A 54,871-nucleotide genomic window follows, 5' to 3' on the forward strand; every position below is an offset into this window, starting at 1 on the left:
GTACAAGATCGCTTTGAAATCCCTTGCACGTAGGTACCTGGAACTCACTGATGAGATCGCTGATCTTGATGTCATGATCAAAAACATTGTTGATCATCTCGCCCCAGACCTCATCAAAAAACCAGCGGTCGGCTATGAGTCTGCAGCTCAGCTGCTGATCACTGCGGGAGACAACCCCGACCGGCTGACTTCAGAAGCCGCGTTCGCAGCATTGTGTGGGGCGAGCCCGATCCCGGCATCATCAGGCAAAACACACCGTCACCGGCTCAACAGGGGTGGTGACCGGCAAGCCAACTCTGCCCTGCACATCATCGCGATCGGCAGACTCAGAACCGACCCGAGAACCCAGGACTATGTGGCGAAGAAACTCTCCGAAGGGCACTCCAAAATGGAAGCCCTCAGGTGCGTGAAACGATACCTCGCACGGGAAATGTTCTACGCGCTCAAAACCAGAACCCAGGTAATCAATCAGACGCAGATTGCTGCTTGACACTTAGAAGGGCGTCAGCGGCGTGAAGTGGGCGGCGAGGTTGAGTCCCACAAGAAGAGCGATTACTGCCAGGACCGAAAAAATCTCCCGGAGCGGAACGTGCCGGGAGGGGCTGGTCTGGGGTGCTGCGAGTACTGTCATCGCATGCAGTCTAAACCCGGCCCCAGTACCCCCGATAGTGATATGCGAGACTCGGTGGGGATCTGGGCCAGGCTTCTCTCAGAGTGGACGCGCTCTGACCACTTTGTCCGCAATTACGCCCCTGACCTGCGGCTTCACTCTCTCCGGCCCAGAGATGGTGCTGCCGCCCTCACGCCGACGGATCGCTCGCCGCGAGCGAGCAACCTCCGTCCCTGACGGACCGTCAGAACGGCTCGTCCGGCGCGCGAATATCCGTAGACTGGTCCGCATGGCGCTAGCAGACTTCGCACGACGCTTCGAAGATTCCCTCAATCGACGAGGGACGGTCACCCGTGTCGAGAAGGGCTGGCGACCGTCGATCATCGGCTTCACCGGCTATGGTTCGACGAGATCACTCCACGTACTCGGCCGGACCGTCATGGCGGATCCCGACGCCAAGCCACTGTTCAAGCCGCTGCGTCTGCCGACCTCGACCCACTCGGTGGTCAAGGAGGCCCTTGAGCACGCCGAGAAGCTATCCGAAACCGCCCAGCGCGGATGGCGGCAGTTCTTCACCACCCAGGTCGGCTTCCTCCCCGTCACAGTGCGGGCAGGCGACAAGGTGATCTCAACACGCACCGATCGCTCCGGCTATTTCGACGTCCTCGTCCAGGACCACGGGCTCGAGCCCGGGTGGCACGAGGTCGTCATCGAGGCTGCAGCGGCCGAGCCGATTACGGCGAAGGTCCTTGTCGTCAACCCCTCCGCAAGCCACGGCCTGGTCTCCGACATCGACGACACCGTCATGATCACGTGGCTTCCCCGTATGCTCCTCGCCGCCTGGAACTCCTGGGTGCGCCACACGAACACCCGTCAACCGGTGCCGGGCATGGCAGAGTTCTACCGCGAGGTGCTCGCCGATCATCCAGATGCTCCGGTTTTCTATCTATCGACGGGTGCGTGGAATACGCTGCCGACCCTCGAAATCTTCCTCACGCTCAACGGGTTCCCGACGGGCCCGCTCCTTCTCACCGACTGGGGGCCGACCCCGACGGGACTCTTCCGATCCGGCCAGGAGCATAAGAAGACCCAGCTGAGGAACCTCATCATCACGTTCCCCGACATCCAATGGTTCCTCATTGGGGACGATGGCCAGCATGACCCGCTCATCCTCGACGAGCTGGCCCGCGAGCATCCTCGTCACGTCGCCGGCATCGCCATCCGCCAGCTCAACCCTGTCGAGCAGGTCCTCTCCCACGGCATGCCCGAGGCCATCGATGATCCCCGGCTCGACGGCGACGATGAGGCGCGCTATGGCGTGCCGACAATCCGCGGCGCGGACGGCTTCGAGCTGCTCGCGAAGCTCAATCAGCTGAAGTCGCGGAGGACGAGTCGAGGCTGACTCGACCCGCCTCCACTCAGCAGGAGCGCGGCTGACGCATCGCGCTCCTCACCACTCAGTATCGGGGCCGGCACTTCTCGACGATCGTCTCGCCGAGGTCGGCGAGGTCCGAGCCGGTCATGCCCGGCCAGCCGTGCACCTCATAATCGGGGACCCTGTCCTCGCCGAAGGCGGCACCGAGCAGAGCGCCGGCAACGGCAGCCGTCGTATCCGTGTCGGATCCCTGCTTGATCGCCTCGAAGAGGCCGTTGCGGATCGGATCGTCCGTATCCTTCGCCATGACGACGGCATGCCACGCGGACTGCATCGCGGTGATCGTGAAGGAGTTCGCCTCGGGCCGGAAGTCCGGATCCTCCGCCTCCTTGAGGGTGGCAATGAGGGAGGGGTGGACGTCGGGGTGGAGCAGGTCGAGACCCGCGTAGATGTCGATCCGGCCCGAGGTGACCGCGTGGCGGATCGCCTCCGACCAGAGAACACACGTGTCGCCCACCATCGGGTCCGTGTGGGTGAGGCCGGCGATCTCCCGGGCGGCCTGCGCGGTGAGGTCACGGTCGTAGAGGAACGCGAGTCCGATGGGCGCGGTGCGCATGAGGGCGCCGTTCCCGGCAGCGCGGTCCGAGGTCGCCGCGAAATAGGCTGCGGCGGCGCGGAGCCGTTGCGATGCTGCTCCCTCCCGCCGGTGTGCGTCGGCGAGCACCCTCGAGGTCTGGATGCCGATGTCGGTCGCACCCTCCTTCGACCAGGCCAAGAACTTCGCCGCGATCTCATCCTGGGCCGCCTGCGAGGTGAGGCGAACACCCGTTGCTGCGACCTGGGCGATGCAGATCGCCATCTGCGTGTCATCCGACCATTCGCCGGGCTCATAATCACCGAGGCCGCCGCCGAGCATCTGCGGCTCGCCATCGAGCGTGATGGTGTCGAATTCGTAGGGCACACCGAGGGCATCACCAACTGCGGAGGCGAGAAGCGTCCCCCGCGCGCGGTTCCTCACGGCATCGGTCAGTTCATACGTCTCCATGCCATGAGCTTAATGACCTTTGCCCCGCTTGTTAAGCAGACGTGCCGAAAAGCAGACCCAAAACAAACGTGATGAGGCCGGCACCGGCGCCGATGAGCAGCTGCCTCATCGCCCGCGGGAACGGGGGCTTGCCGGACAGGATGCCGACGATGCCGCCCGTGACCATGAGCGCGAGGCCGACCAGAGCGGTTGCGATGGCGACGGCAGTCATCCCGGACGTGAAGAGGAAGGGAATGATGGGAATAACGGCGCCCGTGGCGAAGAAGAGGAAGGATGACGAGGCGGCTCGCCAGGGGGAGCCGATCTCCTCGAAATCCATCTGCTGCGTGCCGAGCGCGTTGACGTGCTCACTCGCATGGATCCTGTCGAGGGCCCGGTTCGCCATGCTGGTCGCCTCGTCGGTCGACATGCCCCGCGCCCGATAGACGAGCGCAAGCTCGTTCGCCTCGTAGTCGAGTGCGGGCAGGAGGCTGTTCGACTTCTCATCCGGCGTCGAGGCCTCGAGCAGCTCGCGCTGGGATCGCACCGACACCCATTCTCCTGCCGCCATGGACAGCGCCCCGGCGAGAAGGCCGGAGACACCCGTGAGCAGAACCGTCGAGTTGGGGATGCCGGCGGCGGCGACGCCGATGACGAGGGCGAGGTTCGAGACGAGTCCGTCGTTGGCGCCGAACACGGCCGCCCGGAACGTGCCGGACATCGAGTTGCGGCCGCGGGTGGCGAGCGAGCGGATGACCTCGGCGTGGACCGCCTCATCCGCCGCCATCTGCGGCGTCCCCCAATCGTCCTCGTCGGAGCGGCGGCGGGTGGCGCGCTCCTCGGAGATCTGCATGAGGGCGAGCGCGAAGACGAACCCGAACCAGCGGGCGAGGAAGCCGAGCAGGAGCGTGCGGAAGGACGGGCGCAGGGGCATGCCGACATCGCCGCCGAGCAGCATCCGCCAGTGCAGGGCGTGCCGCTTCTCAGCCTCGGCCAGTTCGAGCAGGATCTCCCGCTCCTCCCCGGTCCGGGTCTCCGCCAGGCGCCGGTAGACCCAGTACTCAGCCCGCTCTTCGGCGAGGTTGCGCCGCCATTCACGGATCTGGCGCTGGCTCTTCCTCTTCTCGGTCATCACCGATCCATTCTCACCCATCCCGGCCGACATCGACGGACCACGTTTCGCCTTCATCATCACATCGGATGGCCCGGGAGGGTCCGGTTGATGATGGAGGAGGCTCCTCAAATCTTGCCCGCCGTTCTTGGTGCGCTGAGATCGGGTTCAGCCGGCAGACTTTCTCGTGACCTGGCACTCCGGGAGGGGTAAGGTCGAGGCATGGCCGATCACGATGATGAGAACGTGCCTTCCGGCGTGCGGGCACAGGAATCCATGGTGTCCGATGACGCGATGATGAAGGCGACGGGCCGGACCCGCGAGGAGTGGTTTGAGCTTCTCGACGAGGCGGGTGCACGCGACTGGGACCACTCGACGATCGCTCGTTGGATGGGCGGCAAGCACGAGGTCGACGCGTGGTGGGCGCAGGGCGTGACGGTCAGCTACGAGCAGTCACGAGGCCTCCGCGCCCCGGGTCAGGCCAGGGATGGCAGCTTCACGGTGAGCAGCTCGAAGACCATACCCGCCGCGGCCACCGACGTGTGGCCCTACCTCACCGAGGAGGACCTCCGGCGGGATTGGCTCGATCTCGAGCTCCACGAGGTGAGCCAGACGGAGAAGTCGATCCGCTTCGACGGCGGGGAGCACACCCGCGTCGCCTTCTTCCTCGAAGCCTCGCCCCCGACGAAGTCGGGTCGGCATCGATGCAAGATCGCCATCAATCACATGAGGCTCGAGCGCGAGAGCGTGCCTGAGACGAAGCAGTTCTGGCAGGATGCGCTCGGCCGGCTCGCCGATCTGTTCCGAGAGTGAGCCCGCGCCCCGCGTCCACCACTTCACGAAGAACGACGGCTACCGGGTCAGTCGGACGAGCACGCCACGATGATCGGAGCCGCCGACGTCGATGATCGCGGCCGCGGTCGTCGTCCAGTCGGTGTAGACACTGTCGATGGGCGAGCCGAGGATGCCGGGAACAGACGCCGGCCACGTGCCGTAGCCGGCGACGAACCCATCGAGCGCGGACGGGCAGGAGGCGCCCGTCGCGTGCATGTGGTCGATGGTCGAATTGAAGTCGCCCGCCATAATCGTGTTCGGAGCGTCGCACTGCTGGTAGACGGACGTGATCTCCTCGAGCCACGTGTCCTCGAGGCCGCGTACGGGGGCGATCGGGTGGACGCCGATGATGTCGGGACCGCCGCCGAGGGACCGGACGTGGACAGATCCCCACGTGAGCCCGAGACCGGGGCCCTGCCTGTACTCGCCGAGTGCGGGCGAGACGAGGACGACGGTCGACTTGATCTCCGCGTCGTACGGATCGGCGTCCGAATGGAAGACGTTGAAGGGCCTGCCCTGGTCGGCGAGCATGCCGGCCAGGCGTTCGCCGTTCTCGGTCGACGTTTCGGTGAGGACGGCGATGTCGACGCCGCGGTCGACGATGATCGGCAGGAGATCCTCCATGGTTGTGGCCCCGCCGAGCGTGTTGTACGACAGGACGGTCACCTCTCCCGTGCCCTGGGAGACGTGCGTGACGCCGTAATCGGGCGGCATGTGTCCCGCATCGAGTCCCCGGTCCGCGAGGACGGCGACGTGCCCGGCGGCGACGGCAAGGAATCCGACACCGAGAATGCCGAGGAACAGGCCGCGGCGGAGCATGAGGGCGCGGGCGAGCGCGATGAGGACGATGATGAGGCCGAGGGTAGCGATGACCGCGGCGACGATCCCCCGCATCGCGATCATCTGGCTGATCGGGTGGGTGAGCGCCAGGTTCGAGCCGCCGTACGGGACAAGCGACGGATCAAGGGTGAGTGCGGCGAGCGCGAGCCCGGCGATGACCAGGATCGCGTACAGATATTTCATCCATTCTCCTTCAGGCCCGATAATAGGTGACGATGCTGATATGACAGACCGCGATACACGGCGAGCCGCCCTTCCGACGATCATCTATCCCGACCTGCCCGTTTCGGCGCGTCGGGACGAGATCGCCCGCGCCATCATCGACCATCAGGTCGTCATCGTCGCCGGCGAGACCGGCTCCGGCAAGACCACCCAGCTGCCGAAGATCTGCCTCGAGCTCGGCCGGGGTATCGACGGCATGATCGGCCACACGCAGCCTCGCAGGATCGCGGCGCGCTCGGTCGCGGAGCGGATCAGCTTCGAGCTCGGCGTCGAGCTCGGCGAGCAGGTCGGCTACCAGGTGCGATTCACCGACCAGGTCTCGGAGCGGACGCTCGTCAAGCTCATGACCGACGGCATCCTCCTCGCCGAGATCCAGGGGGACCCCCTCCTGACGAGATACGACACGATCATCATCGACGAGGCGCACGAGCGCTCCCTCAACATCGACTTCCTCCTCGGCTACCTCGCCCAGCTCCTTCCCCAACGGCCCGACCTCAAGCTCATCATCACCTCGGCGACGATCGACTCCGAACGGTTCGCGGAGCACTTCGGTCCGAAACAGGCGGAGCCGGAGGAGAAGGCCCCCATCATCTCCGTCTCCGGGCGGACCTACCCGGTCGAGCTCCGCTACCGCGAGCCGGAGGACGGGGACCTCATCAGTGGCATCGTCGACGGCGTCGACGAGCTCATCGCCGAGGGGCCCGGTGACATCCTCGTGTTCCTCTCGGGCGAGGGTGAGATCCGCGACGCGGATAAGGCCCTCCAGGAGTCCCTGCGCCACTATGCCGCCCCCGGCCATGGCCGGCCGGGTTCGATCGAGGTGTTGCCCCTGTACGCGCGGCTCAGCGCGGCCGAGCAGCACAGGATCTTCGCCCCCCACGAGTGGCGGCGCATCATCCTCGCGACGAATATCGCCGAGACGTCGCTGACGGTGCCCGGGATCCGGTACGTCATCGACCCGGGCACGGCGCGGATCTCCCGCTACTCGAATAAGACGAAGGTCCAGCGCCTGCCGATCGAGGACATCTCCCAGGCGAGCGCGAACCAGCGGTCGGGCCGATGTGGGCGCGTGGCCGACGGCATCGCGATCCGTCTCTACTCGGAGGATGACTACGAGTCACGGCCGGAGTTCACGGAACCGGAGATCCAGCGCACCTCGCTCGCGTCGGTCATCCTCCAGATGGCGGCGCTCGGACTGGGCGAGGTGGCGGACTTCCCGTTCGTCGACCCGCCGCAGGTCACGGCTGTCCGGGCCGGCCTTCAGCTGCTCGACGAGATCGGCGCGATCAAGGGCGGGCGGCTCACCCAGGTCGGCAGGAGGCTAGCCCAGCTGCCGATCGATCCGCGGCTCGGCCGCATGCTCCTCGAGGCACAGATGAACGGCGTCATCTCCGAGGTCCTCGTCATCGTCGCCGCCCTGTCGGTCCAGGATGTCCGCGAGCGCCCGAGCGAGAAGCGGGTCGAGGCCGACGCCTACCACGAGCGGTTCACCGATCCCCGCTCCGACTTCATCGCCTACCTCAACGTGTGGCGCTACCTCAACGTCATGGAGCGGGACCTGTCCGGTTCCGCGTTCCGGCGCCTGTGCCGGGCCGAGTACCTCAACTATCTGCGCTTCCGGGAGTGGCGGGACGTCGTCCTTCAGCTGCGCCAGGTCGGCCGGTCGCTCGGCGCCCGCCGCATCGGCATCCCGAGCGGGAAGATGATCGACGAGGCGGGTGATGTGGCCGCGGCCGTGCGGGCCTTCGACCGCTCGAAGTCGGAGGAGATCCACAAGTCGCTCCTCGTCGGCCTCCTGTCCTCGCTCGGCTCGTGGGATGAGAGGAGGCGGGACTATGAGGGCTCACGCGGTTCGCGTTTCATCATCTGGCCGGGTTCGGGCCTCGCCAAGCGCCATCCGTCCTGGGTGATGGCGGCGGAGCTCGTCGAGACCTCGCGACTGTTCGCTCGGACGGTCGCTCAGATCGAACCGGAGTGGGTGGAGCCGCTCGCCTCCCACGTCATGTCGAAGGTCCATTCGGAGCCGTTCTGGTCGACGAAGCTCGGGGCCGCCATGGTCCACGAGAAGGTCATGCTCTACGGACTCACCCTCATCGCCGACCGGCAGGTGCTCCTGTCGAAGGTCGGCACGATTGAGGCCCACGAGTTGGCGCGCGAGATGTTCATCCGTCACGCCCTCGTCGAGAACCAGTGGCGCGACACGTGGCATCCCTTCATCAAGGCGAACGCCAAGGCGATCGAGGAGGCCCGCGAGGTCGAGCAGCGCCGGCGGGTCCACGGTCTGCTGGCCGACTCCCGCCAGCTCGAGGAGTTCTTCGACGAGCGGATCCCGCAGGACATCGTCTCGGCCGCGCACTTCAACGCGTGGTACAAGAAGAACAGCAGGCAGGTCGACCTGCGCTACCCGCGATCGCTGCTGCTCGGCGAGACCGATGCAAGCGCCGAGGACTACCCGGACACGTGGGTCCAGCGCGGCCACCGGCTCCCCGTCTCCTACGACTTCAACCCCGGCTCCCGCCACGACGGCATCACCATCTCCGTCCCCGTCACGGTGCTTCCGCAGCTGACCGATGATGGGTTCGACTGGCTCGTCCCCGGCATGCTCCGCGACCTCACCGAGTCGACGATCCGATCCCTGCCCAAGAGGATCCGCCGCGAGCTCGTGCCGGCACCAGACGTCGCCCGCGCCGTGCTCGAGGTCCTGCCGCCGTGGGAGGATGTCGCCCGCGGCGAGCCCGGCTCCCCCACCTTCCGGGAGGCCTTCTCCTCCGCCGTGCAGCACCTGCGGGGCGTGACGATCGACGAATGGGGTGACCTGCCCGAGCACCTCTCCGTCAATTTCCGGGTCGTGTCCGGCCGTGGGAAGGTGCTCGCCGAGGGCCCCTCGATCGCGCACCTGCAGAAGAAGCTCGCCCCCGACACCCGCCAGGCCGTCTCCAACGCCGTCAAGAAGGCGGTCGCCACCGCCATCCAGCCCTCCCTGCCCGCGACCGGCTTCGGCACGGGCCTGCCCCTGTCCGTCGAGGCCGGCAGCGCCAAGGGCTACCCGGCCCTCGTCGAGCGGAACGGCGCGGTCAGGGTCGAGGTGCTCGACAATCCCCGCGCCCAGGCCCGCGAGCATCGACTCGGGGTGCTCGCCATGGCGGCGGAGAAGCTCGCCCTGCCCGTGAGCCGGGTGACCTCGCGGTGGTCGCCGACGCTGGCGCTCACAATGGCGGGCTCCCCATACCCATCGACGGAGGCGCTGGTCGCTGATCTCCAGTGGGCTGCCGTGCGCAACCTCGCCGGTCCGGTGGGGAAGATCCGCACCCAGGAGGATTTCGATGCCCTTGTCGCGAAGCTGAGGAATTCCGTCGAGGACGAGGTCTACCGGCTCGCCGAGATCACCGGCAGGATCCTCGGATCCTGGCGTGAGGTGCTCGCGGCCATCGATCGTGCCCCCTCGTCCATGACAGGCGTGGCCGTCGAGGTCAGGGACCAGGTCGATCGGCTCGTCTCTGACGGCTTCCTCAAGAGGACTCCGGCCGAATGGCTGCCGCATCTGCCCCGCTACCTCGCCGCGGCGAGGCTCCGCATCGAGACGAGCGACCTGGGCTCGGATGACGAGAAGGCGGCGCAGGTCGCCGAGGCCGAGGACCTGCTGGCCGGCTTCAGGCCGTCCAGCACCGAGGATGAGGCCGCGGCGGAGCGAGCCCGGTGGCTGATCGAGGAGTTCCGGGTATCCCTCTTCGCGCAGAAGCTCGGCACCTCCGTCAAGGTCTCGATCCCCCGGATCCGCAAGCTCCTCGGCTGATCGTCATTCCGTGAACGCGCCGTTCGCGTCGGTCAACCGGCGGGCCCCAGGGTCAAGCGGGCAGTTCCTGCCACTCGAGCTGGGCGGCTCGGTCAGATGAGGAACAGCAGAATGGCGAGGAGGGCGAGGGACGCAGTCCCAGCCGCCCACCACCACATGACGGGCGGGAAGGCGCGGGGGCTCTGCCTGGCGGGCTGGGCCTGGATGAGGGACGTGGGCTTCTCCGGCGGTCCGTAGAGCCTGCCGAGGAACTCGTCGATCGGCTGGGGCTCCTCCGCGCGGCGCGGCACATCGATCGGTCCGTGGTCGACCGGCTCGGCATCGGGTGGCGTGTAGTCGCTCATCGCAGCTCCATGAGGGTGTCGACGGTGCCCGAGTAGAGGAGCTTGACCCGCAGGTGGCCGCCCGCCCGCTCGGAGCGGGGAACCTCGAAGTACGCCCACCCCTCCGTCTCGTAGACCGCGGGGCCCGGGTCGCTCAGGCACCCGCTGCTGCAGTAGTGCATTGTGTACTCCTGACCGCTCGGTGCGAGGTAGGTGAGGAAAAAGGCCTCATCCATCGGCGTCGTGTTCGGGAACTCGGTCGCGATCTCGACCTCGATGGCGACGTACTTCATGCCATTGGCCGGGTCGGGCATGCTCGTCTCGAGGCTGGCCTGCAGGTCCGCGTACCAGCTGACCGAGGGGACATCGAGCGCCCATGAGACCTGCCCCATCGTGCCCTCGAAGGAACCGCCCGCCGGCACCACGTCCATTGCCGAGTAGTCCGCGCTCAGCCGAGGATTGAAGCCGCCCGACATGCTCTCCGGCGGTGCGACAGCGAGAAAGGCGAGCGTGCCGCAGGCGGTGAAGACGGCGCCGATGCCGGCCCACGCCCACCATGGGAGCATCCCGCCATCCCCATAGTGCCCATGCTCACCTGCTTCGTACACCCGAACAGGCTGTGCCGGCGCCGGAGGGGGAAGCGTCGACCGCGGCCGCCCGAGGAAGGGACTCTGAGGCGGTCGGGGCGGGCTCGTGGGGTGAGGATCTGCATCCACATCGGCCCCCGGTCGGCGATAGGGGACGGCGGGACTCGCCGGCCCGGTGCTCTGCCCCGCCGGATCGTGGATCTGCGGATCCCACGTCTCCTCATCGCCCACACGCCACCCCCTGAGATGCCAGAGTACGCGCTTGGAGCGTCAGACGAACTGGAGCAGCCCAAACATCAGGCCCGCCCCAGCGCTGAGCGACAGGTAGAACTCAAGCGCAGACGCAAAGGGCCTGCGCTCGAGCGGCCCCCGACGGCCGGGCAGGATCGGCGGCCGGTTCGAGACCAGCTTCGGGTTCTTCGCCCAGCGCTCCATGAGATCGCGCTGCTCATCCGTCGCGGGGGCGACCACGAGGTCGCCGATGCCGGGCTCGACCTGGCGCAGGGCCATGATCGTGCCGGGGGCGAGGTCCTTCGCGGGCTCCTTCGAGCCCGAGCTGGAGACGATGACGGACCGGAAGTCCGCGCCGTCGAGCGGACGGACGACGACGGGACAGACGATGTCACCCGTCCGGGTGCGCCGCTCCGCCTCCGATTCGGTCGTGCCGAGCACCTTGGCCACCACGGGGATCGACGTGTCCGAGTCTCTGCCGCGGACCGCCGCCCACACGCCGTAGCCGAAGACACCGATGACGAGGAGGGCGATGAAGGGAACCGCATACCCGAAGAGCGACATCCGCTCGGAGAAGAACAGGATCGTGATCATCGAGCCGACGAGTGATCCGAAGAAGAGGCCGGTGACGATGCGCTGGACCCTGTCGTGCGGGCGGTCGGCGGGCACGAGCCCACCCTTCATAATGGTGGTGACGAGATCAGTGGAGGACATAGTGCCCCTAGTCTAACTCGAGCGTCTCCCACAGCTCCCGGACGGCCCTCCTCGCGCCCCAGCGGGCTCCGACCGTCGACGCGGTCGGCCCATAACCGATGAGGTGGAGCGTCGGCTCCCCCGCGACAGCGGTCCCCGTCATCATGACTCCGCCGTGCTTCGTCCGCAGCCTGAGAGGGGCAAGGTGGCGGAGCTCCGAACGGAACCCGGTCGCCCACAGGATGGTGTCGGCTCGCCAGAGCCGCCCGCTCTCCTGGATGACGCCGTCGGGGACGATGCGGGTGAACATCGGCCGGCGGCGATAGACCCCGGCCGCGAGCGCCTCCCGCACCGGGTTGGTGATGAGGAGGCCGGTCGCGGCGACGACCGAGAGGGGGCGCAGCCCCATCTCAACCCGTTCCCGGACAGCCCTCTCGACCTCGAGTCCTGACATGAGCCTGCCGCCGGATTCGACCCACTGCGGCTCACGCCTGGTGAACCAGGCCGTCGACTTCGCGACCGGCGCGATCTCGGCGAGGTGCTGGGTGGCGGAGATGCCGCCCCCGACGACCGCGACCCGTTGCCGCTCGAACTGGCTCGGCCCCCGGTAATCCTGTGTGTGCATCTGGATCCCCGCGAAGCTGTGGAGGCCCGGATAGTAGGGAATGAAAGGGCGGCTCCACGTGCCCGTGCAGTTGATGATGGCGCGCGCCCGCCAGGATCCGGCCGAGGTCCGGACGAGGTAGCCGCCCTCCTCGCGGGTGACGGAATGGACGAGGACCGGCCGCATGACCGGCAGGTCGAACGCCTCCTCGTAGTCCGTGAAGTACTCGGGAATGACGCGGGAGGCCTGCTCCTGCGGGTCGTGCGAGCCGACTGGCATCCCCGGCAGGTCGGCGATGTCGTTGACCGTCGCCATCGTCAGCGTCTGCCATCTGTGCTGCCAGGCGCCGCCGGGCCGCACCTCCGCATCAAGCACCTGGTAGGTGCCGGTCAGCGACGTGCCGTCGGCGAACCCTCGCAGGCCCCGCCGGTTGAGCTCGTAGGCGGCCGCGAGGCCCGCCTGACCGGCTCCGATGACGAGGACGTCGATCGTCCGCAGCTCGGATGAGGTCGGGCCTGCCGAGGTATCGAGCCAGGCCGGATGCGTGCCCCAGTCGGAGCCGCTCGGGATCCACGCGCCAGGCGACAGAGCAGGAGTCTGCCGCGCCGATTCGCTCATCCATGTCATCTTTCAAAGGTACGGCATCGGCGCCGCGTGGTGCCCCACACTGGGCCGCGGGGATGTGGCTGCGGTCCGGTGACCGTGGTGAAATGGGGGTATGGAATTGGAGGCAGCCCGCGACCTTGCGACCACTCTGATCGCCCGGCATGGGCTGGACTGGGGGTTCGGGTGGGACCACGCCCGCCGGCGGGCGGGCCAGGCCAACTTCACCCTCCGGCGGATCACCCTGTCGAAGCACCTGACGACGCTGTGCAGCGAGGAGCAGGTGCGCCAGACCGTGCTCCACGAGATCGCCCACGCCCTTGTCGGTCCCGGCCACGGGCATGGAGCGGTGTGGAAACGGATGGCGCACAGGATCGGGGCGGACTCGAGCCGGGTCACCGGCCCCGACTTCCCGAGGGTTGCGGCGCCCTGGCGGGCGACCTGCTCGGCCGGCCACACGCACGAGCGATTCCGGCTGCCGAAGGGGACCGTCAGCTGCGGGTACTGCTCGCGCAGCTACTCGACGAAGCACGCCCTGTCATGGGTGCGCGCCGGCGAGTGAGGCTCTCTGCCCACAGACTGACGCCGGCGCACGGAACCGGGTGTCTCCTGCGGTAAACTTCGCACGAGAGCATTCGAGGGGGCCGCCGTGAAGAGATCAGCCATCGCGCTCGCCGCCGCCCTCACGCTCGGTGCGTGCTCGACCCCGACGAGTGACGATGAAGCGGCCACGCCCACCGACACGCCCGTTACGATCACATTTCGACTCTGGGACAGCAGCGCTGTCCCCGCCTATCGGCAATCCTTCGAGGACTTCACTGCGGAGAATCCGAACGTCACCGTGGAGATCGAGGTGGTCGAGGAGGACGCCTATTGGCCGCGGGTGGATGCCGACCTGGGGAGCGGGACGATGGCCGACGTGTTCTGGCTCAACCCCGCCACGGTCGTCAACCTTCACCGCCGTGATTCCCTCGTGCCCATCGACACCCGCCCGGACGACTGGGAGACTGCGCTCGTCGAGCTGTTCACCGTCGAGGAGGGGCTATGGGCGGTGCCGCAGATGTGGAGCTCCGTCGCCCTCTTTTACGACCGTGAGCTGTTCACCGATGTCGACCTGCGGAGCGAAGCCCTCACGTGGGCGCCGGACGGCGGCGAGGGCGATACTCTCATCGCTGCCGCCACGGAGCTGACGGTCGACGAGAACGGCAGGAATGCTGCCGATGACAACTTCGATCCCGACTCTGTCGTCCGCTACGGCTTCGCCGCAGATCCTGATATCAGGACCGCCTTCATCCCCTTCATCCACCAGGCCGGGGGCCAGTTCCAGGACGCGGATGGTCGCTTCGCCTTCGCAACGGACGAGGGCGAGCAGGCCACACAGTATCTTGTTGACCTCATCCATGAGCACGGCGTCAGCCCGAGCATTGACATGGCCGACGATGAACAGCTGCCCGCGCTCTTCGCCGACGGCGAGATCGCGCTCTACCAGTCCGATTCGGACATCCTCGGCTTCATCGCCCGCGAGGCGGAGATCGACTGGGCCATCGCCCCCATCGTCGGCGGTCCCGAGGGCAAGATCTCGTCCCTCGACGGCGTCGCCGCCGCGGGCAATGCGGACAGCGATCATCCCGAGGCGACAGCCCTCCTGCTCGAGTGGCTGGGGACCGCAAAGGGTCAGGAGCCGCTCGCCGCGCACGGCCTCGCCTTCCCGGGCAATCTCCGCGCCCAGGACACATACGTGAACCACTGGGCGAAGCAGGGGGTCGACGTGTCGGTCTTCATCGAGAGCTCCCGGCACGCGATCACGGTCTCAGCCCACGACCTCGACATTCAACCCGCGCTCGAAGAGATTCGGTCGATGAGGCATCGCATCCTCGCCGGAGAGGTTCCCGTGGCCGAGGGCCTTCAGCAGGCCCAGCGCGCCGGCAACGACGCCCTCGGCGGATAGCGCCGCTGACGCCAGAACCTCGAGACTCTCGCGGCTACCGGCGCTGACGGTCGAGAATCACCTGCAGGATCCCATCGGCGCCATTCTCGACCGCGGCGAGCGTGTCATAGAAGCCGTCCTGCCCGCCGTACCACGGGTCCGGAACATCCCAGTCCCCGTCCGATGAGTAGAAGTCGGAGTAGCCGCGCCCCGAGGTGCCGCCGCTGGTGAGTGCACCACCCGCACCGAACGCCCCGTGCGGGGCGTAGTCGAGATCGCTCGACTCGTCATACTCGCGCCAGAGATGGATCTTCGCGTGGTCGACGCCGTGGCTGTCGGCCAGCCTCTTGAGCTGGCGAGCATGCCCCACCGTCATCGCCAACACCAGGTCCGATTCCTCGAGATCCTCAGGCGTGACCTTCCGTGCGCTGCGGCGCGGGACCGGATAGCCGGCCTCCCGCAGGACCCGTGCGGCACGCGAATCGATCGGGTTGCCATGCTCCTCGGCGGAGACACCGACAGAATCGACGACGGCATCGATGCCGGCCGCGGCGAGCCGTTCGCGGAGCACGACCTCTCCCATCGGAGACCGGCAGATATTACCTGTACAGACGACGAGAATGCGCATGGCGCGATTCTAACGGGTTCGCGCCACGCACAGCTGTCCGGTCCTCCCGGGGTGATCCCGGGGGAGCCATCGGACCCACGCTCGCGTAGTCTTGTCCCCATGTTGCGACGCACCTCTGCCCTCATTGTCACCGCCCTCGTCACCCTCGGCGCCTGCTCGAGCGACGAGGAGGCACCCGAGACTCCCGGAGCATCGGCCACCACCGATGCGGCCGAGACGTCGGAGGCTGTGGATTACGAGTGCACGGATCCGCTGGCGGGCGAGCCCACGGAGGTCGATGCCTACGACCTCATCGTCTGCACCACCCTCGCCCTCGCCGGCACCGAAGGCTACGCGACGACATCGGTCGTCGAGGGCGTCGGCGAGACGCTTCTGCGGGTCAATAGTGAACCGTTCACGGTCGAGGTCGACTACGCGGATGGCACGTCGATCATCGCGAACGCCTCGGATGCGTGGGTGGATGCGGGTGACGGCAGCTGGCAGAAGGCCGACATCAATTCCAGCGACTACCTCACCGCCCAGGCCACCCAGATCTACGACACCTACCTGCTCACCCACGACCCGGCCTACACCGCGGCCGACATCCCCGAGGGAACCTCCTACACGGTCGAGGGCACTGAAGAGATCGACGGCGTCGAATACACGATTCTCGGGGCGCAGTTCGAGGACGAGTCCTCGACCAGCACTCTGCGCATGTGGGTGAGCGATGACTACCGCCAGCAGAAGATGACGATGACGATGGAATCCCCGGACACGGAGCCGCTCAGCGTCACGACCGAGTACGTCGAATGGGACGCCCCGCAGCAGATCGAGATCCCCGAGTAAGTCAGACGCTCACTCCTCGGCGCTGACACGGCGCGCCGTCTGCTCGGAGTCTAGAGCGGGATCTCCTCCAGCTTCGTCGTCACCCGGCGTCTCAGCGCCTCCGACGGCTCCGCGAAGAAGGAGGCCTGTCTGCCCGTGCGCTGCCAGGTTCCGATAACCCTCCCGCCGAGCATGATTGTCGGCTTGAAGACGCCATTACCACCGGGGCAGATGTCGGCCGCACGGTCCGGATTCAGGCTGGCGCTGCGGTCGGCGTAGCCGAGCAGCATCTCATCGAACCCGGGCAGCAGGTGGAGACTGCGAGGGCTCGCAGCGCCGTGGTCGTCGGTACCCCACCACCAGCCATCGCGTTCGACGAGACCTGAACTCGCGAGCGCCCGATCAACGTCCCGCAGGGGCAGGTTCGCCCACCACGCCACATCCCTCCGCGTCGTCGGCGCATGGGAGGTGACATAGCGGGTGACGATGTCGGCGACGATCTCGTCGTAGTCCCGCTCTTTAGCCTGCGGCACCCACTCGTCGAGAAGGACCAGGTGCTGCTCCTTGCCGACCATCGGCCCCCAGACGAGGAGGCCCTCGAGGCTGAGGTGGAAGATGAGGTGGTAGGCCCTACCCTGCTCGGTCGCGAGGCCAGCCTGCCTCCACGCCTCGACGAGCTCGGTCCGGGTGATGCCGGAACCGACAGCGGTGCCGACGACGTCCCGGGCCCGCTCGAGCACGTCCTCGTCGATGCCGAGTTCGCGCCTGCGTCGCACGGTCTGCGGGAAGGTCCGCTCCCTCGCAACGACGAGCAGGTCCCGCACGCGGTCCGCCCCGACCACGTGGAGGGTGCCGCGCTGCGGCCAGGTCCGCACGATCTCACCGGAGTTGAAGGCGTCGATGACCGCCTGCCTGCCACCCGTCGCACGCAGTGCGATCGAGGTGATGACTCCGGGCAGGTCCTGCCCCTGCATCGCACCGAAGTGGGAGACGACCCCTTCGGGGTCGCGGCCCTCGACGAGGAGCTGCGAGGCAAGACGGGCAAGCGCTGGGGACACGGGGACTCCCTCGGTCAGTGCGCCTGTCGGGCAGGCGAGGATGGACCGATGGTACCGCCGGACTGGTCCGACATGGGCCGCCCACGATATCCACCCTCGGCTGGATGATCGTTCTGGACTAGGATTGTGCTCACGATTCGACACGACGGCTCCGTGTCACCGGTGCCAGAATGTCGAACTTCACGTGGAGGTATGACATGGGACCGAACTGGCACATGGGCTGGGGCCCGGCGTGGGGATGGGTCTTCCTCGTCGTCCTCATCATTGGAATAATCGCGCTCGTCGTCTTCCTCATCCGCCTGCTCACGTCGCGCGATGATCGGCCGACGCAGCAGGGGTCCGCGAGCCGTGCGCGGGAGCTGCTCGATGAGCGATACGCGAGGGGAGAGATCGATTCGAGCGAGTACGAGGAGCGGCGGCGACGGCTGGACGGGATGTCCGGACCGTGACGGACATGACGCGGCGCCAGGCGATCAGGCTCGGCGCCGTGGGCGCCCTCGGGGTGGCGATCGGTGGCGTCGGCCTGTCACAGACCGGACTCCCGTGGGGCGAGTCGGCGACCGCAGGAGCCCGACTCGCTGATCCTGAGGCTCTCCGCAGCAGCGGCGGCATCCTCGCGGTGGACCTCGTCGCGGCCCACCACCGCACGAGCATCGCCGGCCGCGACGCACGCGTGCTGGCCTACGGAGAGTCCCTGCCGGGGCGGACGTGGCGGGTCCGGCCGGGCGACCGCATCGATGTGCGGCTGCGCAACGAGCTCGACACGCCGACGAACCTTCATACGCATGGACTCGCCGTCTCCCCGCGCGGCAATGGGGACAACCCCTTCCTGTCGATCGATCCGGGTGAGAGCATCGACTACACGTTCCAGCTCCCCGAGGACCACCCGACCGGCGTGGCCTGGTACCACCCCCACCGGCACGGCACCGTCGCCGACCAGCTCTTCGGCGGACTCTACGGCGCCCTCATCGTCGAGGACGACGACGTGCCCGCCTCGAGTGAGCGCGTGCTCATCATTTCCGATATCACGCTGACCGCGTCGGGCGACGTCGCCCCCGCCTCACAGCAGGACGTGATGATGGGGCGGGAGGGTCGGCTCCTACTCGTCAATGGGCAGCACCGGCCGTTGATCTCGGCGCGGGCGGGCGACATCGAACGCTGGCGGGTGATCAACGCCTGCACGTCTCGGTACATCACGTTCGCCGTGCCCGGCCAGGAGTTACATCTTCTCGGAATGGATATGGGCCGAGCCTCCGCTCCGCGTGAGATCTCCGATGTTCTTCTTCCCCCGGGCGGCCGTGCCGACCTGCTCGTGGCGCTCAGTCCCGGCACCGCCGAGGTCCAGACACTCGGCTATGACCGAGGAGGCATGGGGATGATGGGCGGGGGCCTGTCGGGATCCGCGGTGCTGGCGACACTCAGCGTCACCGGCGGCAATGCCGCCCCGCCGATCGGGCTGGCCGACGAGCGGGATGCTCCTGACCTGCGCGGAGCGACCATCGCGGGACGCCGGGAGATCGCGTTCACGATGAGCATGGGGATGCGAGGGCGGATGATGGACATGGGCTTCGACGGCCGCGCCTTCGATATCGACCGCATCGATCAGCGGGTCGACGCCGGGGCGGTCGAGGAGTGGATCATCAGCAACCCGACCCCGATGGACCACCCCTTCCACCTGCACGTGTGGCCGATGCAGGTGATCGAGGCGGATGGTCAGGCGCTCGACGAGCCCACGTGGCGCGACGTCGTCAACGTGCCGGCGCAGGGCCGAGTGCGGGTCCTCGTCGACTTCTCGCGCAATCCCGGACGGAGCGTGTACCACTGCCACATCCTCGATCATGAGGATGCGGGAATGATGGCGAGCGTCGAGGTCGGATAGCGCGAGGCACGGCCGGAGACTTCTCGGCCTCGCCCCAGGGCGGGCCGCGGCCCCCTTCAGCCCTCGCTGTCCTTGGGTCGACTGCCCGCGATCGCTCGGACGACGTTGAGAATCCCGAGGACGATGAGCGAGATCGCGAGGAACCACCAGAGGAAGACGGCGCCCCAGATGGCGTTGCTCAGCAGGGTGAATCCGGCGATGACGGAGAGGAGCGCGAAAAGGGCTCCGACCACCTTCGACCCGGACTGGCCGAGTGTGAAGAGGGCCGTGAAGCCCTCGATGATCCACATGATGCCGACCATGATCGTGAGGAATAGAGCGAGGAAGACCGCGGATTCCCGGAGGGATGAGAAGGCGTAGGCGCCCGCAACGACGTAGAGGACGCCGAGGAGGACGTGGGCGATGCGGCCACCGGCTCCGAGTTCCTTGCCGATAAGGCCGACGCCGACATAGAAGATCCCGGCCACGATGGCATAGAGGGCGATGACGCCCGTTAGTGCAACGGCGGTCTTCGTGGGCCAGAAGAGAATGGCGGTGCCGAAGCCGATTCCCGCCAGACCTGCCAGGAGAAGTGCGAACCTCGCCCCCTTGACGGGGATGGGCTTATCGGCGGTGGATTCGATTGACGATTGTGTAGACATCGACGTACCCAACTTTCAGGAAATCCATGCCGGATTTCTCAAGGCGAAGTCTAATTCCACCAAAGATCACTGAACAAGACCCAGATCCACCGAATGCCCTGGCGACCACGGTCACGGACTCAGTGCCGCGACCGTCTACACCCGCTTCGCGGGTTCTGCAGGAAGTGTTGCGTGTGCACCCGTCCACGTCCGCAGCGCCACCGCCCCACCGACCACACCGATTCCGACAAGGACGAGAGCAACCGCTGACAGGCCCAGTGCAGCACCGAGAATGCCGGCGAGCGGATAGGTGATGAGGAAGCACGCGTGCGAGAGGGAGAACTGCGCGGCGAAGACCGCAGCCCGGGTCTGTTCCGTGCTGTTGCGGCGCAGCAGCCGGGCCGACGGGGTGAGGATCGTCGAGGTCGCGGCCCCCAGCAGCAGCCACACACCAAGCAGCGCGGTCCACTGTGCGCCGCCCTCCATCCAAGCAAACACTCCCGTGCCCGCGAGAAGCAGCAACGGCAGGGCGACCCCTCCGGCCAACATGACAGGCCGGTCGGACAGGCGCCGGAGGAGCCCCGGCATGAGAAGCGCGACGATCATCGACCCGCCGCCGTAGGCGGCCAGCATGAGGGCCACGTCGGCCTGGTCGCGGCCGAGCTCGCCCTGGACGATAACGACGGTGTTGACGATGACCATGGCGGTCGTGGTCGCTACGACCAGATTGAGCCCCATGAGCCCTCGAAGCTCGCGGGTTTCGCGGAAGATTCGGGCGCCGCTCGTGAGGCGGTCGAGGAAGGGCGAGGGCTGCGGTGCGTCGATGTCGGGAAACCGCGCGACCATGACGAGCACCGCAGAACCGAGGAAGCCGACCACCGTGCCCACGAACAGGCTGTGATAGTCGATGACGGTGAGGAGCGCCGCGGCGAGCATGGGGCTGGCGAGCGCCTCGAGGTCGTAGGCGAAGCGGGAGAGCGACAGGGCGTTCGTGTAGTCATCCTCGGCGGGAAGGACGGACGGGATCACGGCCTGGAAGGTCGGGGTGAACGTGGCCGAGGCGGACTGGAGGAGGAAGATGAGGATGTAGATCTGCCACGCCTCGGTGACGAAGGGCAGAGAGAGCGCGACACCGGCCCGGACGAGGTCTGCCGTGATGAGGACGGGTTTGCGGGGCGCGTGCGCGAGCAGAGCGGCCATGACCGGGGCAACCGCGACGTAGGCGATCATCTTGATGCTCATGGCGACGCCCAGGACGATGCCGGCGTCGCCACCGGCGATGTCGAAGGCGAGCAGGCCGAGCGCGACGGTCAGCAGACCCGTGCCGAGCAGGGCGATCATCTGCGCGCTGAACAGCTTCGCGTAGGTCGGGTTGCGAAGGACGGCGATCATGACCGGGCCTCCGGCTCGATGGGGGCGGGCGTGTGATGGTGCGGCGGGATCTGGCCGATGGCAACCGCATGTTCGGCCTGCCGGATCGCCTCGACGACCAGCGCGGCCGCGTGCTCGTCCACGAGGCGGTACATGACGCTTGTGCCCTCCTGACGTGTCGTCACCATGCGCGCCATTCGGAGACGGGCAAGGTGCTGAGAGACTCCGGATGGCTTCTTGCCCACGATCTCCGCGAGCGCGCCGACCGACAGCTCCTCGTCGCTCTCGAGCGCCAGGATGATCCTGATGCGCGTGGGATCGGACAGCAGACCGAGCACCTCGGCTGCGAGTTCGACGTAGGGCGACGATAGGCTGACATCTGACATGTCATTTTCTGCATGCATACGCAGATAGTAATATATGACCGTCGTGTGGCACGACCCCTGAGGCGATGAGAATTGCGGACCTCCGCTGTGCAGATGGCCGGAGCATGGGCGGCCTCCGCGTCGACCGGATCTGCAGTGAATCGTTCGAATCGACCGTGTTCATCCCGGTGCGCATGAGCACCACACCCACTCTGTTGAGACGCTCAGTTGCCTGGTAGTTTGGGCGCATGAAAGCTGCACGATTCCTGCTTGGAATGGCGCTGGTGGCGACTGGCCTGGCCGCCTGCAGCGGAGACGGTGTCGGCGGATACGGCGGCGAACCGGCGTCGTCCACGACGGTGGGCACGACAGCGCGGGTCGACATCGAACCGGACGAGCCCACGGCATAGTCGACTCCCCCTCCCCGGCGTCGCAGGTAGAGTCCGTCTGCGCGGACGGCGGGGACGGTTGCCTCCGTCGCGCGAGGCAGCGGATCCCTCACCCACCTGCCGGATTCGCCTTTCCCCCACGTTCGGCGCACGTACCAGACCCGCAGCAGATCGTCGTCCCGCCATCGTCGCCCGGGCGGGCACCGCCGGGTACGTGGGCGGAGAACCTGCCGTAAGGGACTGACTTCCGACTCTGGCGCGAGGGGGCGCTGGGTGCTTAGATAACGTCACCACTGAGTCCGGGGGACATGATGAACGATTGTCGGGGCACCGCAGGGATCGTCAGCGCTCCACCCTGTGCACGGCAGGGCCATTCCTCCAACCGACCCGACATCCGCATCGTTGCCGATTCTCGATGAGGTGGGTGAACGATGGACAGCCGCGCACTCACAGACGCCGCCCCGCAGGCGGTGCTGACAGTCGTCACCGCCGCAACGCAGGATGCCGACCAGGTGCTCGCGTCGTTGAGATCAAGTCCGAGCGGACACTCGTCCGCTGAGTCATCGCAGAGACTGGCGACCATCGGCCCCAACATTCTCCACGGCCACCGCGCACGCCCCCTCGCTGTCCTCAGTCGACAGCTGAAGAGCCCGATCCTCCTGCTCCTCTTCGTCACGGCCGGCGTCTCACTGTTCCTGGGTGAGCAGGCAAATGCCATCATCATCGGCGTCATCCTCTCCGCGAGCGTCGGCCTTGGGTTCGTCAATGAGTTCCGGGCCGAACACGCCGCAGACGCGCTGCACGATCAGATCAGGCACACGGTGGCGGTGATTCGAGACGCGGAGACGACCCAACTCGATGTGACCGACCTCGTCCCGGGCGACATCGTGCGCCTGACGATGGGCAGCGTGGTGCCCGCCGACATCCGGCTGTTGACAGTCCACGACCTCGCGTGCGACGAGAGCATCGTGACCGGCGAATCCCTCCCCTCGGGCAAGTCGACGGGCCCCGTCGATGCCGGCACCGGCATTGGCGACCTCACCTGCTGCGTGCTCATGGGGACTGTCGTCCAGTCGGGAAACGGCACCGGCGTCGTCGTGTCGACCGGGAGCGCCACCGAGTTCGGCCAGATCGCCGCGGGGCTGGCGGTGCCGCAGCCGCAGACCGAGTTCCAACGCGGACTCGGCCGCTTCTCGGTCCTCCTGCTCATGGTCGCACTCATCCTCACCACGCTCATCTTCGTCGCGAACGTCGCCCTCCAGCGCCCCATCCTCGACGCCCTGCTCTTCTCACTGGCGATCGCCGTGGGCATCACCCCCCCCCCAGCTTCTGCCTGCCGTGGTCAGCGCCAGTCTCGCCGCCGGATCACGGGCACTCGCGAAGCGGAACGTCCTGGTCAAGCGCCTCGTCTGCATCGAGGACCTCGGCGACATGGACGTTCTCGTCACCGACAAGACCGGCACCCTCACCGAGGGCCGCATCCGCTACACCGGCAGCCTGCCGGACGACGGCGCGACAGCCCCCGACGCCCTGTTCCTGCTCGGGCTCCTTGCCACAGAGACCGAGTACACCGAACCCGCCGGACCGGTGCCGGGCCTCAACTCCTTGGACTCCGCGCTCTGGGAGGTGCCGCGCAACGACAAGACCCGCCCAGAGAGGTATCGCCGTATCGACCTCCTCCCGTTTGACCACGAACGCCGCCGGATCACGGTACTGGTCAACGGACCAGATGAGCAGCGGCTGGTGATCACGAAAGGATCGCCGGAGGATGTCATGCGACTCTGCGCCACCATCCCGCCAGACGCCCAGGAGATCCTGTCCGGTCAGTACTCCCTGGGAGCTCGCGTCGTCGCCGTCGCGGCTCGACCAGGTGGACCCTCCGAGCAGCTGACTCCGGACGATGAAATAGGGCTCAACCTCGTCGGATTCCTCGTGTTCGCCGATCAACCCAAGGCTGATGCACTCTCCTCGCTCGAGAGGCTCGTCGGTCTCGGGCTCACGGTGAAGATCGCGACTGGTGACAGCGCCGCAGTCGCCGAGAAGGTTCTTGACGACCTCGGCTTCGCATCCGCAGGGACGCTGACGGGGACCGACATCGAGATGATGGATGATGATCGGCTTCGCGATGCCGCGTCGATCGCCTCGATCTTCGCCCGCGTCTCTCCTGAACAGAAGGCCCGCGTCATCCGACTGCTCCGCCACGAGGGCCGATCAGTCGGGTTTCTCGGCTCTTCCGGATTGAGGGTGTAGTGAAGTATCCGACAGGGGTAGGTGTGTCGTAAGGGTTTGAAGAAGGCCTCGTGGTGAGAATGGGAATTGTCTAGAAACCGATTCCTCACCACAAGGCCTTCGATGCTCAAGCCTACCTTCACTGCCCCTGACCTCACGACTTTCACCGGACTCGACGGACTTGGCCTACGTGCTGTTGGCCAGTCGCTGACACCGGATCGCGCGATCATCTCCTGCACCGTGACCGAGCCGGATGACTGGTGCCACCGCTGCGGATGCCCAGGGATTCCCCGCGACACCCTCGTGCGCCGACTTGCCCACCAGCCGTTGGGCTGGCGGCCGACCACTCTGCACGTGCGCGTGCGCCGCTACAGGTGCACAGAATGCGGTCACGTGTGGCGACAGGATATGAGCACTGCAGCCGAACCCCGCGCGAAACTCTCCCGCACAGGACTGCGCTGGGCACTCGAAGGAATCGTGTGCCAGCACCTGACCGTGGCTCGTGTCGCTGAGAGTCTCGCCGTGTCCTGGGATACCGCGAACACAGCAGTGATCGCCGAGGGACGGCGTGTGCTCATCGCCAAGCCTGACCGGTTCGACGGGGTTCAGGTCATCGGTGTTGACGAGCACGTGTGGCGGCACACACGTAAGGGCGACAAGTACGTCACCGTCATCATCGACCTCACCCCAGCCCGGGACAAGACCGGGACGGCCCGACTGCTCGACATGGTCGAAGGCCGCTCCAAAGCCGTGTTCACGGCCTGGCTTCAGGCCAGGCCCCAAGCCTGGCGGGACAACGTGGAAGTCGTGGCGATGGACGGATTCACCGGATTCAAGACCGCAGCAGAGACCGAACTGCCCGACGCGATCGAGGTCATGGATCCCTTCCACGTCACCCAGCTCTCCGGGGACGCCCTGGACCGGACCCGCCAGCGCATCCAGCAGGAGACTACCGGGCACCGCGGCCGTTCCGGTGACCCGCTCTACGGCATCCGCCGAACCCTGCACACCGGAGACAACCTGCTCACGGACAAACAGCGGACCAGGCTCATGGTCGCCTTCACCGATGAGCGCCACGCCGAAGTCGAAGCGACCTGGTGCGTCTACCAAGAGGTCATAGCAGCCTACCGGCATCCCGACCCGGCCGAGGGCAAACGCATCATGACAAGGCTCATCGCCAACATCAGCAAAGGGGTGCCGAAGGCACTCCGTGAGGTCATCACGCTCGGACGCACGCTCAAACGCCGTGCCGGCGACATCCTGGCGTACTTCGACCACCCGGGAACGTCGAACGGTCCGACCGAGGCCATCAACGGCAGGCTCGAGCACCTCCGCGGTTCCGCCCTCGGATTCCGCAACCTCGCCAACTACGTCGCCCGCAGCCTGCTGGAAGCAGGCGGATTCAGACCCCAACTACACCCTGAAATCGGATGAGCCGGTTTCTCGGCGACGGGGTGAATGACGCGCTCGCCCTGCACCAGGCCGATGTCGGCATCTCGGTTGAGACCGCCGCGGATGTCGCGAAGGACGCTGCCGACGTTCTGCTCCTCGACAAGGACCTGGGTGTGCTCGCCGAGGGCATCACCGAGGGCCGGCGCATCTTCACGAACACGATCAAGTACGTGCTCATGGGCACCTCGAGCAATTTCGGCAACATGTTCAGCGCCGCAGTGGCATCCGTCGTCCTGCCGTTTATGCCGATGCTCCCCGGGCAGATCCTTCTCAATAATCTGCTCTACGACAGCAGCCAGCTCACCATACCGAGCGACCGCGTCGATCCGGAGCAGCTCCAGTCACCCTCGCACTGGGATATCCGCTTCATCCGGCGGTTCATGCTCGCCTTCGGTCCGGTGAGCTCCGCATTCGACTTCGCCACCTTCGCCCTCATGATGGTCATCTTCAACGCGGCGGAGGCGGAGTTCCAGGCCGGGTGGTTCATCGAATCCCTCGCCACCCAGAGCCTCATCATCTTCGCCATTCGCACACGCCGCATCCCGTTCTTCCGAAGCCGACCGTCGATTGGGCTCTCAGTGTCCGTCGTCGCCATCGTCGCCCTCGGCGCGTGGCTCCCCTACTCACCCATATCGGGACTGCTGGGCTTCCTGCCGCTGCCGGCCCCGTTCTTCATCGCCCTCGTCCTCATGGTCATCACCTACCTGGGGTGCGTGGAGCTGATCAAACACTGGTTCTTCCGCAGGCTTGCGACTCCGCCACCAGCCGACGAGCAGCGACCGCGCACGCGCGGGAGGCACCATCGGGTGGGCCGGCGAACGGCTAAATTCACGGAGCGGACGCCCTGACAGGGAGGGTCCTTCGAGGTTCTCCTGAAGCGTTGTACTGGGGGAGAGATTCTCTCCCAGCCGGCCTTCATCTGAAAGTATGACGCCATGAATCGAACTCCCGATGAGGAGCAGTGGGATGCTCGCTACGGCTCAGGCGGACAGGTGTGGAGCGGCAGCCCCAACCCCCTCCTGGTTGAAACCGCACAGGAGCTCACGCCTGGCGTCGCCCTGGAGATCGGCGCCGGCGAGGGTGCTGACGCGATCTGGCTGGCCGAACAGGGGTGGACCGTCCACGCCGTCGACCTCTCGTCCGTCGCGCTCACGAGCGCAGCCTCTCACGCGGAGGCGGCGGGCGTTGCGGACCGGATCGAGTGGATGCACAGGGACGTCGAGGCGTGGATTCCGCCGGCCGCGACCTACGACCTCGTCACCGTCCACTTCCTCCATCTACCAAACGAACGGCGCGAGAAGGTCTTTCGCAGCCTCGGCGAGACTGTCGCCCCGGGTGGCACGCTGCTCATCGTCGGCCACCACCCCTCGGATCTGAACGCCGGGGTCAGGCGCCCCTCCGGAGAGGGTCTGCTCTTCACTCCCGAAAGCGTCGCCGAGCTGTTCGACTCATCTGTCTGGGAGCCGGTCGCCTGTGAGGCGCGTCCGCGCGACGCAACGACGCAGGACGGCCGCCCGACGACGGTGCATGACAGCCTCTTCCGCGCAAGCCGGATGGGATGAGCACAGGCCGGGCGGCCAGCCAGAAGATGCCCCGCGGGACGCTATCCCACGCGCTTACCGCGGCCCTCGCCTGAACTCCATCATCTGTTCAGGGGTAGGGACTCCGCCATTCTCGGCTGCGGCTTGGAATGCCGGCAGGTGCACGTCGGCCGGGGGTGCTGCGCAGGTTCGCGTGAGGCCTGAACCGCGTGGTCCAACGTTTCGTCCCGGGAGGACCTGCTATTCACGCCCGAGAACGTCGCCGAGCTGTACGACATGTCTGCGTGAGGGCGGGTCGCCTGTGCGGCCCGCCAATGGCGAGCGACGACCCCGGAGGGCCACTCAACGACCGTTCGCGTCAGCCTGTTCCTTGCTGAGCGCCGCTGAGGCTGCGTGATCCCTCAACTACGACATCGGCGGCCTCAATAGTCAGCTCCACCGCTGATCCGCCGCATACCAATGCATGCCTTGAACCTCACCGGTAAGCGCAGGGTCGATCAATCTGGCGGCCAGCCCTGCGGCCAGGTCAATCGTGGAGTAGTCCGCGCAGTGCGGAACGTGTCTGCTCTGCGCGACGTAGCCGGCTCCCCATACTCTTGGAACGACGAAACGTTTGAACGACATCAAGTTCCGGCGCCGACGTTCGGTCTCAATCGCGCGTATCAACGCTGCGCCTTCGACGTTCTGCGTGACAGCAAACACAACGATGTCAACAAGATCTTTCTCGCGGCTGGAAGGACGGCCGTTATACTCGGCCATTGTCGCGCAGACTTTGTCGGCGATCTGATCGACGACGGGATAGAGACGGTATCGCCTGCTGTCCAACCGGGGCAGGTCCAGTGCCAGCTTGGGGACCACAGTTTGGACTATGTCGGTGATCGCGCTGCCCGAAACCAGGTCTACATTGACAACCCCTTTCTCTGCAACGCCAAGGAACACGTTGAAAGTGACCCGATGGCCCTCCATGTACAGCTGAGTGTCAGTGGCGAGCGTCGGCTCATGACTCACGTATTCAAATCGGAAATGGTCGTGAAGATCGATCGAAGCAAGACGTCGGAGGTCTTCCAACGATTCGTCTAGGTTGAATCCCCGCCGGTCGAGGTCGATATCTCGCGTGGACCGGGATGACGGGACCCTTGCCAGAATGCCGGTTCCACCCTTGAGCACCCAATCTGATTCATCTCCCTCAGAGAAGACCCTGCTCAGCAGTCGGTTGAAGTACTCAAGCTGTATGAGCGTGCTCGTACTGAGCGACGGCTCAGCCTTGGCTGCCCGCTTGGCCGCATTCTTGATCGCCGCTTCCACGCTTCGAGCCGTCGCGTACGGTTCCGTCGAGCCCATTACCCTCGATCCTCCAGCGCCTCCGCCGAGAGTCGGCGCCGGGCTGCCCTGGCATCAAGCGCCGGGAACATCTTTGTCCAATGATGTGTAGCATCGGCGAAATCGACGTCCCCAAGCGCATCAGCAACCTTCTCTCCGAGTCCCGCAGTGTAGACATCCGCCAGGGAGCGCCGCAATTCTTCGTCTATCTTCACCAGAGATTGAAGTGCGTTCTGGAGCCCCTGAACGCGGCCAAGAGAAACCTCCTGCTTCAGCTGTGTGAACACCTGCGTCATTTCGGTTGCCATGTCGATGGACGCTTTGGCCGTCCTGAGGTGGTTATCCAGGACTCTGGCACTGAGCTCGCGGTCCGCCGAGACCCTGTGGGCGATGGAATCCAGATCGAGTCCCGCGAGCACAAGAAGATGCTCGAGCACCGCAGTGCCATCATCACGCTTGAACCCGTTGCGTTCTGCAAGAGGAGCGAAAAGCACACGCATCCGTCGAAGGTCCAGGGGACGCTTCTTTGCGGCAGCTCCGAGGGCATCGGCGACAAGGCTCATCTCCCTGACATCATCGAGCAGATCGGCCAGCATTCGCTCAAGCGTCATCACGGGCAGGCCTTCTACGAGAGTGATGTCTCCGGAGTCGAGTTGGCGCCGTCGATATCGAATCTCTGCACGCTGCGTCTGGCGGCGCCTCGAAGACACGAACTCGTGACGATCGGCCCACAGGTCACCAACACCGTGGAGCCACGCAGCTGAAGTACCCGCGACAACAACGCCGTCAGACAGGCTGTCCAGCCGCTCCTCAGCACGGAGCCCCGGATCGGTACTGAGCCACGCTGCGCGAAGATCCTCAAATCGATCACTCGGCGCGCCAGAACTCCTGTACACACCATTCGCAAGACGCTCCAGGTGCCCTGAATCAACCAGCCTGGAGAGCGTGAGGCGAGGGACTCCCAGAGCACCTGCTTGAGCTGTCGTCACCATGCCCCACTGCGCGGCCGCAATATCCTCAAGTACACGCAGTGCTTCCATCGACTTCATACTTGAACTGTATCAGTCAATCAGAGACAATCCAAGATCAAAACCTTCTCTTCACGCTCGGCGTCCTGCTCGTCACCGTGGCGCGCTGCGCTCTGATCTATCCACCTCGCGGACGTTCCGGCGGAGTAAGTGAACGGCTCGGACCCGCTTTGCAGCAGGTCCGAGCCTCGTGGTCTGGCTAGGTCGGAAGGACTCTCAGAAGTCCCAGTCCTCGTCCTCCGTCGCCTCGGCGGTGCCGATCACGTAGGAGGATCCTGAGCCGGAGAAGAAGTCGTGGTTCTCGTCCGCCCCCGGGGAGAGGGCGGCGAGGATGGCGGGGTTGACCGCCGTCTGGTCGGACGGGAACAGGCCCTCGTAGCCGAGGTTCATGAGCGCCTTGTTCGCGTTGTACCGGAGGAACATCTTGACGTCCTCGGTCAGCCCGAGATCGTCGTAGAGCGACTCGGTGTAGTCCTCTTCGTTGTCGTAGAGGTCCTGCAGAAGGTCGTACGTGTACTCCTTCAGTTCATCCTGACGCGCCTGGTCCATCATGCTCACGGCCCGCTGGTACTTGTAGCCGATGTAGTAGCCATGGACGGCCTCGTCGCGGATGATGAGGCGAATGAGGTCGGCGGTATTGGTCAGCTTGCCGTGCGCGGACCAGTACATCGGCGCGTAGAAGCCCGAGTAGAAGAGGAAGGACTCGAGCATGACGGAGGCGACCTTGCGCTTCTCCGGATCATCCCCGCGGTAGTAGTCGAGGACGATGCGGGCCTTCTTCTGAAGGTGCTCGTTCTCCTCCGACCAGCGGAAGGTCTCCTCGATCTCCTCGGAGGTGTTGAGCGTCGAGAAGATCGACGAGTATGACTTCGCGTGGACCGACTCCATGAACGCGATGTTCGTGTAGACGGCCTCCTCGTGAGGCGTGACCGCGTCGGGGATGAGGGAGACAGCGCCGACCGTGCCCTGGACCGTGTCGAGCAGCGTGAGCCCCGTGAAGACACGGGTCGTCATGAGCTGCTCCTGGGCAGTCAGCGTGTTCCACGACTGGATGTCATTCGACAGCGGAATCTTCTCGGGAAGCCAGAAGTTGGCGGTCAGACGATCCCATACCTCTTCGTCCTTCTCGTCCTCGATCCTGTTCCAGTTGATCGCCTGGACGCTCGAGATAAGGGGCAGCTTGTCGGCCACAGAAACTCCTTTGCTCACCTGATTACTACCCTTCATCCTGCCACTTTCTCAGCGCCAGGTGGAGAGGGTTAGGCCACCCTCATCCCCTCCGCGAACACAATGGGAAAGCAGCAGAATCTGCTCCGTGCGTCCCGCCTCCCGAACTCGCGAGGATCTGCCGAAAGCCCGCTCGAAGCCAACGCTGACCGGGCCGAGAACCACCGCCTGACTCTCTCTTTCAGCTGAAAGCCTTCACCCCACGCGGCGCGTCCCGGCAGGGTGGATGCCATGAATGAGAACCAGATCACCGTATCCAGGATCATCGACCACTCGGCCAAGGAGATCTTCGACAGCCTGTCCCTGCCGGCCAGGCATCCTCGCTTCGACGGGTCGGGCATGGTCCGCTCGTCCGACAACACCGAGCGCATCCAGCAGGTCGGCGACGTGTTCGTCATGAACATGGTCGGCCGCAGCGGCGACGAGTACCAGACCCACAATCACGTGACGGCGTTCGACGAGGGGAAGATGGTGGGATGGAAGCCCGCCCTCGCCGAGGCGCCCGACCGGGTCGGCGGGTGGGAGTGGCTCTACACCCTCAAGCCGCTCGACGCCCACTCGACCGACGTCACGCTCACCTACTCGTGGGACGGCGTGACCGACAGGGAGCTGGCGAGCCAGCTTCCTGTGGTCTCAGAGGACGAGCTCGAGCAGTCCCTCAACCTCATCGCCTCCACCGTCAACTGATTCAGACGGGACTCTCCGTCCCGCTGGACATACGTGAGCGCCTCGGTCTCCCGAGGCGCTCACGTCTACTTATCCCGCAGTGCGGTTACGCGTCTCTCTTGCGGAGCGAGTAGGCACCGAGGCCGACGAATACGGCCGCGTAGATGACGAGAACGAGGAGTGCCGTGTTCGGACTCAGGGAATCCCCCTGGGAGACGACACCCGCCAGGATCCCGCTCTCACGGGGTGCGACGGCCGACATCATGACGTTGATCGGGAAGTACGGCGTGAGGTTCTCGATGAAGTCGAGGGGGATGATCTGGAGGATCGGCAGGATGAGGACGATGCCGAACATCGTCGTCACCGCTCCGACCGTCGATCGGAGGACGGCGCCGAGACCCGCGGCCATGATGGCACCCACGACGAGAACGACGACTGCACTGAGTAGCGACAGCCAGAAACCGACGTCATCCATCGGCAGCGACATGTCGTAGCGACCGATCATGAGCTCAATGAGGAGAGTCGAGAGGAGAAGGGCGATGGCGCTGACGATGGCCCAGAAGCCCGCGAGGACCAGGATCTTCGCGGCGTAGAACGCCATCCGCGAGCGCGAGGACAGCAGCGAGATCTGAATCGTGTTGTGCGAGTACTCGGCTGTCATCGTCATCGTCCCGAAGGCGATGCCGAAGAGCAGCGCGATCTGGAAGAGGCTCGTCACCATGTAGGAGCTGGTGAAGACGGCCAGCTCGGTGCTCGACATGTACTCGATCATCGACTCGACCGCCTGGGCGACGAAGAAGGAGATGAGGAGGTAGAAGGCGATCGCGAGCCCGGAGATGATCCACGTCGAGCGCAGGCTCGTCAGCTTGCGCAGCTCGGATCGGACGAGGCGTGCGAAGGTCGGCTGGTGGACTGCGGTGCTCATCGTTCGCCTCCTGCTTTGAACTCGACGGCGTTCCCGGTGAGCTCCATGAAGACGTCCTCGAGGGACGAGTGGGTGGTCGACAGCTCGTGGATCTCAAGGCCGGCGAGGTGAAGGGCGCGGCCGACATCGGCGGCGCTTACCCCGTCGATGATGAGGGTGTCCCGGCCATCGACGCGGTCGAGCCGCGGGTTGAGCTGGCTGAGGGTCTCCCCGATCGCGGCCATGTCCGGCCCCGCGACGCGCACGGTCGTGTGGCCGGCCGTCTCGGTGAACTGCTTGATCGGCCCGGAGGCGATGAGCCTGCCGTTCCCGATGACGACGAGGTTCGTCGCCGTCATCGCCATCTCCGACATGAGGTGCGAGGAGATGAGGACGGTCCCGCCCTTCTTCGCATGGGTCTTGACGAGGTCACGGACCCACCGGACACCGTCCGGGTCGAGGCCGTTGACCGGCTCGTCGAGGAGGAGGTACTCGGGATTGCCGAGCATGGCGGTGGCGATGCCGAGACGCTGGCCCATGCCGAGCGAGAATCCCTTGACCCGCTTATTCGCCACGTGCGACAGGCCCGTGAGGTCGAGGATCTCGTCGATGCGAGAGGTGGGGAAGCCGTGCGTGTCGGCGACGACCGTAAGGTGCTGACGTGCCGTGCGCGCCGGGTGGAACGCCTTCGCGTCGAGGAGCGCTCCGACGGTCTCGAGCGGGCTCCTCAGCTCGCTGTAGTGCCGTCCCCCAATGAGGGCCTGACCCTTCGTCGGTCGGTCAAGGCCGACAATGCAGCGCATCGTCGTCGACTTGCCGGAGCCGTTGGGGCCGAGGAATCCGGTGACCTCCCCGGCGGGGACGGTGAACGACAGGTCGTCGGTCGCCGCCTTCTTCCCATACATCTTCGTGAGATTTTCAATCGTGATCATGTGTGGCCTTTCGCCGATACGGCACAACTGTATGCCGCGGAGAGAGCCGTCTCCAATGCCGCAGGCCCAAGGGTGGGGAAAGATCAGGGTCTCCCCTGAGCGTGCCCACAGGTGGTCTGCTCCTCCGCCCGCCGCGGGCTACTGTGGTGCCATGATCACCGCCGCCCGCTACGCCGGCCGCATTGCCGCCCTCGACATCGCGAGGGGACTCGCCATCCTCGGCATGTTCGTCGCCCACGTTGGTCCGGACCGGGGCGGCCTGCCCGGCTGGCTCATGGCCGTGGCCGACGGCAGGTCCTCCATCCTCTTCGCCACCCTCGCGGGCGTCTCGCTGGCGATCCTGACGGGCAGAAATGTTCCGTTCGGCGGGGTTGACCTGCTTCAGGCGAAGATCCGGATCTTCACCCGGGCGGCGATGCTCCTCGCGATCTCCGGCCTGCTGGCCATGATGAACGACATCGTTGCCCTCATCCTCGCCGCCTACGCCGTCTGGTTCGTCCTCGCGATCCCGTTCCTCCGGTGGTCCCCGAAGCGGCTTTTCCTCGCAGCCGGGGCGAGCTGGCTGATCGGCCCCCTCATCACCACCTACCTCGTCTTCCTTCTCGACAGGCTCGGGATGACATCGATGGCGGACTCGTCGGGCCTCCTCGTAGAGGCACTCCTGACCGGCTCCTACCCTGGGCTCATCTACATGGGATTCGTCCTCGCGGGCCTCGGCATCGGCCGGCTCGACCTGTCGGACAGGACTGTTGCCGCAACGCTCGCGCCGGTCGGGGCGTCACTCGCCCTCATCGGATACGGGTCGGCATTTCTCCTCACACGGCTCGGAGCGGGCCCGCCCGCCGACGACTACGGCTACGAATACACGGATGTCGGCGATCAGGGGTGGCGCACGGACGGGATGGGGCCGGAATGGGATCCGTATGTCGAGGTTCCCGACGTCGGCCACCTCTTCGGAGCCGAGCCGCACACGGGCACCGTGTTCGAGGCCGTCGGCTCGGGCGGCTTCGCCATCGCCGTCATCGGGCTCCTTCTGCTGGGCGGGCCCATCCTCGGCAGGATCCTCTACCCGATTGCAGCGGTGGGCTCGATGCCGCTGTCGGCATACTCATTCCACATCATCGCCATCTGGCTCATCCCCGCCATGGTCTTCCCCGACTCCTACACACCGCTGTTGTGGCTCACGCTCGTCACACTCGTCGTGTGCTCCCTGTGGCTGCGCCTGATCGGTCGCGGGCCGCTCGAGCGGCTGCTCCACTGGACGTCGATGCGGGCGGCGAGCATCAGTCCTCCTGAGCAGCCTGCGCCGCGGCATCGTACTCCGCAGCCCAGTCCTCCCACATCTGAATCTCCTCATCCGTGATCTCCCGGATGATGCGGCACGGGTTGCCGGCGGCGATGACGCCGGCGGGAATATCCCTCGTCACAACCGAGCCGGAACCGATCACCGTGTTGTCACCGATCGTGACTCCGGGGTTGACGATGACACCGCCGCCGAGCCACACGTTGTCACCGATCGTGATCGGGACGCCGGATTCAAGGTTGGCCGCCCGCGGCCCGGGCGCAGTGGGGTGCGTGGCCGTCAGCAGGGAGACTCGGGGGCCGAAGAAGCAGTTGTCCCCGATCCGCACCTCGCACACGTCGAGGATGATGAGATCCATGTTCGCGAAGAAGTTCTCACCGATGAACGTGTTCCAGCCGTAGTCGAAGCCGATCGGCGCCACCAGGTTGCACGCCTCGCCGCGGGACCCGAGGAGGTCCCACAGGATCTGGTCCTTCCGCTCCTCATCGGTCGATGCGTTGAACTCGCGGATGAGCATCTGGCCCTTCTCGACCAGCGCTCCATGCTGCTCGTCGCTGTACCGATAGAGCTCACCGTTCAGCATCCGCCGCATGTCAAATGATTCCGTCATGACTCTCCCGCACTCGACATCTGTTCCCTCAGTGGCGACCATTGTCCCATGACCACACCTGCAGTCTCTTTCCTTCAGGCCTCCGGCAAACCCTTCCGCGTTTTCGAAACCGAGGTCGACGGCGTCGACTTCTCCAGCATCGACATCGGCGCCTTCTTCGCTGAACAGATGGGGATTCCCGGGGAGCGTGTCTACAAGTCCCTCATGGCCTCGGCGCAGGGCCAGCTCGTCATGGGGCTCGTGCCCGTCACCCAGAGAATCTCCCTCAAGTCGCTGGCGAACGCCGTCGGTAAGAAGAAGGCGACCATGGTGCCGCCGGCGGAGGCGGAGGAGCTCTCCGGCTCCGTCATCGGCGGAATTTCGCCCTTTGGTCTGGCAACGCCCATGCCGATCGTCATCGATCAGGGCGCCTTCGCCCATCCGACCATTGCTGTGTCCGGCGGCAGCCGCGAGCTGAAGGTCGAGCTGACTCCTGCGGATCTGGTCGACATGCTGGGCGCGACGATCGCCGAGATCGCACTGGACTGAGGCCAGCAACAGGCCCTCCCGAGAACGCTATGGCGCGAGCAGGCACCATTCAGCACGCATCCCTGCTTCCGCTGTTCGAACCTATCCGTGGAGATCTCCGCTCTGATTCAATCGAAACAGACAACTGTGGACAGCCCCGATGGGGCTGTCCACAGTCAGTACGTCAGCGGATCAGAGCATGCAGGAGACGCAGCCTTCGATCTCGGTGCCCTCGAGGGCCTGCTGGCGGATGCGCATGTAGTAGAGCGTCTTGATGCCCTTCCGCCATGCGTAGATGTAGTTCCTATTGACGTCGCGGGTCGTCACCGTGTCCGGGTAGAACAGCGTGAGCGACAGGCCCTGGTCGACATGCTGGGTCGCCGCGGCATACGTATCGATGATGGCCTCGGGGCCGATCTCGTACGCGTCCTTGTAGAACTCCAGGTTGTCGTTCGTCATGTAGGGAGCCGGGTAGTAGACGCGCCCGATCTTCCCCTCCTTGCGGATCTCGATCTTCGACACAATCGGGTGGATCGAGGACGTCGAGTGATTAATGTACGAGATCGAGCCGGTCGGCGGGACCGCCTGGAGGTTCTGGTTGTAGATGCCGTGCTCCATGACGGAGGCTGCGAGCTCACGCCAATCCTCCTGGGTGGGGATGTGGATGTTCGCGAACAGCTCCTTGACCCGATCCGTCTCCGGGACCCACTCCTTCTCGATGTACTTCTCGAAGAACTTGCCCGACGCATAGTCGGAGTTCTCGAAGTTGTGGAAAGCCGCACCCTTCTCAATGGCGAGCTTGTTGGACTCCGTCAGCGCGTGGAACAGCACGGTGTAGAAGTAGATGTTCGTGAAGTCGAGCGCCTCTTCTGAGCCGTAGTGGATACGCTCGCGGCCCAGATAACCGTGGAGGTTCATCTGACCCAGGCCGATGGCATGGGAGAGCCTGTTGCCCTTCTCGATCGACGGCACGGACGCGATGTCGGACGTCTCGGAGACGGCGGTGAGGGCACGGATCGCGGTGCCGATGGTCTTGCCGAAGTCGGGCGAGTCCATCGCCTTCGCGATGTTGAGCGAGCCGAGGTTGCAGGAGATGTCCTTGCCGATGTGGTCGTAGGACAGGTCTGCGTTGTAGGTCGACGGCTCGGAGACCTGGAGGATTTCGGAGCAGAGGTTCGACATGGAGATGCGGCCCTCGATCGGGTTCGCCTTGTTGACCGTGTCTTCGTAGACGATGTAGGGGTAGCCGGATTCGAACTGGATCTCGGCGATCGTCTGGAAGAACTGGCGGGCGTTGATCTTCGTCTTCTTGATCCGCTTGTCCGCCACCATCTCCTCGTACTTCTCGGTCACCGAGATATCGGAGAAGGGAACGCCGTAGACGCGCTCGACGTCATAGGGCGAGAAGAGGTACATCGCCTCGTTCGACTTCGCGAGGTGGAAGGTGATGTCGGGGATGACGACGCCGAGCGACAGCGTCTTGATCCTGATCTTCTCGTCGGCGTTCTCACGCTTCGTGTCGAGGAAGCGCATGATGTCCGGGTGGTGTGCGTTGAGGTAGACGGCTCCCGCGCCCTGGCGGGCGCCGAGCTGATTGGCGTACGAGAAGGAATCCTCGAGCAGCTTCATAACAGGGATGACACCGGAGGACTGGTTCTCGATCTTCTTGATCGGGGCGCCCTGCTCGCGCAGGTTCGTCAGATTGAGCGCGACGCCGCCACCCCGCTTGGACAGCTGCAGCGAGGAGTTGATGGCGCGCGAGATCGACTCCATGTTGTCCTCGATGCGCAGGAGGAAGCAGGAGACGAGCTCGCCGCGCTGCTGCTTGCCGGCATTGAGGAAGGTGGGCGTGGCCGGCTGGAAGCGGCCCGAGATGATCTCGTCGACGATGTCGAAGACCTGATCCCTATCGCCGCGGGCGAGGGTGAGCGCGACCATGACGACGCGGTCCTCGAAGCGTTCGAGGTAGCGCTTCCCGTCGAAGGTCTTGAGCGTGTACGAGGTGTAGTACTTGTATGCGCCGAGGAAGGTCGCGAACCGGTACTTCGCGGCGTAGGCCCTCTTGAAGGCGGACTTGATGAAGTCGAAGTCGTACTGGTCGAGGACGTCCTTCTCGTAGTAGCCCTCCTCCACCAGGTAGTCGAGCTTCTCCTTGAGCGAGTGGAAGAAGACCGTGTTCTGGTTGACGTGCTGGAGGAAGTACTGACGGGCGGCCTCGCGGTCGGCGTCGAACTGAATGTTGCCGTCCGCGTCGTAGAGGTTGAGCTGCGCGTTGAGCGAGTGGTAGTCGACCCTCGGGTCGAGGGTCTCTAGCCCTGTGTCTGTGAGCGTTGTTCCCAAAACTCTTCCAATCCCTGCTTGACCTTGGCCACGTCATCCTGCGTGCCGAGGAGTTCGAATCTGTACATGTGGGGCACCGCGCACTTCGCGGAGACGATGTCTCCGGCGAGGCAGTACGCGCGGCCGAAGTTGGTGTTGCCCGCGGAGATGACTCCACGGATGAGGCTGCGGTTGTGCTCGTTGTTGAGGAACTTGATGACCTGCTTGGGGACCGCTCCGCGGTTGTTCCCTCCCCCGTAGGTCGGCACGATGAGGACATACTCCTCATCGACGATCAGGTCCGGATCGCTGCGTCGCAGCGGGATCCGCTCCGCCTCCATGCCGAGCTTGCCGACGAAACGAGCTGTGTTATTCGTCGCTGACGAGAAGTAGACGACCTTTGCCACGATGACATTCCCTCACGCCGAGTGGGCGGCATGCGCCGCCTCGGCCGCTCTAAGCGGTGACGGCTTCGGAAACCGACGCTGCGACGAGAGCCTTGATCTTGTCGGGACGGAAGCCCGACCAGTGGTCGCCGCCGGCCATGACGACCGGGGCCTGCTGATAACCGAGAGCCTTGACGGCCTCAAGAGCGTCAGCGTCTTCCGTCAGGTCGATCATCTCGTACGAGAGACCGGCCTTATCGAGGGCCCGCTTCGTGGCGTTGCACTGCACGCATGCCGGCTTCGTGTAAACGGTGATGCTCATCGAGCGCTCCTTCTTCCCAAAGGTGTACGTGTCGCGATGACGGGAATTGCATCCATGTCATCCTCGAACTCTGACACTACACCTTGTGCCTGATCTCGTCAGCACCACAACATGGTGTGTTCAGGCAACCCTAACCCGCCCCATCTGTGGACCCGCGGTGGAAACCCTGTGGACGGCGGCACGCATCCCCGCCCACTTTCCACCATTCCGTGTCGCAGCGAGCGCGGACGCTTCCGCTGGAAGCAGACGTGCGAGCCGCGACAGTGGGACAATCATGCTCGTTCGCGCGGACACAATCGGGGGAGGAATCTCCGTCGCCACTCAATCCGCTCCTGTGGACACGTGGTTCCGAGGCCTGTCCACAGGTGTGGACGAAGCGCCGGATGATCGCCGCCGCCTACGGCGTGTCGCCGCCTTCGGCGTGTTCCGCCGCGGCGTTGGCCCGCGCAACCTGGAATCCCGCCAGCACGAGGACGGCAACGGCGGCAGCGCCGATGGCGACCGTGGCGATGATCCCTCCGAGGAGGATGCCGACGAGACCTGCGGCGACGCAGACGGCGCCCTGCGCGTAGGAGTACGGTGCGGCCGCCTCGTTGCCCGCGGCCCAGGCCGCCTCGGACAGGGATGTCTGCCGCGTTCTCGTCCCGAGGCTCGAGCCGCGACCGAGCCGCCGTCCCGCCTGCCTGCGGCCGACGATGACCAGTCCCACACCGGTTGCCACCAGCAGGAAGCAGACGATCTCAATCCAGGTCATAACCCCTCCAGGTCGGCGTTCTATAGGAAATCCTACCGTGACGGAATGGGTGAGGGGGCGCACAGTTAGGTAGGCTATGGAAGGAGATTCCGAAGAAGATCTTCCACGCGCCTGCTCATCGCTGAGGAATACAGGCAACCGACTTAAGGAGAGTTCATGAGCGAGACAGCAAAGCTCATTCTCGACGGCAGGGAGTACGAACTTCCTGTCGTAACGGGCACCATGGGCGAGAAGGCCGTTGATATCAGCGCACTTCGAGCCAACACGGGCTACATCACACTGGACGACGGATACGGCAACACCGGCTCGTGCGAGTCCAAGGTGACCTTCATCGACGGCGAGAAGGGCATCCTCCGCTACCGCGGTTATCCCATCGAAGATCTCGCGAAGAATTCGAGCTTCATCGAGACGGCCTACCTGGTCATCTTCGGCAAGCTCTGCACCCAGCAGGAGCGGGACGACTTCGCGGATCTCCTGACCCAGAACGCGCCGCTCCATCAGTCGATGCTCAAGCACTTCGACGGCTACGGCTCGAACGGGCAACCCATGGCGATCCTGTCCGCCATGGTCAACTCGCTGACCGCCTACGACCCGCAGGTCATGCACCCCGAGGACGAGAACGACCTGTTCTATGCGGCCGCCTCCCTCATGTCGAAGGTCCGCACGATTGCGGCGGCCTCGTACAAGACGACGATCGGCGAGCCGATTGTCTACCCGCGCAAGGACCTCAAGTACGTGGAGAACTTCCTCCACATGATGTTCTCGAGCCCGTACCACGACTACGAGCCGACACCCGAGGTCGTCCGCGCCCTCAACATGTTCTTCGTGCTCCACGCGGATCACGAGCAGAACTGCTCGACATCGACGGTCCGCATGGTCGCCTCCTCGAAGGCCAACATGTTCGCCTCCGCCTCGGCCGGCATCTCCGCCCTGTGGGGCCGCCTCCACGGCGGCGCCAACGTCGCGGTCATCGAAATGCTCCAGAAGATCCACGACGAGGGCCTCGACCCGGCCGTCTTCATGGACGAGGTCAAGGACAAGGCGAGCGGTCGCAAGCTCATGGGCTTCGGCCACCGCGTCTACAAGAACTTCGACCCGCGCGCCACCATCCTCAAGGAGGCCGCGTTCGACATGCTGGAAAAGATGCACATCGAGGATCCCCTCCTCGATGTCGCGCTCAAGCTCGAAGAGGTCGCCCTTGAGGACGACTACTTCGTCGAGCGCAAGCTCTACCCGAACGTCGACTTCTACTCGGGCATCATCCTCCGAGCAGTCGGCATCCCCCTCGACATGTTCACCGTCATGTTCGCCATCGGCCGCATGCCCGGCTGGATCGCGAACTGGAAGGAAGTCCACGAGGACCCGAAGGCCCGCATCTACCGGCCCCGCCAGGTCTACCAGGGTGACCTCGACCAGATCTGGGTGCCGCGCAGCGAGCGCAGCTGACCACGACATCATGAGGCGGGATCCCAATCCGGGGTCCCGCCTTTTGTCTATCCGCCGAATCCGCCCCGCTGCAACCGCGCGCGCAGGCACCTCCGCGTGACCGTCCTGTCCCGCAGGACGGTCACGCCGTTGGCCTTGGAGTCAGCACTCGACGACGTTGACGGCGAGGCCGCCCTCGGACGTCTCCTTGTACTTTGAATGCATGTCGGCGCCCGTCTGCCTCATCGTCTCGATGACCGCATCGAACGAGACAGTGTGCTGGCCGTCGCCCCACAGCGCGAGGCGGGCGGCGTTGATGGCCTTGACGGCTCCGATCGCATTCCGTTCGATGCAGGGGATCTGGACAAGCCCGCCCACGGGGTCGCACGTGAGGCCGAGGTTATGCTCCATGGCGATCTCGGCCGCGTTCTCGACCTGCTCGGGGGTTCCTCCCAGCGCCTCGGCGAGACCCGCTGCGGCCATGGCGCTCGCCGACCCGACCTCGCCCTGGCAGCCGACTTCGGCTCCCGCGATCGAGGCGTTCGTCTTGATGAGGGCGCCCATGGCGGTGGCCGCGAGGAAGAACCTCCGGGCACCCTCGTCATCGGCGCCCTCGACCTGCTGGCGGTAGTACGTGTAGACGGCGGGGACGATGCCGGCGGCACCATTCGTCGGCGCGGTGACGACGCGGTGGCCGGCGGCGTTCTCCTCGTTGACCGCGAGTGCCCAGAGGTTGACCCAGTCGATGCCATAGAGGGAATCCCTCTTCGTGCTCTCGCTCAGCTCCCGATAGAGACTGGCCGCCCTCCTGCGGACCCCGAGACCGCCCGGCAGGACCCCCTCGGTCGAGATGCCGGCCTTGATGCAGTCGTTCATCGCGGCCTGGATGTCGGAGATGTACTGGAGCACGTCTCCCCGGTCGCGGGCGGCGATCTCGTTGGCCCACACGATATCGGAGATCGACCTGCCCTCTGCGGCACAGATCGCGAGCAGCTCACCCGCCGTCGAGAAAGGGTGCGGGGCCCGGGTTGCGTGGGCCGCCTGCGACTCGCTCGTCGCCATCGCCCGCACGTCCGGGATGGTCGCAGGATCGTCGGAGAGGTCCTCCATGATGAAGCCGCCGCCGACCGAATAGTACGTCCTCGCGTATCGATCGCCGCCCCCGTGGGCGGTGATTGTCAGGGCGTTGACGTGGTAGGGCATGCGCACGCGCGGGGACAGGATGATGTCGGTCTCGAGGTGGAACGGGATCTCGCCCCGGCCAGCGAGGCGCAGGGCTCCCGTGCGGCCGACCTCGTCCATGATCGTCTCGACCGCCTCGATGCCGACCGTGTCGGGCCGGTGGCCTGCGAGGCCGAGGAGTACGGCGCGGTCGGTCCAGTGACCCCGGCCGGTCGCCCCGAGCGAGCCGAAGAGCTCGATGGAGATCCGGTCGATCTCGCGATCGGGCCACGCCGTGGCGATGAGGGTGGCGAAGGCGTGGCCCGCCTTCAGGGGGCCGACGGTGTGGGAGGAGGAGGGGCCGATGCCGATGCGGAACATGTCGAAGACGGAGAGCGGCCGATTGGCCTGGTCGGCTCTGAGCTGGCCTGAGACGATGGCGGCGGGTGAGGAGCGCATGAGTCCGGGTCCTTTCCGATGGGTGATCGGGGTCGGAGGGCTGGAACGACATGCCTGGCGAGGAGTGGTGCCAGATCTGTCGGCTGGTCGCCGGCGAGATCAAGCCATCGGATCTCGGCTATCTCTGCGCGCGGCTCGAGGGTTGAGCGTTCGTCATCCGTGAGCGGGTCTGCCACGAATATGGTGGATGATACTCGCCACCCGGGCTCGTTGGCCGCTTCTTCGTCATATCGGCCGAGCAGGGTGAGCTGATCCGCGGTTCGGATGAGCCCGACCTCCTCCTGCACTTCGCGGGATGCGGCGGCTGCCGCTGTCTCGCCGGGCTCGAGCTTGCCGCCGACGAGCATGAACCTCTCGGTGTTCCGTTTGCGGACCGTGAGGAGCCGGCCGTCATCGACGAAGCAGACTCCGGTGATCGTGAGGATCACGACAGGTGCTTGTCGATGCGGTCGACCTTGGCGGTCAGCTGCCCGGTATATCCGGGGCGGATGTCGGCCTTCATGACGAGCGAGACCCTCGGGGCATAGGCGGAGACGGCGTCGACGGCCTTCTTGACGACGGCCATCACCTCGTCCCATTCGCCTTCGATCGTTGTGAACATGGCGGTTGTCTCGTGGGGCAGGCCGGAGGCGCGGACGACCGCGACGGCGGCCGCGACCGCCTCGGAGACGGAGCCGTCGTCGGCCTGTGCTGTCGTGGGGGCTACGGAGAAAGCAAGGAGCATGCGTTCACGCTAGTTCACCAAAGGGTCCGAATCCAGGTCAGAGATCATTTTCCATACACCGACGGATAGAGGGCCGCGATACAGTAGGATCAGACTCTACCCACGGAGGACTCATGCCGACTATGAATGTGGAATCGTTCAATCTGGATCATCGACACGTCGATGCTCCCTACATCCGAGTGGCCGATGTGAAGACGCTGCCGAAGGGGGACGTGCTGACCAAGTACGACATCCGCTTCTGCCAGCCGAACGAGGATCACCTGGAGATGCCGACGATCCATTCGATCGAGCACACCTTCGCGGAGCTGTCCCGCAACCACTCGGAGAACGTCATCGACTTCTCCCCGATGGGATGTCAGACCGGCTTCTACCTGCTCATGGCAGGCGAGCCGGCAGTCGAGGAGATCCGCGACCTCGTCGCGACGACCCTCACCGATCTTCTCGGCGTGGACGAGGTCCCCGCCGCAAACGTTGTCCAGTGCGGGTGGGGAGCGAGCCACGACCTCGAGGGTGCCAAGCGGGCAGCCCAGGCGATGCTTGATCAGCGCGGCTCCTGGGCACAGGTCATGAAAGCGTAGCCATGCGTACTGCCGCCGCAATCGTCCTCACCGCCATGCCGGAAGAGGCAGATCCGTTCCTCGCGAGGGCACGGCAAAACCATCGGGTGGGAGAGCTCACCACCCCGTCGACGTTCAGGGCGTGGTTCCTCGAGCTGGCGTCGCCGCGGATCCTTCTCGTCCAGAGCGGCGTCGGCCAGTCGGCGGCCGCGAGCGCGCTGACGTGGGCATTCGGTCAGGTCTCGACCCGCGACGTCTTCATCTCCGGCACGGCGGGTGGCCTCCATCCCTCCATCGAGGTCGGTGACATCATCATCGGGTCCGAGTACCGCTACGGCATGGCCGACGCGACGGCATTCGACTATGTGTACGGCCAGGTTCCGGGCCAGCCGGCGAAATTCGACGGCTCCGAGCGTGTTCTCGAGATCGCCGAGCAGCTCGAGAACAGCCGCATCAAGACCGGCCTCATGCTCTCCTCCGACAGCTTCGTCACGGCGAAGAATGTCGACACCGTGCGCGAGGCGTTCCCTGACGCGCTGTCGACCGACATGGAGTCGACGGCCGTCGCCCAGGTCTGCCACGCCTTCGGCACCCAGTTTGCCGCCATCCGAGCCGTCTCCGACCTGTGCGGCCCTGCCGCCGATCAGGACTTCCACATGGCGCTGGACGAGGCTGCCGAGCTGGCCGCCGAGACAACTCTCGAGATCATCTCCGTTCTGCGCGGGGGAGGAACGCCCGGACGGCGCCGCAGGCAGTTCGGCCTCGACGCCCTCTATGCCGCGCTCTTTGCCGTCATCGCCATCGACAACGATCTTGAGCCCGTCGACGGGGAGACGCTCGACCTCGATCTGTCTGACCTCTCGCGCGACCTGCACGACGAGCAGGTGGGCTCATTCGCCGAACTGGTCGCCGCCGGGAAGCAGTTCGTCGCGGAGAATCCCGCCGTGCGGATCACCTCCCAGCGCTACGACACGATCCGGGCGGAGATCCTCCAGGATCTCAATCTCGTGGGCGGGCGGGGTCGACAGACCTGGCCGCCGACGTCCCAGACGATCATGAAGCGCTTCGACGGCTACTGGAACAACGCGATGACAGCGATCGGACTGACGGGCGGCAGCGGCCGTCGCCGGGGCGGTCTGCGGTATTCCGACCAGGACTACCGCGAGGCGATCCGGCTCTACCATGAGGCGATGAACGCGGAGCGCCGCAATCCCTCCTACTCCGGATACCAGCAGTGGCTGTCCTCCCAGGACAAGCCCTATCCGTCAGGCGCCTCGATCCGCCAGCACTTCGGCACGTGGGCTGACGCGATCCTCAGCCTCTACTCGGAGAATTAGCCGCGAAGAGCTCCTTGACCTCGTCCGCGTAAGGAAAACTGCCAGGCTCGTAGACACACATGGGCTCCTCAGCGAAGATATTGCCGGTCGAGTTGTAGGCGCGCGAGCGGGAGCCTCCGCACACGGTGTTGTACTCGCACGCCCCGCACTTGCCCTCGAGCAGGTCGGGTCGACGGATTCCGGTGAAGAGCTCCGAGTCGCGGTACAGGTCGACGATCGACGAGTCTCGGACATTTCCCGCTGGGACATCGAGGAAGCCAGATGGAGTCACTTGGCCGACGTGGTTGACGAAGACAAAGCCGTTGCCCGATGAGACATTGATGGGCGGGCGGCGCCGTCGTTCGCCGGCGAGAAGGCCACGGGCCTCCGCGTCCGCACGAAGGGTGGTGTACAGAGGTCCGAGATTCATAATGGCGACATGGTCCGCGCCCGCCTCGGCGAGAACATGCCGCTGGATGGAGACGCGGCGGAAATGATGGCCCTCTGTCGTCTTGACGGGGACAGTCTCTCCCATGTCATAAAAGACATTGAGCACATCTTCGGTCTCCTCCGCGGTCAGGGCTCCAAGATCAACGCCGCGGCCCGTCGGGACGAGGAGGAAGCCCGACCACGTGAGCACACCAAGGTCACGGACAGTCTGGGCGATAGCCGGCAGCTCCAACACGTTGTGCCGCGCAACGACAGTGTTGAGCTGAACCTTCATGCCCAATTCACGGGCAGCCTCCCATCCGGCAATCGTGTTGTCATATGTGCCCGGAATGCGGCGGAATCCATCATGGCTGGCTCGCGTCGAACCATCCAAGGACAGCGAGATCACGTTGACCCCGACGTCCTGAAGCTTCTTGAGCGACGTCCGATCGAGCTTGTCGGTGCCAGAGGGGGAGACCGCAACATGGAGACCCATGTCGACGCCGCGTTTCGCGATCTCATAGAGGTCGTCCCTCTCGAAGCAGTCGCCTCCCGAGATGATGAAGATTGGCGCGGGCTTGCCGAAGGACAGCACCTCTTCCATCAGTTTCGTCGCCTCATCGGTCGTCAGCTCAAAAATACTGCGTCCCGGAGCCGCTTCTGCTCGGCAGTGGCGGCACGCAAGCTGGCAGGCACGCGTGGCCTCCCAGATGACGATCATCGGCTGCATCGCCGGATCGTGCCGACGTGCGCGGATCGGTCGCTGGGTGCGCGGAGCGCCGGTGTTGATGGTCATGCAGTACATGATGCCATCGCGGCCGGTCCTCCATGGGAGCCGAACGTCCCTAGGCAGACCACTCCTCTGCCAGGCTGACCAGCGCGTTCTCTCGCACGGCGGGGTCGAACGCATAGCAGGTGACGATGATCTCGTCGAGTGCGAACGCCTCGACGAAGTGGCCGATCCGCTCCGCCACGTCGGCTGGGGTGCCGACGATGTGGGTGGGATCGACTCCCGGGTTCACTCGCGTCCCGACCCCGTCCCAGCTCGGCGGCTGCAGAGGTCCGGTGGATCCGAAGCGGAGCTGCGACTGGAGCTTCGTGTGGGTGCTGGCCTGGTATTGGGCCTCGTGATCCGTCTCCGCGACCATGACATTGACTCCGGCCATGACCGTCGGACGGTCGACCTGGGCCGTCTCGGCATCCGCCTTGAACCGGTCCCGGTAGATCTGCAGCGCTGCGGCGATGTGCGTGGGGGCGAAGTGCGAGGCGAACGAGAACGGCAGTCCGAGCTCAGCGGCGACCTGAGCGCCGCCCGTGGAGGAGCCGAGCATCCACAGCGGCACATGCGTGCCCTCGCCGGGGATCGCGCGCACAGCGCGGCGGATCTGGTGTGCCCGCGGCTCGATCCCAAGCGTGGAGGCCTGAGATCCCGGCACTCCGTGGTCGACCGTCGCGTCATCCGAGCCGCCGAAGAATCGCTTGAGCTTGAGCACGTCGGCGGCGAAATCGTTGAGGTCCGCTCCACCGCGGCGGAGCTCCGCCGCTGTCACCGGGTCGGTGCCGGGTGCTCTGCCGAGGCCGAGGTCGACGCGGTCTGGATAGAGGGTGGCGAGGGTGCCGTAGTATTCGGCGACCATCAGCGGGGAATGGTTCGGCAGCATGACGCCGCCCGAGCCGACTCTGATCGTCGAGGTGTGTTCGGCGGCCCGGCCGAGGAGCAGCGCGGTGGCCGAGGACATGAAGGTGGCCGACCCGTGGTGTTCCGCCATCCAGAACCTCTTGTATCCGGCCTGTTCGGCGACCTGGGCGAGGCGGAGGGAGTCATCGAGTGCATCCCTGCGGCTCCGTCCTGTGGATGTCGGGGCCAGGTCGAGAATGCTGAGCGGTACGGTCATACCCTCACTCTTCCCGACCCGGCCCCGTCTCTTCAAGCGCTGTCGCTACAGGCGAACCTGCTCATCGCCGACTCCGAGCTGCCAGAGGATGAAGGCGCGCCGCAGCGCCTGGTCCTCCCACGCGTTGTAGCGGCCCGAGCGGCCGCCGTGCCCGGCCACCATCTCCGTCTTGAGGAGGAGCGGGCGGTCGGGGCCGTTCGTCGCGATCTCCTGCAGGCGGGAGATCCACTTGGCCGGCTCGACGTAGAAGACCCTCGTGTCGTTGAGTGAGGTGGTCGCGAGGATCGCCGGGTACTCCTTCGCCTCAAGGTTCTCGTACGGGGAGTAGCTCTTGATGTACTCGTACACGTCCGGGTCATGGTACGGGTCGCCCCACTCCTCCCATTCGCTGACCGTGAGGGGCAGCGAGGGATCGAGGATCGACGTGAGGTTATCGACGAAGGGCACCACTGCGGAGATGGCCCGGAAACGGTCTCCGCCCATATTCGCGGCGGCACCGACGAGCAGGCCGCCCGCGCTGCCGCCCTCGGCGGCGAGGCGGCTCCGGTCGACCCATCCGGTCTCGAAGAGACGATCGGCGGCGGCGATGAAGTCGGTGAACGTATTCTTCTTGCTCAGCATCTTGCCCGTGTCGTACCAGGCTCTGCCCATCTCCCCGCCCCCACGGACGTGTGCGTACGCGAAGACGACACCCCGGTCGAGGAGGGAGACGACCGACGTGCTGAAGATGGGATCAATCGAGATCTCGTATGAGCCGTAGCCATAGAGGAGGCCCGGGTTCGTCCCATCGGGGCTCACATCCGCCCGGTAGGCGAGGGTGAGGGGGATCCGCGTGCCATCCTCGGCGGTCGCCCACTCCCGGCTCGTCCGGTACTGACCGCGGTCATAGCCGGGCACCTCCCGCTCCTTCAGCAGCTCCGTCTGACCCGTGGTCACCGAGTAGCAGTAGACCGAGGGCGGCTGGATGAGAGAGGTGAGGGCGTAGTCGATCGACTCCGTCTCGTAGTCCGGGTTGTTCGCCAGGTCGATCGTCGACAGCTCGGCGCTCGGGAGGACGAAGGGGTCGCCCCACCCGCCATCCCGCGGGATGATCCGCAGCTGCGGCAGGCCACCCGACCGCATGGAGACAACCGCGAAGCGGGCGAAGGCACTGACGCCCTCGATTCGCTCGCCCTCTCCCGCGGCGAGCAGCGGGGCCCACGACTCCGGGTCGGAGGCGCCGAGCGGTGCTGTCGCCACCTCAAAGTCGGCACGGTTGAGATTGTGGACGATGAGGAGATGGTCGCCGGCCGGTTCGACGCTGTAGTCGAGTCCCTGGCGCCGCGGGGAGATGATGACGGGCTCGGCATCCGGCGTCGCCTCCATGATCTGCACCTCGGAGGTGAGCCGTGAGGAGGAGTGGAGGATGAGCCAGCGGCCGTCGCGGGAGGTATAGGGATGGATGGAGTACTTCTCGTCCTCCTCCTCGACGATGAGCCGATCGTTCGCCATCGACTCCCCGACGCGGTGCACCCACACCTGGTGCGAGCGCCAGGCCTCATCGACCATTCCATAGAACAGGTGGGTCGAATCGGTCGACCACTCCATGCCGTACCCGGCACCGACGATCGCCTCGTCGATGACTTCGCCGGACTCGATCTCCATGATCCGGATCGTGAACCGTTCATCGCCCTCGATGTCGAAGGCGAGCGCGAGCATCCTCCCATCCGGGGATACCTCGAACCCGGCGGTGCTGAAGAACTCATGTCCCTCGGCGAGCACGTTCTGGTCGAACAGCAGCTGCTCCCCGTCGGTGACGACGTCCGGGTCCGGACGGCTGTCCGACTTGACACGGTGGTAGGAGGAGTAGGCCCTGCCCTCGTATGTGCGGGCGAAATACCACCAGCCGCGGTCGAAGAACGGCACCGACGTGTCGGTCTCCTTCGTCCTCGACTTGATCTCGTTGAAGATCGCCTTCTGGAGCTCCTCGGTCGGTCTCATCACCTCGTCGGTGTAGGCGTTCTGTGCGGTGAGATAGTCGATCACCTGCGGATCGTTCTTGTCTCTCAGCCATTCAAATGGATCGGTGACAGTGTCGCCGTGGAAGACACGGTCGACCGGAACCTTCTGGGGTGTCGGGGGCATAGTCATGCCTCCAAGGTTAGGCGATGTTCGGCCACCCGTTCGGCTCGCAGCCGCGCAGGTCGAGCGTCTGCTGAAGCATGACGGGCGCGCGACCATCTTCGGCGCACACCTCGACGTGCCCATGGCCGAGATAATGGCCGGCCTCGTGATTGAGAAGGTAGGCGCGATACTCGTCGAGGGTCCCGCCAGCCTCGACGAATTCCTCGGTCGCTCCGGCCCACCGGTCGACGTTGAGGACGAGTTCATCGCCGACGCGGCACGACGTGTACCCGTTTGTGTTGAGTGGGGCGCACAGCTCGTCCACCGTGGCGGGAGTCGCCAGCCTGATGGTGAGGTCAGCATCCTCACCGGCCGGAACAAAGGCGACGGACCCATCCCCGCCCCATCCCCGATCGTCGTTGAGCGTGTCGAAGACGAACTCGGCGAAGGCGTCTCCGTCGACGAGCAGCTCCCGCTCGGTCAGCACGGCCGCCCCGATGGTCCGGGCCCGCTCGGGAACGTCGGGCGACGCCGCCGCCTCCTCGAACTCGCCCGAGCCCGCCTTGGGCTGATCGGCCCGATGGAGGCCGCCGAGGCTCTCACCCTCCTTGGACGCAGACCCGAAACCGTCGTCGATGGCGGCGAGAGACGCCGCCAGGGCTGGGATAACGATCAGATAACGGAGCATGCCGCGATGGTAGGCATGATGCGCATGGCCACGTCAAGCAACGCATCCAGCCCCCGCCCAGAGTCCCGGTGATATAACGGGGGCATGGAAAGAGTCGTCGTCCATCTCTGGTCGGAGCTGACCTCACCGAGAAGCCTCCTCGGTCTGCTCAATCTGCAGGAGGCGGTGGCGGGGCGGAGCATCGCCGTCGAGCACCACGCCTTCATCTCCCCTACCCCACAGGATGATGACGATGCCGTCGCGGAGCTCGCCGCCCGCAGCATCACCCTCACCGGTCGGCACACACCCGATACCCGCCACGCCCAGGAGCTCATCTACGCGGCGAAGGCAGCCGGGTCCACGCCGGAGGAGGCGGCCGAGCACGGCATGAGGGCCGCGATGGCGCTCCAGGAGGCAGCGCTCATCGACGGCACCGATATCACCACGATCGATTCCCTCATCCCGATTGCCGAAGACCTCGGCCTCGATCCAGACACTGTCCGGGTGGGACTGTCGGACGGGCGATGGGCGGAGTCAGTCGAGGACGACCTGGCGGACGCGGGGCGGCTTCGGCTGGAGCGCGCACCCCACCTCCTCATCGCCGGCATGTACGCACTCGAGGGACCGTCGACTGCGGCGGATATGGGCCGCGTCTTCGATCTGGCGGCCGAGCAGCTCGGCATGCGCCTGCGCGCCGCCGAGTCCGAGGCACGCGAGCTGTTCGGCTGGCGCGGCTAGATCACTGCCGGTCGCGCTCCATGACCGCGAGGCGGTCCGCCTCTTCGTTCCCCGCATCACCGTCATGTCCGCGGACCCAGTCGATCCGAGTCTCAGCGGTGCGCTTCTCGTACTCCTCCAAGAGGGCGGCAACAAGCTCCTGGTTGGCGACGGGCTTACCGTCGGCCTTCTTCCAGCCCTTCCTCCGCCAACCCGGACCCCACTTCGTCACGACGTTGATGACGTACTGGGAGTCGGCCCGGAGGAGAAGGCTCCGATCGGTGTCCGCGTAGCGCAGCGCCTCGAGCATCGCCGTCAGCTCCATGATGTTGTTGGTCGTCCGCCGCGATCCACCCGACCCAGACCTGCCGGTCAGCTCGTCGACCCACGCCCACCCACCCGGCCCTGGGTTGCCCGAACACGCACCATCGGTGGCGATCACCTGATCGAATCCGTAGCGGTCCGCCCCGGGCACGTAGGGACCATCTGCCGACCTGGCGCCGGCCACCTGCGATCCAACCCCCGCCACGTGCGAACCGGCTCCAGCCATGGGCCTATCGGCCGGCTCCTCCGCCGGAGCGGTCCTCGCGCGGGCACGTGCCCGTTCGATGGCGGAGACTCCCTCCTCCTCGAAGAGGGGCTCTGCCTCGAACTCGACCTGTGCGGTTTTCTCGAGTCCCGTCGCCGCGAGCAGCGCGTACACGTCCTCGTGCCAAAGGCCTGCGCCGTGTGCGTAGTCGTTCGCCTCCACTGCGAGGCCGTGCCGAAGCGCCATCTCCGACGGTGCCGACCCGCTGCCGATGAGACCGAGGCGTCCCAGGTGGCGGACCACCGTCTGCGGGTCTGTGCCGCAGGCAAGAGCGATATCTGAGGCGGTGAGCCACTCACTGGATTCCATAGGATCCAGGCTACCCGAGCACAGCAGAGCGCCCGCCACTGGGGCGGGCGCTCGACTGGTGATGACTACTCGGCGACGACGTCGACGGTGGTCATGACGGACACGTCCGAGTGGAGGCGGATCTCCACGCGGTAGGTGCCGATGGACTTGATCGGGTTCGCGACCATCACCTTGCGGCGGTCGACTGCCTCGCCGGTCTGCTCCTGGGCAGCCTGGGCAATGTCGGCAGCGGTGACGGCGCCGAAGAGACGGCCAGAGTTGCCGGTGCGGACCTTGATGGTCAGCGTCGCCTCTTCGAGCTTGTCGCGCAGGGTCTGCGCCTCCTCGACGGAGGCGATGTCGCGCTTGCGGCGTGCCGCTGCCATCTGGTCGATCTGCTTCTGTGCGCCCTTGGTCCAGCGGGTTGCGTAGCCGCGCGGGATGAGGAAGTTACGGGCGTACCCGTCCTTCACATCGACGACGTCGCCGGGCTGGCCGAGACGGTCCACCTCATGGGTGAGAATAAGCTTTGCCATGATGGACCTCCTCAGCGGCTGCTGCTCGTGTACGGAAGCAGTGCCATCTCGCGGGCATTCTTAATGGCCCGGGCGATGAGACGCTGCTGCTGGACGGACACCCCGGTCACCCGGCGTGCGCGGATCTTGCCGCGGTCCGAGATGAACTTGCGCAGGGTTGCGGTGTCCTTGTAGTCGATGTTGTCGACCTTCGTCACCTTGACGGGGCCGAGCTTCTTCTTCGGCTTGCGAAGGTTTGGCTTCGCCATGATTGATCTCCTCGATTACGCGCTGACGCGCAGAAAGTTGTTTAGAACGGCGGGGCGTCGTCGAACTTGGAGCCCGACGGGCCATCGGCCCACGGGTCGTTCATCGAGCCGCCGGAAGGGCCGTCGTACGAGACGCTGCCGCCGCGGTTTCCACCGCCGTAGCCGCCTCCTCCGCCGCCGCCGAAGCCGCCCCCACCGCCGCCGCCGGAGCGCTGGGCCTTCTGGACCTGCGCTGTCGCGTAGCGGAGTGAGGGGCCGATCTCGTCGACCTGCATCTCAATGGAGGTGCGCCTCTGGCCCTCATGCTCGTAGGACCGGACCTGGAGCTTGCCCGTCACGACGACGCGGGTGCCCTTCGTGAGCGAGTTGGCGACGTTCTCGCCATGCTCGCGCCACACCGAGCAGCGGACGAACATCGGTTCGCCGTCCTCCCATTGCTGGGTCTGCTTGTTGAGGGTGCGCGGGGTCGATGCCACCGTGAAACTCGCAACCGGGATTCCAGAGCTCACGTAGCGGAGCTCCGGGTCGGCGGTGAGGTTGCCGACGATGGTGATGATCGGTTCGCCTGCCATGATTCAGTCCTTACTGGCCTTGCTCAGTCGTTCTTGCGCAGCAGCTTGGTGCGCATGATGGATTCGTTCAGACCCAGCTGGCGATCAAGCTCCTGCGCCGTGGCGCTGGTTGCCTTCATCTCGACGACGACGTAGACGCCTTCGGTCTTCTTCTGGATCTCGTACGCAAGGCGACGCTTGCCCCAGATATCCACGTTGTCGATGGAGCCGCCGTCGTCGATGACGACCTTCAGCAGCTTCTCCAACGCGGGTGCGAGGTTGCGCTCGTCAACTTCCGGATCGAGGATGATCATCAGTTCATACTGACGCTGATCCATACCCACCTCCTCTGGTCTCAACGGCCACGGTCTCTCCGTGGCAGGAGGGTATCTGTGTCTATGAAGACACCCGCCCACCCTACAGTGTGGCGGCTCAGAATGTCAGCGGTCTGCGGGTCAGCCGCGTGTGCCGTTCCGCACCCGCGGGCAGCGCCTCCGCATCCGGAACAGTCGAATCGCCGCCCGGGCGGCCCGGCCGGCCATCGCCCTGTCCGGGCGGGGTTGTCGGGGGCGGGTTCGGAGTCACCGGCGTCGTCGGCTCCTCGGTGGTGGGCTCCTCGGCCGGCTCCTCGGTGGTCGGCTCCTCCGTCGGCTCTTCCGTCGTGGGCTCCTCCGTCGGCTCCTCGGTGGTCGGCTCCTCCGTCGGCTCCTCGGTCGTGGGCTCCTCCGTGGGTGCCTCAGTCGTCGGGGCCACGGTCGGGATCGGAGTGGCTGTCGGCTCAGGGATCTGCGGGGTCGGGAAGTTCTCGACCGGCATATCCCGCGTCGCCTCCATCATGAAGTCGAGCCAGATCTGCGCCGGGTAGCCGCCGCCCTGAATCGCATACGCCCCACCGAAGGGGGTGAGGGATTCCTCTTCGCCATTCGGGCCGATCTGGTACATGTCGACAACCGTGACGAGCTGGGGCACATAGCCCGCGAACCAGGCGGACACGAGGAAGGAGGACGTTCCGGTCTTGCCGGCGACCGGGCGGCCGAGCTGCGAGATCTGGGCGGCCGTGCCGCCGGGGGAGACGACCTGCTCGAGCGCGTACGTGAGCTGGGCCGTGTCGCCCGAATCGAACATCCGATCCCCGGACGTGTCACCCCGGTAGGTGACCTCGCCCTCGACATTGCGAACCTCGCGGACGATATGAGGGGTGGTGCGCACTCCCTGCGACGCGAACGTCGAGTACGCCCCCGCCATCTCCTTCGCCGTGGGCGAGGCGGAGCCGAGCACGTTCGACAGGGTGTCATCGAGGCCCGGCGTGGACTCCGGAAGGCCGGCGCGGACGGCGACATCCCTCGTCGCCGCGGGGCCCACCTCCTCATTCAGCTTGATGTAGACCGTGTTGACGGAATTCGCGGTCGCCTCGAGCAGATCGATCTCGCCGAGTCCCCGCAGCTGGAAGTTCTCGAACTCGAGATCGCCGACCTGGTAGGGCGAGGAGGAGTCGAACTTCTCCCTGAGACTGATGTCGGCCTCAATACCGGCCATGAGGCCGAACGGTTTAAATGTGGAGCCTGCCTGCGCACGGTCCTGGGTGGCGCTGTTCCGCGACCGCTCGAGGTAGTCATCGCCGCCGAACATGGCCCTGATCTCGCCGGTCTCGGGATCGACCGACACGAGCCCGACATAGTTGTTGTCCGGGCGGTCCTCGGGCAGGTTCGCGACGGCGTCGACCGCGTACTGCTGCATGTCGGCGTCGATCGTTGTCACGATATCGAGGCCGAGCGTGTCGAGCTCATCCTCCGTATATGCCTCCGAGCGGACGAG

The 54,871-nt window shown here is 65.7% G+C and carries 57 protein-coding genes and 1 pseudogene (2 of these 58 only partly in view); 22 read left to right on the forward strand and 36 right to left on the reverse strand.

From position 1 onward, the window contains the following. Positions 1–490, forward strand: partial view of an IS110 family RNA-guided transposase gene (locus tag EJO69_RS07905; RefSeq protein WP_126042269.1) — the 3' end only. It extends 584 nt beyond the left edge of the window; the window shows 490 of its 1,074 coding nt (coding positions 585–1,074); the start codon falls outside the window, past its left edge; the stop codon is at positions 488–490. 3 nt (positions 491–493) lie between these two features. Here EJO69_RS07905 and EJO69_RS12335 read toward each other — a convergent pair whose 3' ends face one another. Further along, positions 494–631 (reverse strand): hypothetical protein, encoded by a 138-nt coding sequence (locus EJO69_RS12335; protein WP_164519909.1) that lies wholly within the window; start codon positions 629–631, stop codon positions 494–496. Positions 632–899: 268 nt separating this feature from the next. Between EJO69_RS12335 and EJO69_RS07910 the strand changes: the two genes are divergently transcribed. Further along, complete coding sequence (locus EJO69_RS07910) at positions 900–2,012, forward strand: App1 family protein phosphatidate phosphatase (protein ID WP_126040799.1); 1,113 nt, start codon at positions 900–902, stop codon at positions 2,010–2,012. 55 nt (positions 2,013–2,067) lie between these two features. Here the strand turns inward: EJO69_RS07910 and EJO69_RS07915 are convergent, their stop codons facing one another. Then, a complete protein-coding gene (locus EJO69_RS07915) occupies positions 2,068–3,030 on the reverse strand; it encodes an ADP-ribosylglycohydrolase family protein (protein WP_126040801.1) in 963 nt (320 codons plus the stop codon). 31 nt (positions 3,031–3,061) lie between these two features. Next, positions 3,062–4,141 (reverse strand): VIT1/CCC1 transporter family protein, encoded by a 1,080-nt coding sequence (locus EJO69_RS07920; protein ID WP_245993580.1) that lies wholly within the window; start codon positions 4,139–4,141, stop codon positions 3,062–3,064. Positions 4,142–4,342: 201 nt separating this feature from the next. Between EJO69_RS07920 and EJO69_RS07925 the strand changes: the two genes are divergently transcribed. Beyond that, on the forward strand, positions 4,343–4,933 hold the full coding sequence (locus EJO69_RS07925; RefSeq protein WP_126040802.1) for a hypothetical protein: 591 nt from the start codon (positions 4,343–4,345) through the stop codon (positions 4,931–4,933). Between the two features lie 39 nt (positions 4,934–4,972). On the opposite strand, the gene EJO69_RS07930 is transcribed toward EJO69_RS07925, so the two are convergent. Next, on the reverse strand, positions 4,973–5,977 hold the full coding sequence (locus EJO69_RS07930) for an endonuclease/exonuclease/phosphatase family protein (RefSeq protein ID WP_126040804.1): 1,005 nt from the start codon (positions 5,975–5,977) through the stop codon (positions 4,973–4,975). Between the two features lie 40 nt (positions 5,978–6,017). On the opposite strand from EJO69_RS07930, the gene hrpA reads away from it, so the two are divergent. After that, entirely contained in the window at positions 6,018–9,809 is a 3,792-nt protein-coding gene (hrpA, locus tag EJO69_RS07935) for an ATP-dependent RNA helicase HrpA (RefSeq protein WP_126040806.1), read from the forward strand. Positions 9,810–9,901: 92 nt separating this feature from the next. On the opposite strand, the gene EJO69_RS07940 is transcribed toward hrpA, so the two are convergent. From EJO69_RS07940 to EJO69_RS07955, 4 genes are all read right to left on the reverse strand, one after another. Then, complete coding sequence (locus EJO69_RS07940; RefSeq protein ID WP_126040808.1) at positions 9,902–10,153, reverse strand: hypothetical protein; 252 nt, start codon at positions 10,151–10,153, stop codon at positions 9,902–9,904. Then, a complete protein-coding gene (locus EJO69_RS07945; RefSeq protein WP_126040810.1) occupies positions 10,150–10,740 on the reverse strand; it encodes a hypothetical protein in 591 nt (196 codons plus the stop codon). The genes EJO69_RS07940 and EJO69_RS07945 overlap by 4 nt, the downstream gene beginning before the upstream one ends. A 249-nt stretch (positions 10,741–10,989) precedes the next feature. After that, the gene (locus EJO69_RS07950) at positions 10,990–11,664 is read right to left on the reverse strand and encodes a hypothetical protein (protein WP_126040812.1); all 675 of its coding nucleotides are present in this window, start codon (positions 11,662–11,664) and stop codon (positions 10,990–10,992) included. A gap of 7 nt (positions 11,665–11,671) precedes the next feature. Next, complete coding sequence (locus EJO69_RS07955; RefSeq protein WP_126040813.1) at positions 11,672–12,865, reverse strand: NAD(P)-binding domain-containing protein; 1,194 nt, start codon at positions 12,863–12,865, stop codon at positions 11,672–11,674. A gap of 100 nt (positions 12,866–12,965) precedes the next feature. Here EJO69_RS07955 and EJO69_RS07960 point away from each other — a divergent pair, with 100 nt between their 5' ends. Both EJO69_RS07960 and EJO69_RS07965 read left to right on the forward strand, forming a co-directional pair. After that, positions 12,966–13,412 carry a SprT-like domain-containing protein gene (locus EJO69_RS07960; protein ID WP_126040815.1) on the forward strand — a complete coding sequence of 149 codons (447 nt, stop codon included), beginning with the start codon at positions 12,966–12,968 and terminating at the stop codon, positions 13,410–13,412. An 87-nt stretch (positions 13,413–13,499) separates the two neighbouring features. Continuing rightward, the gene (locus EJO69_RS07965) at positions 13,500–14,798 is read left to right on the forward strand and encodes an extracellular solute-binding protein (RefSeq protein WP_126040816.1); all 1,299 of its coding nucleotides are present in this window, start codon (positions 13,500–13,502) and stop codon (positions 14,796–14,798) included. 34 nt (positions 14,799–14,832) lie between these two features. Here EJO69_RS07965 and EJO69_RS07970 read toward each other — a convergent pair whose 3' ends face one another. Then, positions 14,833–15,405, reverse strand: a complete 573-nt coding sequence (locus EJO69_RS07970) for a low molecular weight protein-tyrosine-phosphatase (RefSeq protein ID WP_126040818.1) — start codon at positions 15,403–15,405, stop codon at positions 14,833–14,835. 99 nt (positions 15,406–15,504) lie between these two features. Here EJO69_RS07970 and EJO69_RS07975 point away from each other — a divergent pair, with 99 nt between their 5' ends. After that, positions 15,505–16,230, forward strand: a complete 726-nt coding sequence (locus EJO69_RS07975) for a hypothetical protein (RefSeq protein ID WP_126040820.1) — start codon at positions 15,505–15,507, stop codon at positions 16,228–16,230. Between the two features lie 50 nt (positions 16,231–16,280). Here EJO69_RS07975 and EJO69_RS07980 read toward each other — a convergent pair whose 3' ends face one another. Then, positions 16,281–17,267 carry a winged helix DNA-binding domain-containing protein gene (locus EJO69_RS07980; protein WP_126040822.1) on the reverse strand — a complete coding sequence of 329 codons (987 nt, stop codon included), beginning with the start codon at positions 17,265–17,267 and terminating at the stop codon, positions 16,281–16,283. 197 nt (positions 17,268–17,464) lie between these two features. Between EJO69_RS07980 and EJO69_RS07985 the strand changes: the two genes are divergently transcribed. Then, on the forward strand, positions 17,465–17,716 hold the full coding sequence (locus EJO69_RS07985; RefSeq protein ID WP_126040824.1) for an SHOCT domain-containing protein: 252 nt from the start codon (positions 17,465–17,467) through the stop codon (positions 17,714–17,716). A 5-nt stretch (positions 17,717–17,721) separates the two neighbouring features. Beyond that, positions 17,722–19,146 carry a multicopper oxidase family protein gene (locus tag EJO69_RS07990; RefSeq protein ID WP_211331395.1) on the forward strand — a complete coding sequence of 475 codons (1,425 nt, stop codon included), beginning with the start codon at positions 17,722–17,724 and terminating at the stop codon, positions 19,144–19,146. A gap of 56 nt (positions 19,147–19,202) precedes the next feature. On the opposite strand, the gene EJO69_RS07995 is transcribed toward EJO69_RS07990, so the two are convergent. The 3 genes from EJO69_RS07995 to EJO69_RS08005 form a co-directional block, all read right to left on the reverse strand. Beyond that, positions 19,203–19,787, reverse strand: a complete 585-nt coding sequence (locus EJO69_RS07995; RefSeq protein ID WP_126040828.1) for an HdeD family acid-resistance protein — start codon at positions 19,785–19,787, stop codon at positions 19,203–19,205. 135 nt (positions 19,788–19,922) lie between these two features. After that, complete coding sequence (locus EJO69_RS08000; protein ID WP_126040830.1) at positions 19,923–21,158, reverse strand: MFS transporter; 1,236 nt, start codon at positions 21,156–21,158, stop codon at positions 19,923–19,925. Beyond that, positions 21,155–21,541, reverse strand: a complete 387-nt coding sequence (locus EJO69_RS08005; protein ID WP_126040832.1) for an ArsR/SmtB family transcription factor — start codon at positions 21,539–21,541, stop codon at positions 21,155–21,157. The genes EJO69_RS08000 and EJO69_RS08005 overlap by 4 nt, the downstream gene beginning before the upstream one ends. A gap of 209 nt (positions 21,542–21,750) precedes the next feature. Here EJO69_RS08005 and EJO69_RS12340 point away from each other — a divergent pair, with 209 nt between their 5' ends. The 6 genes and pseudogenes from EJO69_RS12340 (at position 21,751) to EJO69_RS08025 (ending at position 27,134) form a co-directional block, all read left to right on the forward strand. After that, positions 21,751–21,912: a hypothetical protein gene (locus EJO69_RS12340; protein WP_164519910.1), complete on the forward strand. Its 162-nt coding sequence runs from the start codon at positions 21,751–21,753 to the stop codon at positions 21,910–21,912. A gap of 410 nt (positions 21,913–22,322) precedes the next feature. After that, positions 22,323–22,970: pseudogene (locus EJO69_RS12770) on the forward strand (P-type ATPase actuator domain-containing protein); the annotation flags it as partial. Between the two features lie 259 nt (positions 22,971–23,229). Beyond that, positions 23,230–24,141: an HAD family hydrolase gene (locus EJO69_RS12600; protein WP_245993584.1), complete on the forward strand. Its 912-nt coding sequence runs from the start codon at positions 23,230–23,232 to the stop codon at positions 24,139–24,141. Between the two features lie 102 nt (positions 24,142–24,243). After that, positions 24,244–25,554, forward strand: a complete 1,311-nt coding sequence (locus EJO69_RS08015) for an ISL3 family transposase (protein WP_126037853.1) — start codon at positions 24,244–24,246, stop codon at positions 25,552–25,554. Further along, positions 25,551–26,420, forward strand: a complete 870-nt coding sequence (locus EJO69_RS08020; protein WP_126040834.1) for a cation transporting ATPase C-terminal domain-containing protein — start codon at positions 25,551–25,553, stop codon at positions 26,418–26,420. The genes EJO69_RS08015 and EJO69_RS08020 overlap by 4 nt, the downstream gene beginning before the upstream one ends. A gap of 87 nt (positions 26,421–26,507) precedes the next feature. Then, positions 26,508–27,134 carry an SAM-dependent methyltransferase gene (locus tag EJO69_RS08025; protein WP_126040836.1) on the forward strand — a complete coding sequence of 209 codons (627 nt, stop codon included), beginning with the start codon at positions 26,508–26,510 and terminating at the stop codon, positions 27,132–27,134. 408 nt (positions 27,135–27,542) lie between these two features. On the opposite strand, the gene EJO69_RS08030 is transcribed toward EJO69_RS08025, so the two are convergent. From EJO69_RS08030 to nrdF, 3 genes are all read right to left on the reverse strand, one after another. Further along, positions 27,543–28,454: a nucleotidyl transferase AbiEii/AbiGii toxin family protein gene (locus EJO69_RS08030; protein ID WP_126040838.1), complete on the reverse strand. Its 912-nt coding sequence runs from the start codon at positions 28,452–28,454 to the stop codon at positions 27,543–27,545. Continuing rightward, complete coding sequence (locus tag EJO69_RS08035) at positions 28,454–29,482, reverse strand: type IV toxin-antitoxin system AbiEi family antitoxin domain-containing protein (protein WP_126040840.1); 1,029 nt, start codon at positions 29,480–29,482, stop codon at positions 28,454–28,456. The genes EJO69_RS08030 and EJO69_RS08035 overlap by 1 nt, the downstream gene beginning before the upstream one ends. Before the next feature lie 195 nt (positions 29,483–29,677). Then, positions 29,678–30,652 carry a class 1b ribonucleoside-diphosphate reductase subunit beta gene (nrdF, locus tag EJO69_RS08040; protein WP_126040842.1) on the reverse strand — a complete coding sequence of 325 codons (975 nt, stop codon included), beginning with the start codon at positions 30,650–30,652 and terminating at the stop codon, positions 29,678–29,680. A gap of 267 nt (positions 30,653–30,919) precedes the next feature. Between nrdF and EJO69_RS08045 the strand changes: the two genes are divergently transcribed. Then, complete coding sequence (locus EJO69_RS08045) at positions 30,920–31,375, forward strand: SRPBCC family protein (RefSeq protein ID WP_126040844.1); 456 nt, start codon at positions 30,920–30,922, stop codon at positions 31,373–31,375. An 85-nt stretch (positions 31,376–31,460) separates the two neighbouring features. Here EJO69_RS08045 and EJO69_RS08050 read toward each other — a convergent pair whose 3' ends face one another. Then, a complete protein-coding gene (locus tag EJO69_RS08050; protein WP_126040846.1) occupies positions 31,461–32,279 on the reverse strand; it encodes an ABC transporter permease subunit in 819 nt (272 codons plus the stop codon). Next, on the reverse strand, positions 32,276–33,190 hold the full coding sequence (locus EJO69_RS08055) for an ABC transporter ATP-binding protein (RefSeq protein ID WP_126040848.1): 915 nt from the start codon (positions 33,188–33,190) through the stop codon (positions 32,276–32,278). Before EJO69_RS08055 ends, EJO69_RS08050 begins: the two co-directional genes overlap by 4 nt. Before the next feature lie 151 nt (positions 33,191–33,341). Between EJO69_RS08055 and EJO69_RS08060 the strand changes: the two genes are divergently transcribed. Beyond that, on the forward strand, positions 33,342–34,553 hold the full coding sequence (locus tag EJO69_RS08060) for a heparan-alpha-glucosaminide N-acetyltransferase domain-containing protein (protein WP_164519911.1): 1,212 nt from the start codon (positions 33,342–33,344) through the stop codon (positions 34,551–34,553). On the opposite strand, the gene EJO69_RS08065 is transcribed toward EJO69_RS08060, so the two are convergent. Continuing rightward, positions 34,474–35,103: a sugar O-acetyltransferase gene (locus EJO69_RS08065; protein WP_126040852.1), complete on the reverse strand. Its 630-nt coding sequence runs from the start codon at positions 35,101–35,103 to the stop codon at positions 34,474–34,476. The genes EJO69_RS08060 and EJO69_RS08065 overlap by 80 nt on opposite strands. A 48-nt stretch (positions 35,104–35,151) precedes the next feature. On the opposite strand from EJO69_RS08065, the gene EJO69_RS08070 reads away from it, so the two are divergent. After that, positions 35,152–35,631: an aminoacyl-tRNA deacylase gene (locus EJO69_RS08070; RefSeq protein ID WP_126040854.1), complete on the forward strand. Its 480-nt coding sequence runs from the start codon at positions 35,152–35,154 to the stop codon at positions 35,629–35,631. Positions 35,632–35,802: 171 nt separating this feature from the next. On the opposite strand, the gene nrdE is transcribed toward EJO69_RS08070, so the two are convergent. The 4 genes from nrdE to EJO69_RS08090 all read right to left on the reverse strand — a co-directional run bounded on the left by nrdE (position 35,803) and on the right by EJO69_RS08090 (position 39,391). Then, positions 35,803–37,950, reverse strand: a complete 2,148-nt coding sequence (nrdE, locus tag EJO69_RS08075; RefSeq protein WP_126040856.1) for a class 1b ribonucleoside-diphosphate reductase subunit alpha — start codon at positions 37,948–37,950, stop codon at positions 35,803–35,805. Next, positions 37,920–38,336, reverse strand: coding sequence for a class Ib ribonucleoside-diphosphate reductase assembly flavoprotein NrdI (gene nrdI / locus EJO69_RS08080; RefSeq protein ID WP_126040858.1), 417 nt, complete (start codon positions 38,334–38,336; stop codon positions 37,920–37,922). Before nrdI ends, nrdE begins: the two co-directional genes overlap by 31 nt. Positions 38,337–38,385: 49 nt before the next feature. Beyond that, the gene (locus tag EJO69_RS08085) at positions 38,386–38,637 is read right to left on the reverse strand and encodes a redoxin NrdH (RefSeq protein WP_126040861.1); all 252 of its coding nucleotides are present in this window, start codon (positions 38,635–38,637) and stop codon (positions 38,386–38,388) included. A 397-nt stretch (positions 38,638–39,034) separates the two neighbouring features. Then, positions 39,035–39,391 (reverse strand): SdpI family protein, encoded by a 357-nt coding sequence (locus tag EJO69_RS08090; RefSeq protein WP_126040863.1) that lies wholly within the window; start codon positions 39,389–39,391, stop codon positions 39,035–39,037. A 156-nt stretch (positions 39,392–39,547) separates the two neighbouring features. Here EJO69_RS08090 and EJO69_RS08095 point away from each other — a divergent pair, with 156 nt between their 5' ends. Then, positions 39,548–40,837 (forward strand): citrate synthase, encoded by a 1,290-nt coding sequence (locus EJO69_RS08095; RefSeq protein ID WP_126040865.1) that lies wholly within the window; start codon positions 39,548–39,550, stop codon positions 40,835–40,837. Positions 40,838–40,978: 141 nt separating this feature from the next. Here the strand turns inward: EJO69_RS08095 and EJO69_RS08100 are convergent, their stop codons facing one another. The 3 genes from EJO69_RS08100 to EJO69_RS08110 all read right to left on the reverse strand — a co-directional run bounded on the left by EJO69_RS08100 (position 40,979) and on the right by EJO69_RS08110 (position 43,160). Next, positions 40,979–42,415, reverse strand: a complete 1,437-nt coding sequence (locus EJO69_RS08100) for an L-serine ammonia-lyase (protein ID WP_281272853.1) — start codon at positions 42,413–42,415, stop codon at positions 40,979–40,981. After that, a complete protein-coding gene (locus EJO69_RS08105; protein WP_245993849.1) occupies positions 42,307–42,783 on the reverse strand; it encodes an NUDIX hydrolase in 477 nt (158 codons plus the stop codon). Before EJO69_RS08105 ends, EJO69_RS08100 begins: the two co-directional genes overlap by 109 nt. Before the next feature lie 77 nt (positions 42,784–42,860). Continuing rightward, on the reverse strand, positions 42,861–43,160 hold the full coding sequence (locus EJO69_RS08110) for a thiamine-binding protein (RefSeq protein WP_126040868.1): 300 nt from the start codon (positions 43,158–43,160) through the stop codon (positions 42,861–42,863). 113 nt (positions 43,161–43,273) lie between these two features. On the opposite strand from EJO69_RS08110, the gene EJO69_RS08115 reads away from it, so the two are divergent. After that, the gene (locus tag EJO69_RS08115; RefSeq protein WP_126040870.1) at positions 43,274–43,738 is read left to right on the forward strand and encodes an S-ribosylhomocysteine lyase; all 465 of its coding nucleotides are present in this window, start codon (positions 43,274–43,276) and stop codon (positions 43,736–43,738) included. Between the two features lie 2 nt (positions 43,739–43,740). After that, positions 43,741–45,054: a 5'-methylthioadenosine/S-adenosylhomocysteine nucleosidase gene (mtnN, locus tag EJO69_RS08120; protein ID WP_126040872.1), complete on the forward strand. Its 1,314-nt coding sequence runs from the start codon at positions 43,741–43,743 to the stop codon at positions 45,052–45,054. Here the strand turns inward: mtnN and EJO69_RS08125 are convergent. From EJO69_RS08125 to EJO69_RS08140, 4 genes are read right to left on the reverse strand one after another with little or no spacing between them, the layout of a single operon-like run. Further along, the gene (locus EJO69_RS08125; protein ID WP_126040874.1) at positions 45,032–46,258 is read right to left on the reverse strand and encodes a TIGR04053 family radical SAM/SPASM domain-containing protein; all 1,227 of its coding nucleotides are present in this window, start codon (positions 46,256–46,258) and stop codon (positions 45,032–45,034) included. The two genes, mtnN and EJO69_RS08125, sit on opposite strands and share 23 nt — an antisense overlap. A 49-nt stretch (positions 46,259–46,307) precedes the next feature. Beyond that, positions 46,308–47,357, reverse strand: a complete 1,050-nt coding sequence (locus EJO69_RS08130; protein ID WP_126040876.1) for an LLM class flavin-dependent oxidoreductase — start codon at positions 47,355–47,357, stop codon at positions 46,308–46,310. A gap of 45 nt (positions 47,358–47,402) precedes the next feature. Next, positions 47,403–49,487, reverse strand: coding sequence for a S9 family peptidase (locus EJO69_RS08135; RefSeq protein ID WP_126040878.1), 2,085 nt, complete (start codon positions 49,485–49,487; stop codon positions 47,403–47,405). A 10-nt stretch (positions 49,488–49,497) separates the two neighbouring features. Further along, positions 49,498–50,148: a DUF3152 domain-containing protein gene (locus EJO69_RS08140; RefSeq protein WP_126040880.1), complete on the reverse strand. Its 651-nt coding sequence runs from the start codon at positions 50,146–50,148 to the stop codon at positions 49,498–49,500. An 84-nt stretch (positions 50,149–50,232) separates the two neighbouring features. Here EJO69_RS08140 and EJO69_RS08145 point away from each other — a divergent pair, with 84 nt between their 5' ends. Beyond that, positions 50,233–50,865, forward strand: coding sequence for a DsbA family oxidoreductase (locus EJO69_RS08145; RefSeq protein ID WP_126040882.1), 633 nt, complete (start codon positions 50,233–50,235; stop codon positions 50,863–50,865). Position 50,866: 1 nt separating this feature from the next. Here EJO69_RS08145 and EJO69_RS08150 read toward each other — a convergent pair whose 3' ends face one another. From EJO69_RS08150 to EJO69_RS08175, 6 genes are all read right to left on the reverse strand, one after another. Continuing rightward, a complete protein-coding gene (locus EJO69_RS08150; RefSeq protein ID WP_126040884.1) occupies positions 50,867–51,742 on the reverse strand; it encodes a ribonuclease H family protein in 876 nt (291 codons plus the stop codon). 65 nt (positions 51,743–51,807) lie between these two features. Continuing rightward, positions 51,808–52,257, reverse strand: coding sequence for a 50S ribosomal protein L9 (gene rplI / locus EJO69_RS08155; protein WP_126040886.1), 450 nt, complete (start codon positions 52,255–52,257; stop codon positions 51,808–51,810). An 11-nt stretch (positions 52,258–52,268) separates the two neighbouring features. After that, entirely contained in the window at positions 52,269–52,505 is a 237-nt protein-coding gene (gene rpsR, locus EJO69_RS08160; protein WP_126040888.1) for a 30S ribosomal protein S18, read from the reverse strand. A gap of 41 nt (positions 52,506–52,546) precedes the next feature. Beyond that, positions 52,547–53,077, reverse strand: coding sequence for a single-stranded DNA-binding protein (locus EJO69_RS08165; protein WP_126040890.1), 531 nt, complete (start codon positions 53,075–53,077; stop codon positions 52,547–52,549). 23 nt (positions 53,078–53,100) lie between these two features. After that, on the reverse strand, positions 53,101–53,394 hold the full coding sequence (gene rpsF, locus EJO69_RS08170; protein WP_126040892.1) for a 30S ribosomal protein S6: 294 nt from the start codon (positions 53,392–53,394) through the stop codon (positions 53,101–53,103). A 94-nt stretch (positions 53,395–53,488) separates the two neighbouring features. Then, positions 53,489–54,871, reverse strand: the 3' portion of a protein-coding gene (locus tag EJO69_RS08175) for a transglycosylase domain-containing protein (protein WP_126040894.1). The gene runs 903 nt beyond the window's last position; 1,383 of the gene's 2,286 nt are visible here — the last part of the coding sequence; its start codon lies beyond the right edge, outside the window; its stop codon occupies positions 53,489–53,491.

The organism is Flaviflexus salsibiostraticola (assembly GCF_003952265.1).
Taxonomy (GTDB): domain Bacteria; phylum Actinomycetota; class Actinomycetes; order Actinomycetales; family Actinomycetaceae; genus Flaviflexus; species Flaviflexus salsibiostraticola.

Excerpts from the sequence above, each read along its gene's own strand:
- EJO69_RS12335 (WP_164519909.1), bottom strand. The coding sequence starts at position 631 with ATGACAGTACTCGCAGCACCCCAGACCAGCCCCTCCCGGCACGTTCCG.
- EJO69_RS07910 (WP_126040799.1), top strand. The coding sequence starts at position 900 with ATGGCGCTAGCAGACTTCGCACGACGCTTCGAAGATTCCCTCAATCGA.
- EJO69_RS07915 (WP_126040801.1), bottom strand. The coding sequence starts at position 3,030 with ATGGAGACGTATGAACTGACCGATGCCGTGAGGAACCGCGCGCGGGGG.
- EJO69_RS07920 (WP_245993580.1), bottom strand. The coding sequence starts at position 4,141 with ATGACCGAGAAGAGGAAGAGCCAGCGCCAGATCCGTGAATGGCGGCGC.
- EJO69_RS07925 (WP_126040802.1), top strand. The coding sequence starts at position 4,343 with ATGGCCGATCACGATGATGAGAACGTGCCTTCCGGCGTGCGGGCACAG.
- EJO69_RS07930 (WP_126040804.1), bottom strand. The coding sequence starts at position 5,977 with ATGAAATATCTGTACGCGATCCTGGTCATCGCCGGGCTCGCGCTCGCC.
- hrpA (WP_126040806.1), top strand. The coding sequence starts at position 6,018 with ATGACAGACCGCGATACACGGCGAGCCGCCCTTCCGACGATCATCTAT.
- EJO69_RS07940 (WP_126040808.1), bottom strand. The coding sequence starts at position 10,153 with ATGAGCGACTACACGCCACCCGATGCCGAGCCGGTCGACCACGGACCG.
- EJO69_RS07950 (WP_126040812.1), bottom strand. The coding sequence starts at position 11,664 with ATGTCCTCCACTGATCTCGTCACCACCATTATGAAGGGTGGGCTCGTG.
- EJO69_RS07955 (WP_126040813.1), bottom strand. The coding sequence starts at position 12,865 with ATGAGCGAATCGGCGCGGCAGACTCCTGCTCTGTCGCCTGGCGCGTGG.
- EJO69_RS07960 (WP_126040815.1), top strand. The coding sequence starts at position 12,966 with ATGGAATTGGAGGCAGCCCGCGACCTTGCGACCACTCTGATCGCCCGG.
- EJO69_RS07970 (WP_126040818.1), bottom strand. The coding sequence starts at position 15,405 with ATGCGCATTCTCGTCGTCTGTACAGGTAATATCTGCCGGTCTCCGATG.
- EJO69_RS07975 (WP_126040820.1), top strand. The coding sequence starts at position 15,505 with ATGTTGCGACGCACCTCTGCCCTCATTGTCACCGCCCTCGTCACCCTC.
- EJO69_RS07985 (WP_126040824.1), top strand. The coding sequence starts at position 17,465 with ATGGGACCGAACTGGCACATGGGCTGGGGCCCGGCGTGGGGATGGGTC.
- EJO69_RS07990 (WP_211331395.1), top strand. The coding sequence starts at position 17,722 with ATGACGCGGCGCCAGGCGATCAGGCTCGGCGCCGTGGGCGCCCTCGGG.
- EJO69_RS07995 (WP_126040828.1), bottom strand. The coding sequence starts at position 19,787 with ATGTCTACACAATCGTCAATCGAATCCACCGCCGATAAGCCCATCCCC.
- EJO69_RS08000 (WP_126040830.1), bottom strand. The coding sequence starts at position 21,158 with ATGATCGCCGTCCTTCGCAACCCGACCTACGCGAAGCTGTTCAGCGCG.
- EJO69_RS08005 (WP_126040832.1), bottom strand. The coding sequence starts at position 21,541 with ATGCATGCAGAAAATGACATGTCAGATGTCAGCCTATCGTCGCCCTAC.
- EJO69_RS12340 (WP_164519910.1), top strand. The coding sequence starts at position 21,751 with ATGAAAGCTGCACGATTCCTGCTTGGAATGGCGCTGGTGGCGACTGGC.
- EJO69_RS08015 (WP_126037853.1), top strand. The coding sequence starts at position 24,244 with ATGCTCAAGCCTACCTTCACTGCCCCTGACCTCACGACTTTCACCGGA.
- EJO69_RS08020 (WP_126040834.1), top strand. The coding sequence starts at position 25,551 with ATGAGCCGGTTTCTCGGCGACGGGGTGAATGACGCGCTCGCCCTGCAC.
- EJO69_RS08025 (WP_126040836.1), top strand. The coding sequence starts at position 26,508 with ATGAATCGAACTCCCGATGAGGAGCAGTGGGATGCTCGCTACGGCTCA.
- EJO69_RS08030 (WP_126040838.1), bottom strand. The coding sequence starts at position 28,454 with ATGGGCTCGACGGAACCGTACGCGACGGCTCGAAGCGTGGAAGCGGCG.
- EJO69_RS08035 (WP_126040840.1), bottom strand. The coding sequence starts at position 29,482 with ATGAAGTCGATGGAAGCACTGCGTGTACTTGAGGATATTGCGGCCGCG.
- EJO69_RS08045 (WP_126040844.1), top strand. The coding sequence starts at position 30,920 with ATGAATGAGAACCAGATCACCGTATCCAGGATCATCGACCACTCGGCC.
- EJO69_RS08050 (WP_126040846.1), bottom strand. The coding sequence starts at position 32,279 with ATGAGCACCGCAGTCCACCAGCCGACCTTCGCACGCCTCGTCCGATCC.
- EJO69_RS08055 (WP_126040848.1), bottom strand. The coding sequence starts at position 33,190 with ATGATCACGATTGAAAATCTCACGAAGATGTATGGGAAGAAGGCGGCG.
- EJO69_RS08060 (WP_164519911.1), top strand. The coding sequence starts at position 33,342 with ATGATCACCGCCGCCCGCTACGCCGGCCGCATTGCCGCCCTCGACATC.
- EJO69_RS08065 (WP_126040852.1), bottom strand. The coding sequence starts at position 35,103 with ATGACGGAATCATTTGACATGCGGCGGATGCTGAACGGTGAGCTCTAT.
- EJO69_RS08070 (WP_126040854.1), top strand. The coding sequence starts at position 35,152 with ATGACCACACCTGCAGTCTCTTTCCTTCAGGCCTCCGGCAAACCCTTC.
- EJO69_RS08085 (WP_126040861.1), bottom strand. The coding sequence starts at position 38,637 with ATGAGCATCACCGTTTACACGAAGCCGGCATGCGTGCAGTGCAACGCC.
- EJO69_RS08090 (WP_126040863.1), bottom strand. The coding sequence starts at position 39,391 with ATGACCTGGATTGAGATCGTCTGCTTCCTGCTGGTGGCAACCGGTGTG.
- EJO69_RS08095 (WP_126040865.1), top strand. The coding sequence starts at position 39,548 with ATGAGCGAGACAGCAAAGCTCATTCTCGACGGCAGGGAGTACGAACTT.
- EJO69_RS08105 (WP_245993849.1), bottom strand. The coding sequence starts at position 42,783 with ATGCTCGTCGGCGGCAAGCTCGAGCCCGGCGAGACAGCGGCAGCCGCC.
- EJO69_RS08110 (WP_126040868.1), bottom strand. The coding sequence starts at position 43,160 with ATGCTCCTTGCTTTCTCCGTAGCCCCCACGACAGCACAGGCCGACGAC.
- EJO69_RS08115 (WP_126040870.1), top strand. The coding sequence starts at position 43,274 with ATGCCGACTATGAATGTGGAATCGTTCAATCTGGATCATCGACACGTC.
- mtnN (WP_126040872.1), top strand. The coding sequence starts at position 43,741 with ATGCGTACTGCCGCCGCAATCGTCCTCACCGCCATGCCGGAAGAGGCA.
- EJO69_RS08125 (WP_126040874.1), bottom strand. The coding sequence starts at position 46,258 with ATGACCATCAACACCGGCGCTCCGCGCACCCAGCGACCGATCCGCGCA.
- EJO69_RS08130 (WP_126040876.1), bottom strand. The coding sequence starts at position 47,357 with ATGACCGTACCGCTCAGCATTCTCGACCTGGCCCCGACATCCACAGGA.
- EJO69_RS08135 (WP_126040878.1), bottom strand. The coding sequence starts at position 49,487 with ATGACTATGCCCCCGACACCCCAGAAGGTTCCGGTCGACCGTGTCTTC.
- EJO69_RS08140 (WP_126040880.1), bottom strand. The coding sequence starts at position 50,148 with ATGCTCCGTTATCTGATCGTTATCCCAGCCCTGGCGGCGTCTCTCGCC.
- EJO69_RS08145 (WP_126040882.1), top strand. The coding sequence starts at position 50,233 with ATGGAAAGAGTCGTCGTCCATCTCTGGTCGGAGCTGACCTCACCGAGA.
- EJO69_RS08150 (WP_126040884.1), bottom strand. The coding sequence starts at position 51,742 with ATGGAATCCAGTGAGTGGCTCACCGCCTCAGATATCGCTCTTGCCTGC.
- rplI (WP_126040886.1), bottom strand. The coding sequence starts at position 52,257 with ATGGCAAAGCTTATTCTCACCCATGAGGTGGACCGTCTCGGCCAGCCC.
- rpsR (WP_126040888.1), bottom strand. The coding sequence starts at position 52,505 with ATGGCGAAGCCAAACCTTCGCAAGCCGAAGAAGAAGCTCGGCCCCGTC.
- EJO69_RS08165 (WP_126040890.1), bottom strand. The coding sequence starts at position 53,077 with ATGGCAGGCGAACCGATCATCACCATCGTCGGCAACCTCACCGCCGAC.
- rpsF (WP_126040892.1), bottom strand. The coding sequence starts at position 53,394 with ATGGATCAGCGTCAGTATGAACTGATGATCATCCTCGATCCGGAAGTT.